We start from the raw sequence: 57,671 nt of genomic DNA on the forward strand, positions 1-57,671 counted from the left end.
CGCGCCAAGGACGGACAGATCGTCAGGTGGCTGGGTATCAACATCGATATTGATGATCGAAAGCAGCAGGAGCTTTTACAACATAGCACCGATCTTTCGGTTTAAAGTTAAAAAGACCCATAATCGGACACTTAGCAGAGCCTTTCCGCTCCCCAACTTCAGGCGCTCATTCATAAAGCAGTCGCCAGGGGCAGCTAAAGAAAAGTTTCCCGACAATGACGTCGTTTCGGGACGACCGGCGAAACGCTCGAATTGCCGGAAACCTTGCTCATGCAAATGAGTTTAAGCCGTTCGACGGGCTGGCGCTTACTCAGCCGGACTTAACGGAGCTAATGGGAGCATGCCCGCAATCTTCCCTTGACCATCTAGCGACACTATCGTTTTGCGCCGTCCATTGGCGAACGTGAGCTTGAACTCATCGCCACCAAACGGGGTAGGACGCCAGAAGTCGACCGAGAGTAATCGGCCGAGACTAGCGAGTTCAGTCCGGTTCTGAGTGATCTGCGGCTGGATCTCGGAAGCGAGCTGGGGGGTCACAAGGTCTTGGATCGTAGTTCCGCTTGCAATCGCGCCGATAAGCCTGCGGATTGCTGCGTCTGATCCAGGCAGCTGGGCTGTTCGCGGGCTAAAAACCCTTTTTGTAGATGCTGCCGCGATATCGGCGACTGGCTTTGATCCTGCCTTCGCCAGCGCCGCTGAAAGTGCGTTCTCCGCATTAACGGACACATCTGGCCGAACACCAACGCCTTCCCAATTGGTCTTCGTGACCGGATTTTCCGCTCTGCCAGAGGGAATCATGGCGATAACACCGTGACCGATATCGATCGGACCGACAGGACTGGCCCCGCCCCCTGTTGTCTCCCCGATCAACGTTCCTCGCTTGAGCGCTTGGATGTCGTAGGCGAACTCCTCACCGCCAGAGAAGGTCGTTTTGCTGGTGAGAACGTAGACAGGGATGTCGAAGAAGGACACCGGTGTGCGAACGGATCGGTAGCTTTCTCGCGTTGTTTCAGTCGTCTTTGCCACGCGTGAGACGATGTCATTGATCGACCGGCCAGGCGAAACCAGGAAGCTGACGAGGTATGAAACGGCCCCCGGGTCTCCGCCGCCGTTCCGGCGGACATCGATGATCAGAGCACGACTGCCTGAGAGGGAGGTCATGGCCTTGTCAACCGCCCTTTTGGAGAAGCTGATTGGTGGAAAGCCAATCACTTCAATATATCCAACACCGCCCGCTAGGATGTCGGCGCGAGTCACTCCGGCGTCCGCGGCGGGCATCTCAGCCGGTGGACCGTCGCCTCGCGGCGGTCGCGGCTCCTGCATCGAGAACACGCTAAGGTGCTTGTCGTGGGTCACGATGGATGCATCAGCGGACAACCGGGCCGCGAGTTCTCCCGCCGTTCTGGCATCGTCGTACTTGCCTGAAGCAAGCGCGTCGGTCGTCCTCTTTGCCACTTGCTCGGCCCGCTCAGTGAATATGTAATGGTCGCGCATCGCGCGAGCGAACTCTTCCACAATCGCGCGACGTCCGGCGGCGTCGAGAGCAGGAGCCAGAGTATGGGTCGGCACCTGTGCTGCAGCGGGCAGCGCCAAGGGAAGAACCAGCGAAAGCGCCCACAACATCACATTGCGTCGACGGCACATCAGCAGCCCCCCTTAATACAGTTTGGGCCGGCGTACGTCTGACCAGTCCAGGCGGCTAGTCAGTACCAAACCCTCAATTCGACAGACTGTCGGAACGTCGCCTACCAGGCAAGGCCGATGAGCATTCGAACGGCTACAACTGGGCGAACACGCCCTGCCCTACTGCTTCCGGCCAGACCCAGTCCCGGACGTTCAGGCCTACCATTCCGCTTCCCAACATTGGACATTCGTTCATCAGGGTTTCGCCAAAACTACACCTCCGCACCAGCTGACCTATGGGACGAAAAGAACTGGTTGGCGCCACGGTGCAATGAGCACTAGCTTGAGGGCATGGCACGGGACAAACTGGCTGAGATCGCGGGCGTTCGGATGCGCGGAAAAGGGCTCGGTCACTCGCGGGGGATGAGCGAAATTTCAGCGCTCGTGGACGGCTGGAACGGCGCCGCCTTTCAAGCTCCGCACCAATTCATCGTCATCCGGCTAGTGACGATCTTGGAGGTCTTCACGCGGGAATGGGCCGCTCAGATAATCGATGCCGGGGATCCCTACGCAACGCGCGGGGCAGACTTGGTTAAAGGCACGCTCAAGATCGACTTTGCGCTCGCACGGGCACTTGTCGGCAAAGAAGTGTCATTCGGTGAACTCGTGTCGCACGAGCTTTCGGTCAACGGCGTCGGCGACATCGATCGCGTCTTTTCTAGTCTGATGGAAACGCCGTTTTTCGGCCATCTTCGGGGCGTGGTCGATCGCTGGACCGTCACAGTTGGGGATGGGCCGCTGGAACCGATCATGCCTGACCCCGACAAGGTCCGCACGGTTCTCGCCGGACTGTTCGAGCAACGGCATATCTTCGTGCATGAGCTGCCGGAGCAGCAGGACGTCGAGGCGAAGACCCTCGGAGCTTATATCTCCTCAACATCACAATTTGTGAACGCGGCCGACGAGGCGTTCAACACCTTACTATATGGCGACTACCCCATCACTCAGTTTGAGATGAACGTCGCTGCGGCGGCGGGGGTAGCGAAGGTGAACGACGAACTCGTCGAGATCCTGGCAGCTCTCGACCCGGACCGGCAAGACGAGGACCTTAAAGCTAGTCAGGCGGCATGGGAGGCTTATCGAGATAGGCAGGCTGAGTACCGTTCGGGAATAAACCACCCCGGACACGGCAGCATTGCGCCGCTGCTTTATAGCTCCGAGGTCGAGAAGCTTACGCGCGAGCGCCTCGAACTGCTCAAGTGGTACCGCGATCGCAAGGAAGGAGATATGTGACGTGTCGGATCACGGTCGGAATGGGTGATCCCTCCGGCCCAGCGGCGCGGCGGGCCGATGTCCATCTTGGATCCTCACGTGCAGTTCGACCTGCATTCTGGAGGTGCTCCGACCCACCTATCGATCGGACGACCCACTTTCGGCCATTCAGCGCCACATCGCCGTCACCCGAAACCGGTCATTGGTTTATTCGAATTCACATAGTCTTATAGAATGTTCACCCCCTGAAAAACAGGATCGCCCCGCCATTCGTGAGCAGGCCGCAGAAGCCGGTGCCAAAGGCGACACAATTTTTCACGCCATGCACGATCGCGGCTACCCCTCGCCCAATCATTGTGAAGGAGCTCATAGTGAGCAAAGCCCGGCTTAAATCAGAGATCTGGGTGTCGACACCACTGAGAAGGTCGCGAAGATCTTCATCATCTATTTAGTCCGGCGAGCCATAATCACCGGATGGCAAACACGAGATCGCGGCGCAGCAAGCGCATCAGGGCACTCCGGCCTGTCTGTGACGCGTCGAGGACGTGCTCAAGGCCGTCTGAGGAGGTCCACCATGCGGTAGTGGGCTCTAACCTCGATGCTGATCTTCAAGCTCTATGCACTTCCTGTCACGTTGCCGGACACGTGCACAACAAGGCTCGCCACTGGATTTAGGCCAAATGTGCGCTTACGACCCATTCCCGGACATTCACGCCCCCTTCCCCGCTTACCGACTTTGGACGCTCATTCATCGCCGCCCTGATGCTACTTTTTATATCCAAATTTCGGTTCGCAAATGTCGCAATTGGATACTGCAATAAAGGAAATTTGATCTTTGCTTTATCACTCCCGCCTTTGACAGCGATGAGGGTGGGGAAACAAGCTTTAGGTTGATGAACGCCCGAACGGCGGATTTCGTGTGATCTTTGAGGGGGAGGTTTTGTTGCCAGACGCCCGAAAGTCGCAGGCGCCAGCGGAAGCTTTGTATTTCGACAGCACTATTCTTTCAGACGGACTGCTTCCGGCATTCAAGACTGCTTTCTGCGTACTTTCACGCTGGCGGCTTTCTTTAACCCGAATTGCCGACCGGCGATCACGGCACCGGTGCTAATGATCAGGCCGGCGACGAAGCTAAGCCATGCGAAAGTGAGCAACAGCCGCACAACCGTGATCGATGCGCGCGTCCAAAGCAGGGCCGGCTCCCACTCAGCATCGCGAAGCGCGTCCCGCGGCAGATCGGGGCAAGCAGCTTGGTAAACCAGCAGTGCGTCAGCGGTGCAGCGATAGCCTAGGATCAGGCGGACGTCACTGCCCGGAATCGTTTCCACGAACATCGAGTAGAAGACGAGATAGACGGCCAACCCGACGAGCGAGAGGAGAAGGCCCGTGATGATCCAACGACGGCGATCACTTCGCCTAGCGGCGCGAGTCCACTCCCAGGCGAGGAGCGCGCTGATCATCACGAGCCCTGCCGAGACGTAGCCGATTGCCGGCGGCCAAGGCGGCTGCAGCGAAGCAAGCGACAGGAGAAGCGGAATAGTCGCGAAGCCGGCGCCGACGCCAAGGACCTTAGTCAAGTTTTTAAGATAGGTATCGATCATGTTCGCGACCCCAGGGTCCACCGGAACTCAGGTGTGAACGGCATCGCCGTCGACTGCAAGGACCCCGTCTCGGCCGTCACTTGTTATTGCGCCCGCTTTGTGTGACCTAATCGGAGCATTTGGGGCTGTAATTATGGCGCGGCACTTTGGATTTTTAGCGATAATCGGTCTGCTGTTCGGCTGCAGCGAGCAATCGCCGAAGCACGAGGCTATCACCACGGAGACGCCCAAAACAGGGCAACTCATCACGCCCCCCGTGATAGCTCGAAAATTGCAAGACAATTTGTATCCTCCTGATTACCTCGCGATGAAGACCGCAGCGGTCGTAACTTCGGTTTCATACGGCAATCTCCAGTTGGATGAGCGCAGCACGGATAGTGTCGCGCTCTACTCGTCGTACAGCCTATTTGATTGCGCAGAAACGGACGATGCCGAGCCCAATCCGAAGTGGCAAACGGACCCGCTAGAGGAGCTTGCTAAGCGCGTCGTCGGTTTTGCCAACGGGCTGAAAACCGCGGGCTATTCGGCACAACTCTACGAGACCTCAGTCGCGGAATATGAGCGTCGGCAGCTCTTGATTATAGCCAAGGGTACGACGTCGGTACCGGAACCGGAACTCGCGCTATCCGAGTGGCGCCCAGAGACGCGCGCCGATCGAGAATTACAGCATCTCGTCGAATCGTTGGAGCGACGGCGCGTCAAACTGGAGCCTGAGATGCCCCACATTGAGGGCGAGACGGGCTGCGGCGGCGGTGAGACGCCGTATCGATTCCGCTCCATCCCCGCTCAGGCGAGCATCTGGGTTGCTAGCAGCTTTTCATTCGCATTATGCACAGCGCGCAAGGTCGATCCTTGGGATCACGATGCATGCGATCGGTGGACCGAAGTCGGCGACGGCCGTGCGCGGTTCCTTTCCGGCCGATTCAAATACGATGCGCGATGGCCCGATGGCCGTATCGCACGCGGCGTTCGCGACCTGACCGACTCCGACCCCGGAGAGATGGACGATAATTACCAGCCAATCGCCAAGGCCGTTATCATCCGTCCAACAATAAAATAGCACAGCACTGGATGACGAAGCAGATGCGAGCAGCAGAGTGGCCCTTCCACTCATGTGCGGCAATGTGACGAACGAACGTTCGCAAGTCGCCGACTCGGTAAGAAGCGACCCACTCGCAGACACTCAGCGCATCCACGCTGCTCCCCCAAATCGCTCATTCGTTCATGTTGTCATTAAAGTTATCAAGGGTGACGCGTCGTCTCTCAGGTCGTGGGTCGCACGGCTGATTGTCCTCCGCCCGAGCGTCGCTCGGGCAAGCCTTTGATGAGACTGTAGGCAGAAGCGTCCAGCGTTCCGGTAGCAGAGCCGCTATGCGCTTCGAGATTTAGGCGGTGTAGGTGACGACTTGCGAACCGGGGTTGAACGGACCATGCTACATGGCCGCATCGGACCGGGAGGGCAGTCAATGAAGCAACAGGACCTCCTTCTTGGTTTCCGCGACCTTCTTGCCGTCTTCGTGCCGGGGGCCGTGCTCCTCTACGCTCTCACAGCAATAGATAATACAGTTTTTGGTTTTCGTATTACCAGTCTTGTTCCGGGCGTGGATACCATCGTGTTCGCGGCACTCGCATACGGGCTTGGAAGCGTGATCTACGCGATCGGGTCCGGTTTGGATTTCATCTATGATATATTCGAGCCCAGGCTTCTTCGCGGACAGCGGCGCGAGCGCTTCGCTTGCTTCGCCTCCATCGCGACTGAGGCCAAGAACAGGGCTCTCGACGCAACGGCACCCGGGTCGAACCTACCCGAGCTGTGGAGCAACAAAAGCTTCTGGGCAGATTACCTGAGACGAACATGCCCCACCGCATCAGCTGAACTGGACCGACTGGAAGGAACGCAAAAGTTCTTCAGGACTTTCTCGGTCGTACTTCTCCTAATCACTTTCTACAGCGGTCAAACAATCCAAGGTGCCGCCGCACTCGCGGCGCTGCTGGTGTGCTTCGGCTTCTACGCCGCGAGGCGCACTGAATGGAGCTACAGACTGCTGAAATGGGCGGTCCTGTCCAAGATTTGAGCAATTAAGCTGATAAGGCTTGCGGAAGCACGGTTCTATTCCGGTTGTCATCACCGGGAACCGGCAATCCTATAATCCATAAATTCGCAAGACAGAATGCGCAAGGCTTCGCATAAGTCCTTCAAAATGCTGGGGCGAATGCCTTGTGCTCATGGGCTCCGATCTGATCTTTGACGGTAAATTATTTGCTCGGCCCTTTACGGCCACAGCGACTTATGCTTTCTTCAGTTCTGCGCCTACGATTCGTGACGATAAGCGATAGAACGGGTCAAAGAAGCGCGTGTCCGCGTCGAAATCATCCGGAACCCGCTCGCGCAGCTACAATCAAACTACCTCATCGGTAGCCGGACTGGCGGACGTTCCATCGCAAAGCACCAGAAGCGCAAGACGCGAGGTGCGGAGGAGGAAGACATGGCCGACCAGTGGAGCAAACACCTCGCCGAGAAGGGCTACACTGGCATAGTGCTGCCCAGCCCTGAGTTCGGTTTACTGACCCTCGTCTACGAGCGTCACGGCGCACGCGGCCATCAGAACGCATTCGAACAGCTTGCGCCGCAAGTAGCGCAAACGCTGCCGCAACCCGAGCGGAACGTCGGCCTGCCGTCCATCGCGGGCGAGCGCACCCGCAGCATCGAGCTCGGTTTCGGTCTGAAGATCCTGTCCGGCCTGATCTCCGCCCTTGGCGGGGGCACGCTCGGCCTTGAGCTAGGCTTCAAGAACGCCCGCAAGCTCAGCTTCGCCTATGACGGCGTTTCCAGCGAGAGCCTGAACGCGGTCGCGCTCCAGCAGGCACTGAGCGGCGTGGCGGCACCCGGGCCGGGTCTGTTGCGCGATTGGCTCGACGACAACCTCTATGTCATCACCTCCGTGCTGCGGGCTAGGAAGGTAACCATCACGGGGCACTCCGAAACTGGCCAGAACGCGAAACTAGACGTGCCCGTCATCTCCGGCGCCGTCGGCGGCAGCTTGTCAGTCAAGATCGCAGCGAGCGATGACTCCACCGTTTCGTTCGAGGGCGCAGCTGGCGTCCCGTTCGCCGCCAGACTGTTCCAGATTGTGGAAACCGGCGGCGGCCAAAAGACCCTCACCCTGCGGACGGTGAGGGAGGGATCGGTGACGATCAAGGGACGGCATGAAGACGCGCGGCTGGGCTCGACCGGCGAGGAGCATGATGCCAATCTAGCACCCTCGATCCTCGCTTGGGAACCAGAACGCGAAACTGAGCCCGCCGGGCGGGAAACGATCTCTGGCTGAGCCGCGCAAGGCGCGGTCCCGCCACGTGCGGCCTTCCCTACCACTCAAGAGCGTGCTGGAGATCACCATTCCGGAAAAGATCGAACCTCCCGTGATTGAAGCGACGGTGGGTAGCAAGGCGCCGCGAACGATCATCTACGTCCACGGGATTGCGAACAAGCCGTCGGCAGCGGTGCTCAAGTGTCAGTGGGATCGGGCGCTGTTCGGGGCCGAACTCGGCGACCGGAGCCGGATGGTCTACTGGGTCAACCGGGATTACTATCCGATCCCGCTTGAGGAGACCTGCGGCGACGCCGACCTGGTGCGCGTCGACGACCAGGAGGTGTCGACGCGCGCGCTGGTCGCGCTAGCCACGGCGGACGCCGGCACGGAGCCGCTCGCGATCGAGCGCGAGATCCACGCGCTCGCAGAAGGCGATCCCGAACGCGAGCGCGTCCTGTCGAGCATTGCCGACCAGATCGCAGGCGTCGACGAGATCGAGAATGACACGGTGCTCGCGGCCGACGTTCGGGCTAAGGTGCTGCCGCTGCCGCCCGTATTACGGCGACTACTCGCCGGCAAGCTTACCCGCGCCTTCCTTAGGGACGTCAACGATTTCCTTTATGATGAGAAGCGGCGACGGGTTATGCGCGACGCGCTCGCGTCGCGCCTGGAGAGCGGCGGCGGGCCGTTTGTCGTCGTCGCACATAGCCAGGGCTCGATGATCGCATACGACGTTCTGCGGAAGCTCGACCCCAAGAAGTACCAAATTCCGCTTCTGCTCACCATCGGTTCTCCCTTGGGCATGCAGGAGGTTCAGGACGAGCTGCGGAACTGGCATGACGGGCCGCTCGGGCGCCCGGCCTGCGTGGAGCGTTGGATCAACGTCGCCGATCGCCTCGACCCCGTCGCGATCGACTCCGACATCTCGGACAATTTCGGCGGACAAGTGGATAACGTCAGGCGATGGGCGTTGAATCCGGACTCGCCGCGCCACCCTCACTCCGCCACGGGATACCTGAGCACCCGCGATGTCCGGCAGCCGGTGCTCGACGTCGTGGGCACCGCCTTCGGCCAGGCGATCGCGCCGTTCGTGATCGCGAAAGATCTCGTGTCGGACGTCGAGAACGGGTTGGTCGCGCAGCGCCACCCGGTCCTCATCCAGCTCGTCAACGAGGACCAGCGGCCCGCCGCCACGCTGGACGAGTCGGCGAATATGGTGATCGACAGGATTCGCACGCTGGTCGCGGATACGGGTGCCGAGGAAGCCGAGGCTCGAATCGATCGCCTGCACCGGTTCGTCGCGGCCGACCTGACCCGCCGGGAGGTGGAGGAGCTGCGAACGCTCAGCGGCGAGCTCTCGATCAAGACGCTGTGGCGCAACGGTGCGAAGCGCGCGCTGATCCACCAGTCGACCAATACGGTCCAGGCCGCGCCCGGCAATCTCGGCTACGGGGCCGATGGTCGCGGCATGACCTGGGCGGTGCTCGACACGGGCATCGCCGCCGGGCACCCCCACTTCGCCGCGCAGGGTGCCAACCTCGTCATCGAACAATACGACTGCACCGAACCCGGCTCACCCATCCGTCTCCGCCCGGGGGATAAGAAATTCGATCGGCTCGACCGGAACGGGCACGGCACTCACGTCGCCGGCATCATCGCCGGCGAGCACTCCGTCTCGACCGACGAGGGCGTAATCCCGCTTCGAGGGATGGCGCCGCGCTGTCGGCTCTACGGGTTCAAGGTGCTGGGTGACGACGGCGGCGGAAGCGACGCTTCGATCATCAAGGCGCTCGACCAGGTCACTCGCCTGAACGACGAGGCAGGCCGCCTCGTGGTACATGGCGTCAATCTCAGCCTTGGCGGCAGCTTCGATCCAAGCGTCTACAATTGCGGATACACCCCGCTCTGCCAGGAGATCAGGCGGCTCTGGCGACAGGGCGTGCTGGTGGTGCTGGCCGCCGGAAACGAGGGCTACGTCGTGCTGCGTGCCGAGAGTGGACTGGTGCAGGCCAACCTTGATCTCTCCATCGGCGATCCCGCTAACCTCGAGGAGGCAATCGCCGTTGGCTCCGTCCACAAGACGAATCCGTTCACCTATGGCGTGTCGTTCTTCTCTTCGCGCGGGCCCACGGCCGACGGACGGGTCAAGCCGGACCTCGTTGCGCCTGGTGAACGCATCCTGTCCGCCCGGCACGATTGGCGTCCAAACGGGGACGGAGCGCCCGCGCTCGACGAGCTATATGTTGAGATGAGCGGCACCAGCATGGCTGCACCGCACGTGTCCGGCGTGCTGGCGGCATTTTTATCCCTCAGGCGCGAGTTCATCGGATACCCGGACCGGATGAAGCGATATCTTCTGGGAGGATGTATGGACCTCGGCCGCGACCATTACATGCAGGGAGCCGGACTGCCCAACCTGATCAAGATGCTCGCGCTGCAAGTCGAGTGAAAGGCGTAAGCGCTCAATACGCTGCACGCGCCTGCCTGCCGTTGGAGCTCGCGACGGCGGCAGCATATTTCCAGATCTTGGTCACTTTGACCCACAAAGCGACATTCAAAGGCCGCTTTGCAGCCCCCAACTTCAGACGACTGTTCACGTTGCGCCGTCCGCGCCTACCCGGCCCCGGTTACTAGCCAATGCCATAAGTCTGATAGATCCCGCGGATATATCCCAGCGCTGGAACGTCACACTCACGCGCCCGACGGGCGAACTGCGTCACCGTCACACCGGTGGTCTTCACAAAATCCTTCACCCGCAACGTGGTCTCGCGATAATCCAGTTCGAATCCTTTGAGGAGGATCAACATCACTCCACCCTCGACCACCCGCGCAGCCTCCGGCGCCCTCAGGTTATACGTCCGCTCGATGTGCCCGAGGTATTGGAACAAGATAATGTTGCGGCCTTCTGGTGACGCAAAGCGCTTCACCGCGCACCAGTCATCGTCCGACAACGTATCAAGCAACGCAGAAAATGCGTCGATGTGCTTGCCCCATTCGCGCGGGTTAGCTCCTATCGTCTTGATCACGGCGAGTGTCTGTTCTCTGTCGTTCAAGCCAAGCTCCCGGCAGGATCATGTAGCTGCGCCTGAACGTCTAGCCATCTGACATATGTGGACCTTACGCCTTAAGATAAGGGTTTCATGGTGATGACCCAGACACGGACACTCGCGACCTGACGCGAGATGCCCGAAACCACCCATCCGTTCATGTCTACAATCGCGAGCCGCGTGGCAGGCGCTAGCATGAGTACCTGCGCAATAGACAAGTGGCTAGGAGCAGCGGCGTCTGCGAGAACGACGTCTGCCGAGAGGACGCTATCGGTTGGCAGACTTGCGTAAAGCGGCGGAACCCATCCTTGCGCTTGCGCGGCGGGCTGCGCCGTCGGCGACGGCCTATGCGATCGCTAGAGACGCCAAGGCGTATGCTGCTGGCCTCAGCAGGGCGGCATGACCATGCCCTATGATTGACGACGATCTAACCGGATGCGTCCCGTTGCATGGGCGCGGGCGGCCGTGCCCACTCCTTCTCGGCCGCCCAAACGCCTACGGCTTTAAAGCCTCGGCATAGAAGCGGCATACGCAGCCGCACGTTCTCCGAGCACCTTCAAGACGTGTTGAAGCCAGCTTTCGTACCAGTACCACGTCCCTGCAACGTCAACGCCGAAGTGCTTCGCAGGGTTCTTAGCGTCAAGCCGCTGCCAGAGCGTTGTGTGATCATGCATCTTGAAATAGCGATAGCCAGCCTCATGCGCCTTCTTCAAAATGTCACCAGGGCGATATTTCGTACGCTCTGTTTCGCGTAAAAGAACTCGGTTGATCTCCTCTGCTGCGTCCGAACCGGAAGGAACAAGCTCGGCGACAATATCGGCAGCGGAGGCGCGATTGGCATGTCTGGGTACCATCGCGACCCGGTAAGCGTAGCGCGGGTCAGAATACTGCTCTGGGGTCAACTGAGCCTCGAAAGCGTCCATCACCGTTGCGAGGTGCGGGGGCAGGTCAGCACTTCTCACAGCCCCCACCTGCTCTGGATCGAGCGATGCGAATTGCAACGCAAGAGACAGCTTGCGCTCTAGTCCATACTTAGCGCCATACAGCTGTTTCAATGCATCGTTGAAATTGATGCAGCATGCTTGCAGTTTCGCGCTCAGGGCAGCGTCCAACGAGCGATCGGTGGATCGATGCTCGATTTCGTGTCGAATCTCTAGGAGATAAAACAGATTATTCTTTGTTCCAACGTCGAGCCTGCACTTAGCGTGTCTTAAGCACTGTCCAAGCTCCCAATATTTTTCCCCACCTCCTGGCGTGGTCTTGACCTTCCTGTCCCTTCCTGATCCCTCCCAATACCGAACATCAACGCCTTCTTTTTTAAGCGCCGCGTGCATTAAGTACGTCCATGCGATGATGCTCGTGACAATGAAAAGTTCCGCACGGAAGCTCAATCCTGCCGAGTTGAACGTTTGAACGGCAGCAACCATTGCGTCACGGGCTTTTACGAGGAGCTGGTCCGCATCAAGGCTTAGCCCGGTACCTGGCTCGACTTCGGGCCATGCGCTGAGAAATGCTGCGAGGGCCTCCGGTGAAGCGGGCTCTATCTGTCGATGTTTCGCCCCGGTCCGGATCTGCGCGATCTCGCGATGATTTATGGATCGAGTAGGCCAAGTGAAATAGGCGAGCACGTCCTGATCGCTACGCGACCCTGTATGCAATAAGGCTTTGATGAGGGCGACTTCCCAATCCCCCAACTTCTTTAGTGCGCTAGGCATCCCTTGCCACTCCCCGCGAGTCTTCGATGCCTTTCGAGCAAACGCAGATGGTCGAGTCTAGGCAAGATGAGTGCCCAGCGTCCCAACGCTGGTCAGATCATGCCATGCCAGTTTTCACGTATTCTCGGTTGCAAGAACATTTAAGATGCTTGGTGCATCGACTGTCGCCCAGCATGAGGCCAGCCGAGCTGCAAGGCCAGCCGCGCACCTTCAAACCCGATCTGCCGGTTCGGGTGGCCAAATGAACGCTGGCTGGTGTGATCGATCAACATCACTCGAGGCCGGCCGGTGCCACTCTCGATCAATGCCGGTAGCACAGCTGGACGATCCTCTGGTAGGTTGAACGCTACATTGCGCCGCACCGCGAATGCCCCGAGCGCTCGGTATGCGAATACGCCCAAAACGATAATGCCGGCGGCGCTACCCATGCCCCCGTCCCACAACTGGTCCAGGTGATCTTGGGTCAGCTTCGAGGGCGCTTTCTTATGCCAAAACTGACATAGCTTCTTCGAGCTGCAGTATTGCGGGTACGCGTTCGCGCAGTTCGCTGATCCCAGCAACTTCCTCAGCTTCTCCGCGCCAGCGCTATCACCGTCGAACCCGAACAGGGATGCCAAATTCCAGACGGCCTTACAGGATGGATCGAAAGGCGATCCAGGCGCCATCCTGCTCTCGCATTCGCCAAGAATAAACAATGCGGTCATTCGCACCCTCCTCGCGCGACGGAGAATAGCTCCGGCCGGGTTACCGAGAGGTGACGAGCCCCTGCCCCACCCCTTAAACGAGCGGCCGCTTCTCGCGATCGGCGCCGAAAGCGGTCATTCCGCTAACCACCACCGACAGGCGTTTAAAGCTCGTGCCCGGCCACATGAACGAATGGCAGCTTTCGCTCGGGGCTTCTCGAAAGCGGCCAGTCCGCAATCCACCAGTTTTTACCGTAAATGCGGACGGTCCGCATGCATCAAGAACTCGCCATTTCCACCGGACAAGCTGCACGCTCCTGCCCTTCGACATCTGCTGGCGCGCGGTGCTGTCCCTTCGGAGAACCTTCGTTTGTACAGGTTGGCAAACGTCTTTTCGGATGGTCTCAGCCGGCCGGCCCCGAATGCCCCTGCCGCCCCCGCGACCAATGTGGTAGAAGTGCGCATGCTCAAGACAAGAATAAGGCGGCTCGCCGATCGCGGCGATCGCGCGGTGCAGCGCCTTGCCGAAATCGAAGCCTCGATCACGAACCTTTCTAACGAGGATCTGCTCGACCTAGCTGACATCTTTAAGGCCGAGCCCCGCCCGCTAATTGGGGACATGGCGTTCTTGGAAATGGCGCGGCGCGATATCCGTCTTTGAAATCCGCACGGGTATGTGTCAGCAGGATGATGCGCTCACGCTGAGCCACATCGGTTACAAGCAAAGATGCTCGCAACTATGCACAACGATGATGGAGAAAGGGCGCAGTGACGGTAGCGATTGGAACCCGGATCAATGAGATTCGCACTTTGATCCGCGATGGCGGGGCCTTCTACCTTCGCCGCGATGTCGGTGGGCGCTACGAGCTGGAACTGCATCGTACTCCCGTCGATCTCATTGAGAAACGCGTTCGGCTCGTCGGCACATTGGTTGGCCCAGATCCTGTGAACGCTGACCGCGTTGCACCAGCTTAGCGGGCAGACCATTCCTCTCGTAGTGAGGCACTCGGCGCAGTTTTGATTCAACCTGACTCATTGGCGTTGCGCACAAACCACGAACAGGCATCATGCCGGCCATGGAACAGCGGATCATTCATGCCTGCGGTCATGAGCAAGCTCATCATCTCACGGGCTTTGACAGCCAGCAAGAACGCAAGGCCCGGTGGCTGAAGACGACGAACTGTCGAGACTGCTTTGTTGCGGAAAAGCGAGCTGAGGAAGCCGCTGCGGCAGCGTTAAGCAGCGCCGCTATCTCCCACCTTGATCTTCCACTGCTGACCGGCACCGATCGGCAAATTGGCTGGGCGTCGACCATCAGGACCAAGCGGCTCGCGGCCCTAACAAATTCCAACAGCGACGCCGATTGTTACGCTTGCCTTCAGATAACTGACGCCAAATGGTGGATCGATCACCGCGATCTCACGGACGTCGATCTGATGGCGGCAGCGACGCAGGCACCGGACATGCAAAACGTCACGGCGGTCACGGCGTCAATTACGGATATGCCTCGGACGGCATAATCATTTCGATGACGCCATCGCGACGGCTAGCGTTGCGAAGACGGTGTCATCAATAGCACGAACTTTGACGCGATATTGCGCGCATGCCCCAATGCTCGAGATCCGAGACGGTGCGAAACGTATATCTGCAGCACAGTACTTTTGAGGTATGCCTTTCAAGGACCGCTCGCATGCCAGTACGTTATACAGCTCTCTGCAATGTAAAAAGGACCGGACTAACAAGCACTACGTATAGGAGACTGCGGCATGTTCACCTAAGCCAATCTCCGTGCCCCTACCTTTAAACAGGACTCGCGTGCCAAAAGAGCGCGCAGGCGAGGAGTTGAGATAGCGGAACGCCGTTCATAATTGGCGGATGAAGTATGTATATCGCCGCACCCTCCCTTAATTGGCTGCCGGTGTATTCGAACGACGGCGATTAGGAACATCCAACGTTACTACTTCCCCGTCAACGCGGGAGACACAAGTGCACAATCGGTCATTCGACGCCTTCTGTTCTTCACTAAAAAAAACGTCGCGGTGATCAAGACGCCCATCGATCTTGAGAATTGGCAGGACACACAATCCGCATTCCCCACGACGGCAATCCGCGATCATCGGGACACCGCTGCGTTCCAGCGCATCGAGCAGCGTTTCATTGGCAGCCACGTCGATCGCTAGGTCGAGCCGCGGGATCTCGACACGGAATGCCGTAGCAGCGAAGCGTCCACTATTACCGAACGTCTCGAAACGCAGACGCTCGATAGGTCGACCGTACGACCGCCACAACGATTTTGCATTCTCCAGCAACGCGATCGGGCCGCAGATATACAGTTCGCCGTCCGGGTGCATGCTAGAGATAACAGCGTGCAGATCGATCCGTTCGTTCTCCTCTGCAACGAACGTTTCCAGCCGAGTTCCGAGATGCGCGCGCAGATCCGCCACGAACGCGAGATCAGTGTGTGTCCGCGCCGCGTATAGCACTTTGACATGAACATTCGTCGCGGCCAGCGTCAGCGCCATTCCATAGATCGGCGTGATACCAATGCCGCCGGCAACCAGCACATACTCGGGTGCCGCGAAGCCGAGATCGAAATGATTAGCGGGCTGCGACAGCTGGAGATTCGCACCAGGCTCGAGGCTCCACATGTAGCGCGAGCCACCCCGGCCGTCCGCCAACCGTTTGACCGCGATGCGGTATAGCCCGTCCCGACACGAGCCAACGACCGAATAGCTCCGGGTAACAGGGCGGCCGTCGATCAGGACGATGACGTTGATATGGCTGCCGGGAGAAGGGGTTACGAAGCGGCCTTCGCGTTTGATCGTGAACAGGCGAATGTCCGGCGTCAGATCGGCAATATCGACTAGCTTGGCGGACTCCCAGTCAAGCTTCGTGCTCAAGACGCCGAGCTCCTCGCGTTCTCATCTGTGCACATGCGATCGATGGCCTTGCGTGCCCACAGTGCACCTGCATCGATGTTAAGATTATAAAATGGCGTGCGCGGGTTAGCGCTAATCGCTCTCTGCTGCGCTTCCAGCACGACATGGTCCTGGTCGTAGACACCCGTTCCGCCATTCACGTGTGCGATGTTGAGGGCACGGGTCAGGTCCGCATCCTCACGGCGAAACTTGCGGACGAAATTCCAGAAATAATGACAGGTCGTATCGGTCGCGGGCGCGATAGCAGCGAGGAAAGCGCCTTCGACGCCCTGCGATTTATCGCCCTCTGGAGCGCCGCTTCCGGCAACTGCGACACCGACCTGCCCGACGACCGTTGACGGTGCCTGAAAGTACACGACCTGCCAGCGATCTACCGTACCTGGGCGTCCCAGTTGCTTCGCCCAGAAAGGCGGTGGCTCGATCCCAAGCATCCAGCGGCTGATCGTTGCGGTGCGGTCCGTATGCTCGACGTCGAAGGACGCACTCGTAATATTGTCGTCGCCGATGCTGTCGCTGTGCACATAGGTTTCGTGCGTCAGGTCCATCAGATTGTCGATCACAAGGCGATACTCGCAGCCCAGATCGTAGAAGGTGCCGCCCTCGCCTACCCAGTCGTCGTTGTCGTTCCAGTGAAAGTCAGGAAGCAGCGCAGGATCAGCCAGCGCCGGATCGCCCATCCACACCCAGACCAGCCGATGCTTTTCCGAGATTGGATAGGCGCGAACCTGCGCGGAGGGGTTGATCGTCTGTTGCGCTGGCATGAATGTGCACCGTCCCGACGAATTGAACACCAGTCCGTGATACCCGCAAATTACCTGATCGTCGCGCAGTCGGCCCATTGAGAGCGGTAGCAGACGATGCCAGCAAGCATTTTCCAGCGCGGCAACCACGCCGTCCGTACGCCGGTACAGGACGAGATCGGTGTTGCAGATCTTTCGTGCCGTAAGCGCGTGCTCGATTTCGTGCGACCACGCCGCGGGATACCAAGCGTTGAGCGGGTACATGGTAGCTCTCCAACTGCGCCCTCTTTCGAGGCGATGAGGGAGGTTTCACCCTTATAGTTGCGATGTCAACTATAATTAGTCATCGAGCAGCTCGACGTTGGTATACAGCCTTCGCAGCAGTTCGATCAGATCATCGCGTTCGGACGCGGTCAGTCCCGAAAGTAGGGCACGCTCGCGTTCCAGCGCCACGGTGATAATCTGATCGTGCAAGGCTACCCCTGCTTCGGTCATAGACAACTGCCGGCTGCGACCATCGTTGGGGTCTCCAACCGCACGAATAAGGTCCAACTCCTGCAGGCGGCTAACAGCCCGACTTGCCGCAGCCTTATCGATGCCGCTCGCTTCGCAGATCGCCCCGGCGCTCGCGGTGCCCCGCACCTTCAGATTAGCGAGTAGCCGCCATTCGTTGACGCCGACGCCGAACTTTCCGAGATACAGTCGCGATGCCCCCCGAGACAGCTTGTTGCCGATCGACGACAGGAAGAAGGGCACGTAACGGTCGAGGTCGAGCTGTGACATGGCGCAGACATGACGCGCCCTTTGGACGTCGGCAAGCGCCAGCTGAATGCTACTCGCGCCTCAAGTTTCGATCCTCAAGATCGAGAGCTATACGGCGCCCATGGCGCATCCGCAGGCCATGCAGGCGGCCGCCAACGCCGAGCGCCTCCCGAGATGTGCTGGGTGACAGCTTTTTGCCTACCGGCGGCAGAGAAGAACGGATATAATACCCGAGTTCAAGCTTTATCTTGATCCTGCTCGCAGGACGTATCGGAAACGAAGCTGCTACCTGTCCGCCGTTTACCCTAGCGCGGGTCTTTCCCTCAAACCCGCTCGAGCAGCAGGCCGATCCCCTGCCCTACGCCGATGCACATAAAGGCCATTGCGTAGCGACCACCCGTACGATGAAGTTCCTCGACTGCGCTCGAGGTGATCCGCGCGCCGGACATGCCTAGAGGGTGACCGAGTGCGATTGCACCACCGTTGCGATTGACACGCGGGTCATCAAATGGATCGATGTCGAGATCACGTAGCGTCGCGATCGCTTGGCTGGCGAACGCCTCGTTCAACTCGATGACGTCGAGTTGATCCAGAGTGATCCCACCTAATGTCATCAGCTTACGCGCAGCCTCGATGGGTCCCACGCCCATGATCCGGGGTGCAACCCCAGCCGCTGCCATCGCAACGATCCGCGCGCGGGGGGTCAGCCCATGTCGAGCCGCTGCGGCTTCCGACGCGATGAGCATCGCGGCAGCACCGTCGTTAAGGCCGGAGGCATTGCCAGCCGTCACGGTGCCGTCCGCCCGCACGACCGGCTTCAGCCTTGCGAGCGCCTCCAGGCTGGTTGTCCGCAAATGTTCGTCTGCGGAGAAGACGATTGGATCGCCCTTCTTCTGCGGGATCGTAACAGACACGATCTCGGCGGCGAACCGTCCGCTTGCCTGCGCGGCTGCGGCCTTTTCCTGGCTGGCAAGGCCGAAGCGATCCTGATCTTCTCGGCTGATATGCCACTGGTCGGCAACGTTCTCTCCCGTTTCCGGCATTGAATCCACGCCGTAGGCATGCCGCATGGCCGGGTTGACGAACCGCCAGCCCAAGGTCGTGTCTTCCAGCTTCTGCGCCCGGTCGAAGGGGCTTTGTGCCTTGCCCATTACATAAGGCGCGCGCGTCATGCTCTCGACACCACCCGCGATCATGAACTCGGCATCACCGCTGCGGATCGCTCGAGCTACCGACCCGATCGCGTCGAGACCCGAGCCGCACAGACGGTTGATCGTCGATCCCGACACCGTTTCGGGCAATCCGGCAAGCAACACGGCCATGCGCGCGACATTGCGATTGTCCTCGCCGGCTTGGTTCGCACAGCCGAGGACCGTGTCGTCCACCGCATTCCAATCGACGCCCGGATTGCGATCCATCAGCGCCTTGATCGGAATGGCGGCCAGGTCGTCGGCGCGGATGCTGGCGAGCGCCCCGTTCAGTCGGCCGATGGGAGTACGGATCGCGTCGCAGAGTAAAGCATCGGTCATAAGTTCAACCTTTATTGCCGCTGGAGTCGAGCTCGGCGATGATCTTGCCCGCTTCGGCGAAGGCCGTATTTGCCGCGGGAACACCTGCGTAGATCGCCGATTGCATCAGCACTTCCTTGAGCTCCTCACGGGTAAAGCCATCGCGCATCAGTCCGGTGCGAACGTGGAGCGCGAACTCCTCCCAGCGGCCGAGTGCCACGGTAATCGCGAGCACAATGAACCGACGGCTCCGGTCGTCGAGACCCGGCCGGCCCCAGATTTCATTCCACGCGATCCGCGTGATCATCGCCTGGAAATCGGCGGTGAAGTCAGTCCGCTTGGCGAGCGACGCGTCGACCCATGCATCGCCAAGCACACGGCGCCGGTTGACCAGCCCCGCCTCGAACAAGATGCTTGCGGCATCCTGGGTATCGGCCGGTTTTAGAAAAGCGCGAAGCGTTGCTGCCAGCGCGGCAGGCGTCTCGATCGGCGCGAGATGTGCGGCGTCGAGATGCACCACATGCGCGTCGGGCATCGCTGCCACGATGCGTTCGCCATGCCCCGCAAACGGCGTTGAGGCGTCGCGATCGCCCGCCACGACCAGCGTGGGCATAGCAATCGCCGGCAAGCGATGGATCAGCGCCATATCGCGGATCGCCGCACCGCAACCCGCATAGCCGGTATCGGCCATCGCGATCAGGCCCTGACGCACGCTCTCGGCCGCGCCGCCATGCGTCGCCACGAAGCGCGGCGACAGGAACCGGCCCATGGCCATATCGGCGATGGCTGCCGTACCTTCCGCGCGTACCAGTTCTATCCGTTCACGCCACGCGCCTGCGTCCATCGTCGCCGACGTGCAGACGAGCGCGAGCGCCGTAACCCGCGTTGGGTACGCCAAAGCCAGCTCCATCGCGATCATCCCGCCGATCGACACACCGGCAACGGCTGCGGTCTGCACCCCCGCGGCGTCCATAACGGCGATCACATCGTCGGCCAGCATCGCCAGGCTATAGTCCCCATCAGGTGCGTCCGACGCGCCATGTCCACGCGCATCGATCCGCAGGAGCCGGAAGGCTGGCAGCAAATGCGGGACGCTGGTTTCCCACAACGCCATGTCCGTGCCGATCGAATTTAGCAGGACGAGCACGGGCAGATCGGGGGCGCCATCGAGCTTCCAGTAAAGGCGTACGTCCTCACGGATCGCGAATGGCATAACGTTATCCTTGGAGTCTGGAGACGAGTGCGGCGACGATCGCCGTGCTCTCGCCGATATCGGTACCAATATTGGCCTCACGCAGGTTGCGCGCGATCGCGTCGTCGTCGATCTCCAACCCTTCTGCGACGCTAGCCATTGCCTCTGCCGCGCCCGCCGTAAGCAGGAACAGGTCGGCGAGTACCGGCCCCTCCGCCTGCCAGCCGCCAAGCCCCCGCTCTTCTTCCTGCGGCAGTCCGACAAGCAGGGTCGCAGCCAAACCTGGCGCACGCAGCGCTGCCGACAGCGCGATCTGGCAACCGGTCGGGTTGCGCTTATGCGCCATGGCCGATGATCCACCGCGGCCCGCAACCGGCGGCTCACGCGCCTCGCCAACGGGGTTCTGCGACAAGAGCGCTATGTCGCGCGCCATCTTGCCCACGGCGCCAATCGCCATGGCCAGGCTGGTGCCGATGGCGGCGATGCCGATCCGGCGCGCGTGCCATGGTTCGCTCACGGCAAGGCCCAGCTCATTTGCCATATGCGATGCGATCGCCGGCCCCGCGCCGTCGAGACCGGCCCGCGTACCTGCGGCACCGCCAAGCTGGATCCGGGCATGGTCCTCGACATCGCGCCGCAGTCGCTGCGCGGCATCGGCGATACCGACCATCCAGTGCGCGATCCGAAGACCGAACGCGACGGGCAACGCATCCTGCAACAACGTACGGCCGACCGCAGGTGTTTCAGCGTGACGCAGAGCCAAACGACCAAGGGCATCGACGATGCGGTCAAGGTCCGTGAGTACCAGTTCGGTCGCTGCCCGCGTCTGCATCATCAACACGGTGTCGGCGACGTCCTGGCTTGTCGCTCCCTTGTGTACCGCCTTCCTGGCATCACCACTTAGGGCGGCACGCAAGCGAGCGACGAGTGGGATTGCCAGCGTACCGGCCAGCGCTGACTCCTCTGCCAGTTCAGCAGAATTGATCGCCGCCGTTATGCAGGCGTCCACAATCGCAAGCGCGAGCTCCTCCGAGATCACCCCTTCTGTCGCCTGCGCTCTTGCCAAAGCACCTTCGAATGCGAGCGCGTGAGCGACGGTAGCGTCGTCGTCAAAGACGGCCAACATTGCGGGCGTTGTCGCCGGGCGGGTGCGGAGAAGATCAGTCATTCGACATCATACCGCGAAGAAGACCGTCTCGGCTTCGCCCTGCAACCGGATGTCGAACCACCAACTATCGTCATCTCGCTGGTGGGCTATCAGCGTATTTCGACGAGCTGCCGGAACCGCTGTGAGCACCGGATCATCGTCATTGCCTTCGGCATCGGCGAAATACAGCCGCGTCGCGAGCCGTTTGATGATACCCCGCCCGAACACCGACACTGCCAGATGGGGGGCCTGCAGCGTGTTGCCGGGACCAGGTACGCGCCCCGGCTGAATGGTGCGGAACCGGTAGATCCCGTCCGGGTCGACCGACGCGCGGCCGAAGCCGATGAAATGGGGGTCGATCGGTACCGCGTCGCGCGGATCATCGACGCTCGCATAGCGCCCGGCGGCGTTGGCCTGCCAGATCTCGATCATCGCATCGAGTATCGGCACGCCCTTCGCGTCGAGCACCTGCCCCGCGATCTCGATCACGTCACCCTCGGGCGTGCCGGTCGGCGACGACAGGTTGAGGAGGTAATGCTCCTCGCCGAACAGGTCGGTGCGGGCGCCCATGTCCGATTTACCGACAAGATCGGCGCCGCCTTTCCACGGCAGGCCGTAGTGGAAGAAGGGCCCGACCGTCTGCCACGGCGTCTGGCCGAAAATCGCCGGATCCTGATTGTCCAAGCGCGGGACCGTCTGGCGATCCTCGACTGCGATCTCAATCGTCATGGTGGTGATCCTCGAACGGCGTCTCGTCGCGCCCCTTCAGAACGATGTCGAACAGATAGCCGAGCGCGTAGGCAGGCTTCGTGTTTTTGATATCGAAGCGACCCACCATCCGCTGGCGGGCGGGCATCGGTATGGCGTTGGCGATCGGGTCGATCTCGATCAGCGGATCGTCGGGGAAATACATCTGCGTCACGAGCCGTGTCGCAAACGCGGGGCCGAGCAACGACAGATGAATGTGGCCCGGCCGCCACGCGTTCTTGTGGTTGCCCCACGGATACGCGCCAGGTCGTATCGTGACGTAGCTGTACCGCCCCTCACTATCGGTGACGACACGTCCTGCTCCGGTAAAATTCGGATCGAGCGGTGCGTCCCAATTATCTGCCGAATGAATATAGCGCCCTGCAGCATTGGCCTGCCAGATCTCGATGACGGTGTTGGCCGCCGGGCGTGCGCGATCGTCCAGCACGCGGCCGGAGACGATGATGCGCTGACCCTGCGGAACGCCCGCATGTTGCGCGGTGAGGTCGATGCCCGAAGGTCCCACCATCAGGCGCTCCCACGCGCTTGGACCGGTCGTCTCGGTCAGCGTCGGCGGGATCGCGATGAGCGGCTGACGCGGGCTGCGATCTACTGTCGAACGATAGTCGGGATGCAGCGAGGGCGACAGCCCAACTTCCTCCGGCGAATAGGCGACCACGTCGGTCATGCCGCCCCCTCCTGTTCAAAGATGCCGGCGTCAAAAGCCGCGCCGGTCTTCGTCCGCACCTCGTCCAGCGTCACGCCCGGGGCGATTTCGACAAGCGTCAGACCGCCTACCTTCTTGTCACAGGCAAGCACGCACAGGTCGGTGATGATCAGGTCGACCACGCCCTTGCCAGTAAGCGGCAGCGTACACGCCTCGAGGATCTTGGCCTCGCCCGCCTTGTTGGCGTGATCCATAACGACCACGACTTTCCGCACCCCGGCGACCAGGTCCATCGCACCGCCCATCCCCTTCACCATCTTGCCGGGGATCGTCCAGTTGGCGATGTCGCCATTGGCGGCAACTTCCATTGCACCGAGGACCGCCATGTCGATATGGCCGCCACGGATCATCGCAAAGCTGTCGGCGCTGGAAAAGAAGCTGGACGTTGGCAACGCGGTGATCGTCTGCTTGCCGGCGTTGATGAGATCCGGATCAACGGCATCGCGCGTCGGGAACGGCCCGATGCCGAGCATGCCGTTTTCCGACTGCAGCGTCACGTCGAGGCCGTCGGGAACGTAGTTCGCTACCAGCGTTGGGATACCGATGCCAAGGTTGACGTAGTACCCGTCCTGCAGTTCCTGCGCCGCACGCGCCGCCATCTGTTCGCGAGTCCAACCCATCACACGGCCTCCGTTTCGCGAACCGTCAGCTTCTCGATCCGCTTTTCGTTGATCGTCGACAGCACGATGCGATCGACGAAGATGCCAGGCGTATGAATGCAGTCTGCGTCGAAACTGCCGGCGGGTACGATCTCCTCGACCTCGACCACCGTCAACTTGCCCGCGGTCGCCATGTTCGGGTTGAAGTTGCGCGCGGTCTTGCGGAACATCAGGTTCCCGGCTGGATCGGCGCGCCACGCCTTGATGATCGACAGATCGGCGCGCAGCCACGTCTCGCGGACATACTCCTCGTCATCGAACGTCTCGACCGGCTTGCCTTCCGCTACGACGGTGCCGACCCCGGTCTTCGTATAGAAGGCCGGGATGCCCGCACCGCCGGCGCGGATCCGCTCCGCCAGCGTCCCCTGCGGCGTCAGTTCCAGTTCGAGTTCGCCGCTCAGATATTGCTGTTCGAACAGCTTGTTCTCGCCGACATAGCTCGAGACCATCTTGGCAATCTGGCGCGTCTCCAGGAGCATCCACAGACCAAAGCCATCAGCCCCAGCATTGTTCGAAATGACGGTCAGGTCCTTGACGCCAGACGCGCGGACCTCCGGGATCAGGCTTTCGGGATTTCCCGACAGCCCGAACCCGCCCGACATGATCGTCATGCCGTCGAAGAGCAGCCCGTCGAGTGCGGCTGCGGGATTCTCGTATACTTTGTTCTTCATGCTGGCTGACCCTTCACGCTGCTGTCATGGGAAGACCGACATAGTTCTCCGCGAGCGTCCGCTGCGCCGCCTCAGATCCACGAATGTAGTCGAGTTCCGCCATCTGGATACGTCGGTCGAACCCATCCATCGTCGGAAAACGGTGGGTGACGGAGGTAAACCACCACGAGAAGCGCTCGGCTTTCCAAACCCGCGCCAGTGCGCGGGCGGAATACCCTTCAATACCCGCATTGGAGTGTTCTCCATAATGCTCTGCAAACGCTTCGCCCAGCATCGTTACGTCGGACACGGCGAGGTTCATGCCCTTCGCACCGGTTGGCGGGACGATATGGGCGGCATCACCCGCCAGGAACAGCCGGCCCCAGCGCATCGGCTCCGATACGAAGGACCGAAGCGGCGCGATCGCTTTCTCAAACGACGGTCCGCGCGTTACCTTGGCCGCAGTTTCGGGCCCCAGGCGTAGGCACAGCTCGTCCCAGAACCGATCGTCGGACCAGTTCGCAACATTCTCGTCGACACCGCACTGGATGTAATAGCGGCTTCGCGTTGCCGATCGCATCGACGCCAGTGCAAAACCCCGCTCGTGATTGGCGTAGATGAGTTCATGATCCGCCGGTGGCACGTCTGCCAGAATGCCAAGCCAGCCGAAGGGATAAACGCGTTCGAACGTGTGCAGAACGTCCGCGGGGATCGCTGCGCGGCTGACCCCATGATAGCCGTCGCAACCGACGACGAAGTCGCACGCCAAAGTCTGATGGACGCCGTCCGCCTTCCAGGATACTGATGGCAGGTCACTATCCAGATCTTCTAGCGTCACGTCCACGGCGTTCCACACGATAGACAGGTCGTTCGCCTTGGCGGCATCGAACAGGTCGCGCATCACTTCCTGCTGGCCGTAAACCGTCACGGTCGATCCGCCGGTCAGCGCAGCCATGTCGATGCGGAACAGGCGACCATCCAGTGACAAGTTTGTGCCGCCATGCACCAACCCTTCACGGACCAAGCGCTCGGCTAAACCGAGCCGATGCATCAGGTCGACGGTAACCTGCTCCAGCACGCCGGCCCTGACCCGACCTTCGACATAGGCCCGGTCGCGCCGTTCGATGACGACGGCATCAATGCCGTCACGGCGGAGTAAATGCGCGAGAAACATGCCCGCCGGCCCTGCGCCGATGATCGCAACCTGTGTGCGCATCCTGTGTCCATCCTCTCGCCAGCGGTTCGATCCGCCATTATCCGAGTGGTGCGCGTGTCCAACTCATCCGGCCATGCCACGGACAACCGAAAACTTGGATTTATCAGCAAAAGGGATATGAAGCCCTCATGCCTATCCTAGCTGTCCCAAGCTTCTACCTATACGGGGAACCACACCGTGCAGTTGCCGACGGGTTTATTCACGTCGAACACTTGGACGATCGATCGAGACCCAGCGAATGGACGATCCAACCACACGCGCACGCAGATCTAGTTCAGGTGTTCCTGATCACGTCGGGCGGTGGGGCCATGCAGGCTGAGGACGTTGCGATGCACTTCGAGGCACCGGCGCTGCTGCTGGTCCCCGCAGGCGTTATTCATGGCTTTAATTGGACCACGGAATCGTCGGGTTCGGTCCTCACGCTGGCTCGGACGTATTTCGAAAATCTTGCCGCCCGGCACCCAGACGTCGAACCGGTCTTTGACCGTCCGCTTGCGGTCACCCCGGACACTGCGGCGATGGCACGCCTGTCCGACGGCATGGCGACGTTGCGACAGGAGGTCGCTTGGTCCACCAAAGGTCACTACGCGGCTGTGGAGGCGGCGCTTCTCGGAATGCTCGTGGTTTCCCTGCGCGTGCTGCCCGCGAGCGATACCGGTTCCGCGCTCGATCGCGGGCAATATGCCAGTTTGGTCGCCCGCTTCCGCGCTCGTATTGAAGACCGGTTCCGCCTACGGGAGAGCATCTCGACACACGCTTGCGATCTCGGCACGAGCGAGACCAGTCTGCGGATGGCATGCGCGCGAATTGCGGGGCGATCACCGGCGGCCATGCTCGATCAACGCGCGATCCTCGAGGCCCGACGCGCATTGCTCTATTCGCATCTGTCCGTGGCAGAGATTGGCTACGCCCTTGGCTTCACCGATCCTGCGTATTTCACGCGGTTTTTTACCCGGCATTCCGGGAAGTCTCCCACGCGGTACCGCCAGCAGCGCGATACAAAGCGTGACGCTCGAATTGACGGATCCATACAAGAGTAGCTTGTGTAAGCCTTCCTCTGCGGACGGCCGGCGCTGCTCGTTATTGTGTGAGGAGCGGCCTAATACGGGTCATGCCGAAGCTGTCGGATGGGACAATGCTCAGACGCTCGTCAGCGTAGAGTACGCGGCCTAGCTGTTTGATCCCACGGTTTGATGGTGCGATCCTTTCGTTGGAATGGAAGGAAGCCGTATGGGACAAGTACGTCACGGGAGCGCCACGACCACGCACGCCGTCAGAGTAGCAATACAGCGATCGCAAGCTTCGCTCTCGACGCTGAGCCGAGAGCTGGGGATCAACCCGCAGACGGTGGCAAAATGGCGCAAGCGGGCAACGGTTGAGGATCTGAAGACCGGGCCGAAGGCCCCTCACTCCACGACCTTGAGCCAAGCCGAGGAGGCAGCGGTCGTCGCATTCCGGCGTCACACATTACCGCCTCTCGACGATTGCCTATACGCGTTGCAGCCGTCGATCCCGCATCTGACACGGTCAGCGCTGCACCGCTGCCTGCAACGGCACGGCATATCCCGTCTACCGGACATTGAGGGGGACAAGCCGAAGCGACAGCGCTTCAAGCGCTACCCGATCGGCTTCTTTCACATGGATATCGCCGAGGTTCAGACTGCCGAAGGCAAGCTTTAACTGTTCGTCGGCATCGACCGCACGAGTAAGTTCGCGGTCACCCAGCTCGTCGACAAGGCTGACAGGCGAACGGCGTGGGAGTTCCTTGAACACCTGCTGAAAGCGGTGCCGTACCGGATCCATACGATCCTGACAGACAACGGCATCCAGTTTGCCGAGCAGCCGCGCAACCGTAACACCGCCTGGTCGCGTCAGATGCGCTTCGACATGATCTGCGAAGCAAACGACATCGAGCACCGGTTGACCAAGCCGAACCACCCGTGGACGAACTGTCAGGTCGAGCGGATGAACCGCACCATCAAGGAGGCGACGGTCAAACGCTTTCATTACGAGAGCCACGAGCAGTTGCGGGTGCACCTCGCAGACTTCATGGCAGCCTATAATTTCGCCCGTCGGCTCAAGACGCTCAGTGGCCTCACGCCTTACGAATACATCGCCAAGATCCGGACGTCAGAGCCTGACAGGTTCATCGTCGATCCGATCCACCAGATGCCGGGACTAAACAGTTCATGGATCCCGCCTATTCCTGACGCTTTTCTTTCTACGACGGTTCGAGACATCCTTTCGGCGGTACCGGAGTTCGGGCCTCGACATCGTGAGTCGAACAGGCGTCCCGCGGGTCGCTAGCGGCTGGCGGCAAACGTTTATCCGGTAATCGGGCCACGATCTCGCGAACAAAACCATTGTCCCGCCGAAAACTTTACGTTATGTGTCATAGCAATAATAAGGGAGAGAGCTTGATGGCAACCGCGATTTCGGCGGCGGACGGCACGACGATGCCGGACAATGGCCCGACCTTCGACCGACTGGACCCGATGACCGGCAAGGTCGCGACCACCGCCAGGGCGGCGACCGTCGCTGACGTCGATGCCGCCTGCGCCGCCGCTGCAGCCGCGTTTCCCATCTGGTCGGCGCTTGGCCCTAACGCCCGTCGCGCTTTGCTCAACAAGGCGGCTGACGCACTGCAGGCCAAGGCGCCGCAGTTCATCGAGGCAATGATGAGCGAGATCGGCGCGACGCAGGGCTGGGCCGGGTTCAACCTGATGCTCGCCGCCGGTATCGTGCGCGAGGCGGCAGCAATGACGACGCAGATCCAGGGGGAAGTCATCCCCTCCGACAAACCGGGCTGCATAGCGATGGCACTTCGCGAACCCGTCGGCGTGATGGTCGGCATCGCGCCGTGGAACGCGCCGATCATCCTAGGCGTGCGCGCGATCGCCATGCCGCTGGCGTGCGGCAATACGGTCGTGCTCAAGGCGTCGGAGCAATGCCCGCGCACGCACGCGCTAATCGTCGAGGCGTTCGAGGACGCCGGGCTCGGCGAGGGCGTGGTCAACCTGATCAGCAACGCCCCCGCCAATGCCGGCGAGATCGTCGGCGCGCTGATCGACCATCCCGCCGTCAAGCGCATCAACTTCACCGGATCGACCCATGTCGGCCGTATCATCGCCAAGCGCGCGGCCGAGCACCTGAAGCCCGTGCTGCTCGAACTGGGCGGTAAGGCGCCGCTGATCGTGCTCGAGGATGCCGACCTCGACGAAGCGGTCAAGGCCGCGGCGTTCGGCGCGTTCATGAACCAGGGCCAGATCTGCATGTCGACCGAGCGGATCATCGTCGTCGATAGCGTCGCCGACGAGTTTGCCGAGAAATTTGCGGAAAAGGTCGGCACAATGCCGGTTGGTGATCCCCGCGATGGCAAGACACCGCTCGGTGCTGTAGTCGATGCCAAGACCGTCACGCATGTGGGATCGCTGATCGAGGACGCGCTGGCACAAGGCGCGGTGCAACTGAACGGCGGCCCGTCGCAGGGCGTGCTGATGCCCGCGCACGTGATCGACCGGGTTACCCCTGCGATGAAGCTGTTCCGCGACGAGAGTTTCGGCCCGGTCGTCGGCATCGCCCGCGCGCGCGACGAGGCCCATGCGATCGAGCTCGCCAACGATACCGAATATGGCCTGTCGGCGGCCGTGTTCACGCGCGATACAGCGCGGGGACTTCGCGTCGCCAAGCTGATCAAGTCAGGCATCTGCCATATCAATGGCCCAACCGTGCATGACGAGGCGCAGATGCCGTTCGGCGGGGTCAAGTCGTCGGGTTACGGCCGCTTCGGCGGCAAGGCCGGCATCGACAGCTTCACCGAACTTCGCTGGGTCACGATTGAGACGCAGTCCGGCCATTACCCGATCTAACATTTCCACCCTCCCGCCCTCGAAGGGGCGGATGCGCCTTGCCGCACCGATGCCGCCTGCCTGGACCGGGCACTAACCCCAGCCCCCCCTCACAAGAGGAAGGGCAGCATGAAAGATAGCCATGACCACCACCTCCCCCCACGGCACCGTCGCCTACGATATCGTTGATCGCATCGCATGGGTACGCTTCAATCGTCCCGAAAAGCGCAACTGCATGAACCCCACGCTCAACCGCGAGATGTTGGAGGTGCTGGAGGCACTTGAGTTCCGCGACGATGTCGGCGTGCTGGTGCTGTCGGGCGAGGGATCGGCCTGGTCGGCGGGCATGGACCTGAAGGAATATTTCCGCGAGACCGAGGCCAAGGGCTTGGGCGCGAGCCGTCAGGCGCAGCGGGAAAGCTACGGCTGGTGGCGGCGGCTGCGCTGGTACCAGAAGCCGACAATCGCGATGGTCAACGGCTGGTGCTTCGGCGGCGGCTACGGCCCGTTGTTTGCTTGCGATCTGGCGTTCGCAGCGGATGATGCGCAGTTCGGCCTCAGCGAGATCAACTGGGGCATCCTGCCCGGCGGCGGTGCTACCAAGGTCGCGGTAGAGTTGCTGCCGTTCCGCAAGGCAATGTATCACGCGATGATGGGCGAGAACGTCGACGGCAAGACCGCCGCTGACTGGGGCCTGGTCAACGAGGCGGTGCCGCTCGATACGCTGAAGGATCGCGTGACCCAGGTCGCCAATGTGCTGTTGAAGAAGAACCCGGTCGCGCTGAAGGCGACCAAGGACGCCGTGCGCCGCGTCGGTGTGCTGAGCTACGACGATGCCGAGGATTACCTGATCCGCGCGCAAGAAGCGGCGAACTCTTACGATAATGAGGGTCGCAAGGAGGGGATCAAGCAGTTCATTGACGACAAGACGTTCAAGCCGGGTCTCGGCGCGTACGACACGTCGAAGCAGGTGGGCTGAGCCCCCTTCCGTCACCCCCGAACCTGGTTCGGGGTAACGGTCTTGCACAATCGCCGATCGGCCACGTCGCGGATCGGCGGCCCCCGGACGCCGTTCCGGGGGTCGGAAAGGTTCCAGAATGACCACCGACAGCTTTGCACCAGCCAGAAACGCGCTCGACCGTCTGATCCGTCCCCGGTCCGTCGCTATCCTCGGCGCCTCGGACAAGCCTAGTGCCCTTGGCAACCAGGTATTGGCTAATCTCGAGCGGCACGGCTTCACCGGCGACATTCACCTGATCAACCCAAAGCGGGATTTGATCGCTGGCCGTGCCTGCCTGCGTTCGGTGGCCGACCTGCCTGAAGACGTCGATGCGGCGGTGCTGGCGATTCCGGGCGGCGCGGTGCTCGATACGATCCGGGCGCTGGCGGCACGCGGCGTCGGTGCCGCGGTGATCTTCTCCGCCGGGTTCGCCGAGGGGGGCGAGGAAGGGCTCGCCGCACAACGTGACGTCGCACGTATCGCGGCGGAGAGCGGCATGGTGGTCGAGGGGCCAAACTGCCTGGGCATGACCAACTATATCGACGGTATTCCGCTCACCTTCGTGCAGACCCCGACGGAAAGACTGAATGGGCGGCCCGGAATTGGCATCGTGTCTCAGTCGGGCGCGATGGCGGTGGTGCTCGGCACGACGCTGATGAGCAAGGAGCTCGGCATCTCGATCTCGGTGTCGACGGGCAACGAGGCGGCGAGCGGCGTCGAGGACTATGTCGAATATCTGCTGGACGATCCCGATACGCGCGCGATCGCGATGATCGTCGAGCAGTTCCGCAAGCCCGCACGCTTCCTCGCGCTGGCGGATCGTGCGCGGGCGGCGGGCAAGCTGATCGTGCTGCTGCACCCCGGCCGAAGCAGCGCAGCGCGCGACTCGGCTGCGACCCACACCGGTGCGATGGCCGGCGACTATCAGGTGATGCGCACGAAGGTGGAGCGCGCCGGTGTGGTCCTGGTCGACAGCCTCGAGGAGCTAGGTGACGTCGTCGACCTCGCCATACGCTGTGGCCCGATGCCGGCCGGCGGCACGGCAGTGCTAACTGAATCGGGCGCGTTCAAAGCACTCAGCCTCGATCTCTGCGAGACGCTGGACCTGCCCCTCCCCGCCGTATCAACCGCGACCGGGGCGGCACTGCGGCTTGGCCTGCCGGACTTCATTCCGATCAGCAATCCAATGGATCTGACCGCGCAGGCGCTGGTCGATCCCGACCTCTATCGCCGGACGATGGAGCCCTTGCTTGCCGACGCTACGTTCGGCAGTATCGTGCTTGCAATAATCCAGACCGATGCCGCCACCGCAACGCTCAAGTTCGAACCAATCATCGCCGCGATTGAGGTGCTGTCGCTTGACAAACCGGTGATCTTCGCCGGCCTGGACGACGGCGCGGCGGTGCAGCCCGAATACATCACACAGTTGCGGAAATTGGGCGTGCCGTATTTCCCCTCCCCCGACCGCGCCTTCCGCGCCTTGGCTCGGATCGTGAACGCCGGCAGCGGCAACGAGCAGGTGCCTGCCGGTGAGCCCACAACGGCGACGCTGCCGCACGGAGGCGTTATCGCCGAATACCGTGCGAAGGAGATGCTGGCACCACTTGGCATCCCCTTCCCACAGGGCGGGTTCGCGAGAACGCTGGTGGAAGCACAGGCGGTTGCCGCGCGTATCGGCTATCCCGTCGTGATTAAGGCGCAGGCGCAGGCGCTCAGCCACAAAAGCGACGCGGGAGGCGTGATCCTGAACCTTGCCGACGATGCCGCGCTGACAGACGGGTGGGCCCGACTTCATGCCAATGTCGCGGCGCATGCTTCCGACGTGACACTGGACGGCGTGCTGGTCGAGGCGATGGGCGCGCGCGGCGTCGAACTGATCATCGGTGCCCGCAACGATCCGGACTGGGGCGCGGTGATCCTGGTCGGGTTCGGGGGCGTGCAGGCTGAAATCTTGCAGGACGTACGGCTGCTGTCGCCCGACCTCTCCCGCGACGCCATTATCGCCGAACTCCGCGCGTTGAAGAGTGGCGCGTTGTTCGACGGCTGGCGCGGCGCGCCGGCGCTGGACGTCGACGCGGTGGCCGACATCATCGCAACGCTCGGGCAGCTGCTGCGTGGTACGCCGGAGATCCGCGAGATCGATCTCAACCCGGTGGTCGTCTATCCGACGGGCCAGGGTGCTATCGCGCTTGATGCGTTGATCGTCGCCGCGGGGGCCTAGCTGCGTTCCTTCGCTTCGATCCGCGAGAGCAGCGCGATCAGCTGCGCACGGTCGGACCCGACAAGGTCGGATAACATTGCCTCCTCATGCTCGTGGATGCGTGCAATGCAGTCGTCGAGTTTCGCCTGTCCTGCCACGCTCAGCCGGAGTGCGAACGCCCGTCGATCGTCTGGCGAGACGCGGCGCTCGACTAACGCCGCATCGACCAGCTCATTGATCAACGACACCATATTGGCACGTTGGATGCCGAGCGCGCGTCCGACGGCACCCTGGTTGATGTCCGGGTTTGCCGCCACGACCGACAGGATCGCGAACAAAACCTGGCGCATGCCAGTTCCGTCCAGTGAGCGCACGAAGTCGGCGGCAAAAGCGCCTGAGGCACGGCGTAGGTGATACCCGGCGAGATTGGCCAGTACGCCCAACTCGACGCTGTCGTCCTGTATCTCCTGCGGCAATGTCGCCATGGTCGGCTCCTAGTTTACGACGGTGCCGCCCTGTTGCCCAAAGCGAGCAGCGCAATCAAGGCGATGACCGATCCGGACGCCATCAGGATCGCGACGGTCTGCAGCCCATAGCCCGCCGAGAACAATGCGCCGGCAACGGCAGGCGCCAACGCAGATCCACCCCGTCCGACGCCGATGGCGAATCCCGTCGCAGTCGCGCGCACCCCAGTCGGGAAGGCGCGGGCAAGCACCGCATATAGCCCGACGATACCGCCATTGGTAAAAAAGCCGGTGATCGCGGCAATCGCCGCCAGCTCGGCGTAGCTCCCCTGCCCGCGACCAAACAACGCCACCAGCACTGAGGAGAATGCCATCATCACCATCGTCAGCGTGTGCACCCGAATGCGCGCGGTCAGCAGGCCAAGAACAAGCGAGCCGACCAGTCCACCGCAGTTGGCGAACACTAGCACGCCGCCGGCGGAACTTGCTTGAAAGCCCATGTCGACGACGATTTTCGGAATCCATTTCAGCAGAAAGTAGAAGGTCATCAATTGCGCCGTGTAGGCGAGCGTGATGAGCAGCGTCACGCGAAGCAACGCTGGCGAAAACAACGCGGCGAGCGGTAGCCGCTCACGTGTTCCCTCCAGCGGCGGCAGCGTTACGACGGTGCGGTGCCCCATGCGCGTTAGCGTATGGTTGACCGCCGCTAGCGTGTCGGGCCCGCGCCGCTGCATCGCGAAGGCAATAGATTCCGGCGCCCGCCACAGGACGATAGGCACGAAACACAAGGTGGCCACGGCGCCGAACTGGAACACGATTGGCCAGTCATGCTGGCTGAGCAGCAGCGACGCGATCGACCCGCCGACGATCGCACCCAGCGGATAGCCCGCCGCCATCAGCACCACCGCCAGATTGCGCTGCGCGGCATTCGCAGCCTCCGACACCGCAGCGTTGGTCGTGGCCAGCATGCCGCCAATACCAAGCCCGGTCAGTACTCGCCACAGCGACAGCGTCGTCAACCCGTGGGCCGTCGACGCCCCGGCCATGCCGAACGCCATCACTAACAGGCAGCCGAGGATTGTGTACCGCCGACCTATGCGGTCGGCGACTCCGCCCAGTATGATCGACCCGACCGCCATGCCGATCAGTTCCATCGACAGGACCAGCCCCAGCGCACCACGATCGATGCCCCAGTCGCGCACGATGCCTGGCGAGGCAAAGCTGATCGACAATACGTCGAACCCGTCGAGCGCGTTCAGCCCAACCATGATCGCCACCACCGCCCATTGGAACCGCGACATCGGTTCAGAATCGATGATCGCCCGTGGATCGTCCGTCATGCCTGCCTCCAATGATGCCCGCCCTCGGGCTTCTCAATCATGGATCCGGCGGAGCAGAGCGATCAACGTCTCCGCTTCTTGAGCGCTGAACCGCGCGCACAGCCAAGCCTCGTGCGCGGCGATCGCCGTTCGCGCGCCAGCAAACGAATCACGCCCCGCCGGCGTCAGCGACAACGCGAAGCGCCGTGCGTCCGCCGCCCGGTCGCGCGTCAGCAGCCCGAGCTTCTCCAGGGCATGGACAATTGCCATCGTTGTTGCACGGTCCATTTGCAGCCTGCGGGCAAGATCGGTCTGCGCGATGCCGGGCTGTTCGTCCGCCAGCCACAGCACCGACACTTGCTTCTGGGTCAGCCCGATCGACGCGAAATGCTCACCGAAATGCCGCTGCACCGCGCCGTGTGCCAGGCGTAGATGGAGCCCGAGAATGGCGTCCAGTGATCCAAGATCGTCAGCCAACCGCGCATTCCGCCGCAGCCAACTTATCGATGATCGAGCGCGCACGTATCGCGCCGGTATCGACCGAATAGCCGCGCAACTGCATATCCAGATTGGCGGCGATGGACCGTGACTGCGGTTCAAGCACCTCGGATCCAGGCCACGCATCTCTCCTTGCCCTGTTTTCAGGACAAGAATATCGTACGTGTTACATACAAAAAACGTCAAGCCGGAAGAGAAGATTTGTCGGGCATGCCACCTTTCCGTGCCGACCACGTCGGCAGTTTCCTGCGTCCTGCGGCACTGCTTGCAGCCCGTAGCGATTTCGTTGCGCAGCGGATCGATGCGAACGCGCTTCGCACTGTCGAGGATGCCGCGATCCGCGGCGTGGTCGCGTTCCAGGAGGATCTGGGCTTGAAGGGAATCACTGACGGAGAATTCCGGCGCACCTATTTCCACACCGACTTCCTGCTTCAGCTCGATGGTGTCGAGGAAGCCGGCGGTACCCAGGTACATTTCCACCAGCATGGCGGCAAGGAGCTCAGCTACGCACCACCGGCAATGAAGATCACTGGGTCGGTCAGACATGCGCGCGACATCCAACGCCGCGACTATCAATTCCTTGCCGAAACTACGTCGCGCCTGCCCAAGGTGACGATTCCGTCGCCGACGATGTTGCACTTCCGCGGCGGTCGCGACGCGATCGACACGGTCGCCTATCCCGACCTCGACCAGTTCTACGCGGACCTCTCGGCTGCTTACCGCGCCGAGATCGCCGGCTTGGCCGCGGCCGGATGCCGTTATCTGCAACTCGACGATACTAACCTGGCCTATCTATGCGACGACACCCAGCGCGAGAATGCCCGGCGTCGCGGGATGGATCCGGACGCGCTGCCACGGCTCTATGCCCGGATCATCAACGACTCGATCCGCGACAGGCCCGACGACATGATCGTGTGCGTCCATCTGTGCCGCGGCAATTTCCGCTCGTCCTGGGCGGCCGAAGGCGGCTACGAGCCGGTTGCGGAAGTGCTCTTCAACGAACTCGCAGTCGACGGCTATTTCCTCGAATATGACGACCCCCGCTCGGGCGACTTCGCGCCGCTTCGCCACGTTCCCAAGGGCAAGACCGTGGTGCTGGGCCTCGTCACCACCAAGCTCGGCGAGCTCGAGCACAAGGACGACGTGAAGCGCCGGATCGACGCTGCTGCCGAGCACATGCCGCTCGACCAGATGGCGCTGTCACCGCAATGCGGCTTCTCGTCGACCGTGCATGGCAACGACATCGAGGTCGGGCAGCAAGCCGACAAGCTGAGGCTGGTGGTCGATGTCGCACGCGACGTATGGGGCGAGATCTAGCGCCTATTCCACGCACGCCACATAGATGCGGTCGAGCAGTTCCTGCAGCAACGCAAATTCCGCCGCGCTGAGTTGCTCGACCGCCTTCTGTTCGGTCCTGTCGAGGATTACGAACATCTGGTCGAGGAACGCGTCCCCTGCCGGCGTGATGAACAGCGCGTGGCGCCGTCGGTCCGTTACCGACGCCTGCCTCTCGGCCCAGCCGCGCCGCTCTAGCTCATCGACGATTGCCACGGTCGCCGATTTGTCGAGCCCCACTTCGCGCGAAACGAACGCCTGCGACGTCCCCGGATTGGCGGAGATCAGCGCCAGCGACGAGAACAGCCCCTGCTTCAACCCGTGCTCGGCCACCGCAACGGCAAAATCCTTCGAAAGCCGATTCTGGATACGACGGAGGCGGAAGCCGAGATAATCGTCCATCCGCCCCAACGAGAGCCCCGCGCCACGCCGGGATGGCCGTACCCGCATCATAAATGACATCTCATATTACAGTTGATTCCTACAACGATATCGATCATCATTTGATCTAGCAGGCAGCCGCGTCGCGCTGTCAATATCGGGGGAGACTGTGGTGAGCGCATCGACGATGACCGATCCGCACGCGACCGTTTTCGACGTCGCTGACATCGGGCCGGACGCCGCACCGCCAGCCCCGGTGCCGTCAAGCCGCGCCCAGCGCATCGTGTTCTGGATCGGCTCTGTCGGGCTGTTGTCCGCCGCAGCGATTGACGGCATCGCCGTGCTCGGCCGTCACATCGGCTTTACGTTTCTGGGCTCGATCGAGCTGGTGCAGGTCGCGGTCGTGCTGATCGCGTCGTCGGCGATGATCGGCGCGACGATCGTCGGCGCCCACGCGGCAGTGCATATCGTCACCGAACGACTATCCCCGCGCGGCGCGCGTGTCGCTCAGCGGGTTGCTGATGCACTGTCGGCGCTTACCTTCTTACTGTTCGCGATCGGCTCGGTCTGGGTCGCGTCGGACCTGTGGAATGGCCATGAGCGGACCGAGTTGCTGCTGTTGCCGCTGCGCTGGTTCCGGCTGCTTTGGATTGGCGCGACGCTGATCATTATGGTCCTGTTCGCGGGCGCGGCGATCAAGAGGACTGCCGCGTGACGCCCGAACTCGTCGGTATCGTCGGCATACTGGTCCTGCTCGCGGCGCTCGCCGGGGGCGTCCCGATTGGGATCGCGCTCGCATTGGTCGGCATGTCAGGCATTGCGGTCCTGATCGGCCCCGAGCCTGCGGTGATCAAGGCTGGCGTGGTCGCCTTCGAGACGATCTCGAAATACGAACTGGGCGTCCTGCCGCTATTCTTGCTGATGGCCCATATCTGCTTCGCAGCGGGGGCGAGCCGCGACTTCTTCAGTGCCGCTGCCGCGTTTCTTGGCCATCGGCGCGGCGGGCTGGCACTCGCGTCGATCGGCGGGTGTGCCGGGTTCGGCGCGATCAGCGGATCGAGCTTGGCGACCGTCGCCACGGTCACCTCAGTCGCGCTGCCGGAAATGCGCCGCGCGGGGTACGATCCGGGCCTCGCCACTGGCGCGCTTGCGGCGGGCGGTACGCTCGGCTCGCTGGTACCGCCGTCGGGCGCATTGATCGTGTTCGGCATCATTGCCGAACAGTCGATCGGCAAGCTATTCGCCGCGGCGATCATCCCCGGCGTTACGCAGGCGATCTTCTACATGGCGACGATCGCCATCCTCTGCGCGATCAACCCCGCTCTCGGGCCGGCGACAATCCGCATGCCGTGGCGCGAGCGCTGGCCAGCGCTGCGCCGCATTGCCGACATCCTGTTGCTGATCCTGTTCGTGATCGGCGGTCTGATGATCGGCTGGTTCACACCGACGGAAGCCGCCTCGGTCGGCGTTGCGGGCGCGCTGTTGCTATGGATGTTTCGCGGCGGTATCACCCGCGTCGCCTTTGCCGACGCGCTGCGGGCGACGCTGCGTACGACCGGCATGATCTATGTCGTCATCATTGGCGCGATCCTGTTCGCGACCTTCATCAGCGTCAGCGAGATCACTGAGCATCTCGCTAAGCTGGTGACTGACGCGCACGCCACGCCGACGATCGCGATCCTCGTTATGGCCCTTGTGCTGCTGCTGCTCGGCTCGTTCCTCGACGGCTTGGCGCTGATGCTACTGACCACGCCCATTTTCCTGCCAATCGCCGAACAGCTGGGCATGAGCCCGGTCTGGTTCGGCATATTTTTGGTGCGGACGATGGAGATCGGCTTCGTCCACCCGCCCCTCGGCCTCAACGTCTATGTCATCCAGGCGATGGCACGCGACATTCCGCTCGGCACCATCTTTCGCGGAATCGTTCCGTTCCTCATCGCCGACTTCATCCATCTGGGACTTATCATCGCCTTTCCCATCGTCGTACTCTGGCTGCCGAAGGTGATCGCATGACCCGGCTGTTCAGGCTCATCCCGCTCGTGGTGGTCGCGCTTGGTCTTGGTCTTGGTCTTGGGGCGTGCCGTCCAGCGGACCAACCGAATAGCCCCGACGATGCGCTGATCACGCTCACCTATGCTAGCCCGTATCCACCGACGCATCCTTTCAGCCGCGCCGATATCTCCTGGATGAAGGCGGTCGAGGCGCAGAGCCATGGGCGCATCCGCATCAAGCCCTTCTGGGGCGGGGCACTGTTGTCGTCCGACCAGAGTATGGTCGAGATCCGTCACGGCGTCGCCGATATCGGGCTGATCACGCCGATTTATACGCGTGGCGGTGTGCACCTGCTGCGCGCGCAGTCGGGTTTCTACGGCGGCGTGCGGACGATCGGCGACCAAGTGGCGATCTATGACTGCCTCGCCCAGCGCTTTCCGCAATTCGACCGGGAACTCGCCGGGCTCCACGTGCTCGCGGTACAGGGCGGGAACTTCCCGGGCGTCCTTACCCGGACCCGGGCGGTGCGCTCGCTTGCTGACTTTAAGGGGCTTCGCTTGCGCGCGCAGACCGATGCCAACGACGTTTTGCGGCAACTTGGCGCAAACCCGGTCAACATGCCGATGGGCGAAGTCTATTCGGCGCTTGCCAAGGGCATCATCGACGGCGTCGTGGCGCCCGCAGATACGATCAAGAGTCTGCATTTCTCGGAAGTTGCGAAACATTTCACGCCGATACGCTTCAGCCGCGGAGCCTATCCAGCGCGCGCCATGTCGGACCGCTCCTGGCGCCGGCTGCCGCCAGATCTGCAGCGCCTGATGGCCGCCTCGCGTCGTGTATGGGAGGCTGCGCTAAACACCGAACTGCTCAAGGCCGAAGACGCGGGAACGGAATTCGGCCGCCAGAACGGCATGGCCTTCACCCCCTTCCCCGCCGCCGACCAAGCCCATTTCGACGCGCTCTACACGGCTGACGCGAAGACACAGGCCGGGCGGCTTGCCTCGCTCGGCATCGACGGCACCTCCGTGCTCGCCGAGGCGCAACGCATCATCGCCGCCGCTGGGACGTCAGACCCGATCCGCTGCGCCGCTTCCAAAGGACCAAAGCCTTGACCGAGCCCAACACCCGCCCCCTCGAGGGCCTGACCGTCATCGATCTAACCCGCGCGCTCGCCGGGCCCTATGCCACGCTGCTTCTCGCCGGGCTGGGCGCACGCGTGATCAAGGTCGAGGATCCGCGCGGCGGCGATTTAGCCCGCGACAATAGCCCGTATGTTGGGCGCGACGGAATCGCGGTTGAGCGGCGGCATGACGACGACATCTCGATCTCGCACCTGACGCGCGGCCGCGGAAAATATGGCGTTGGCCTGAACCTCAAGGATCCTCAGGCGCCGGCGATCTTCGCCGACCTCGTGCGCAGCGCCGATATCGTCGTCGAGAACTTTACCGCCGGCACCGCCGACCGGCTGGGCGTCGGGTACGCGGCCGCCCGTGCCGCCAATCCGCGCATCGTCTACTGCTCGCTGTCCGGGTTCGGCGCGGACTCACGCGGCGGCGACAAGGCGATGGACGTTCTCATCCAGGCATTGTCGGGCGCGATGTACACCAGCGGCGAGCCTGATCATCCGCCGGTGCGCTTCGGCGTACCGATAGCCGACATGCTCGCGCCGGTCTTTTCCGTGATCGGCATTCTCGCCGCGATCGAACAACGCCATCGCACCGGCGAGGGACAGCATGTCGACGTGTCCATGCTGGGCGCGCTGACGTCGTTCGTCGCGATCGAGAACTGGTCCGCGCTTGCCGCTGCGGGCATGCCCGCGCGCACCGGGCTGACGGTCCAGCGGCTGTCGCCGTTCGGCGTGTTCGAATGCGCCGATGGCTATGTCGCGATCGTCGCGGTGCACGAGAAGCTGGCAAGCGGCCTGTTCGCCGCGATGGGCGCCCCCGAACTTGGCAAAGACCCGTTGTTCGCGACGCGCGATGCCCGCGTCGCCAATGCGATCGTGCTTGAGGCCCGCATTACTAATTGGACCCGTGCGCACGCCGTAGCCGAGGTAGTGGCGGCGCTCGAGGCGCACGGCGTTCCGGTTGCGCCGGTTCGTCATCCCGAAGAGGCGATGGACGATCCGCGCGTCGTAGCACGCGGCGAGACGGTCGAGATCGCGCATCCATCCTATCCGTCCGAGACCGACTTGCGCACCGCCGGCATCCCGATCCGCTTTTCCGCCGCCGAGACTGGGTTCGATCCCGTCCTGCCGATCGCGATCGGCGAGCACAATCACGACGTCTATCGTGCGCTCGGCTATTCCGACGAGAAGGTCGCAGCGCTCGCTACGGCAGGCACGATATGACGCCGATCCGCACGATCGGCATCGATATACCGATCGAGTGGCTCGCGAAGCACGGCTTTTCCGCATGGCCGATAGAGGTTCACGAGGGCCTAACGCCGCGCGCCGATGCGGCGACCGGCATGAAAGGTCTGTCGCCGCGCGGACGTCGCCTGCTCGAGCCCCTCCTCGCGGCCAAACCGGACGATGCTCCCGTGCTCGTGACCAGCGCGGATGCCGAACAGGTTCAGGTCTATGCGATCCTGCGCGAACTCGCACGGCTGGGCGAAGCGACGCCGCCTCCATGCCACCTGCTCGACCTCATCCATCTGGATCGACCTTCAGCACGCGCCTACAACCGCGTAAGGCTGGACAGGCTCGGTTCCTGGCTGAACAGCCTGCCAAAAGCGATCGAAACTGCTACGATAGGCGAACCCGATCGGAGTCCGACAGGCGTCGGGCGCCGTGTGGTCGTCACCGGATCGCGGATCGAGTCGGATTCGCTTCGCGCGGCGATGGACGCGGCCGGCTTCGCGATCGTCGGCGACGAGCCCAATGCCGTCGACGACGCTTCGTCAGACGATCTCGATGCCCTCGCCGACCCGCGGCTTCGTACCCCTCCACAACTCCGCGATCCCGACGCACGCGCGGCGCGTGTGGCCGATCTGATGACCCAGTCCAGTGCCGAAACGGTGCTCCATGTGACGCTCGATGGCGACGAGGCCGCGCCGTGGACGCTGGCCGCATTGAATCGGCGCGGGCTTTCCGTGCTGACCGTCGCCGGATCGATCGACGCGCCAGAAGCGATCGTCGCGCAACTCGTCGCACCGGCAAGCACCGCACCCGCAACAGTAGCGCGGGCTCCCGATACGACAGCACGCCCAGCGTCGGCCGCGCGCAGCCGCAAGTCGCTAACTTCGCTCGCCGATTTCGGCCGTTATCAGCGCGACTGGTTCGCCGGCATCCGCGCCCGTGTCGCGGCGGGTGAGCCATTCGCGGTCGTCAACGCCAACGCCCCCCAGGAAATCCTGCGGGCGCTCGACGTTCCGTTCGTCGTCAACCAATGGTGGGCATCGATCGTCGCGGCGAAGCAGCAGTCACGACGGTATCTGGGCCTGCTGAAGGCGCATGATCTACCGACGCGCGCGGAACCTTACAGTGCGCAGGGTCTGGCGGCCCTGTTCGATGATGACGCGGACCACGCCCCTTGGGGCGGGCTGCCTCGTCCGCATCACCTCCACGCGGTCGCCTCGTCCGACGCGACTGCGGCGCTCTTCGCCGAATGGGGCCATGCCGCCGACGTTACGCCGTTCATTTACGCGCGCACCATCGATCCGCGCTGGACGCTGCCGATCCGGTGGTGGGACGATCTGCCGGAGCGCTGGGACAAGGTGCTGGAACCGGCGCGGCTCGACCTGTTGGAGGCCGAACTGGCCGAGGTGATCGCGGCGCTTGAAACCGCCACCGGTCGATGCTTCGATGCTACTCGTTTTGCCGAGGTGATGGACCTCGTCAACGAACAGGAGGGATATTACAGGCGGACCCGCGATCTGATCGCCCGAACCGTTCCAGCACCGATCGGGATCGTCGATTCGATGCCCGCGACGATGGTCCCGCAATGGCATCGCGGCACCGCATGGGCCCGCGACGCCGCCAAGGCATTCCATGACGAGGTTGCCGCGCGCGTTTCCGCCGGCGAGGCGGCAGTGCCGAACGAACGGATCCGCCTGATGTGGGTCGGGCGCGGGCTGTGGAGCGACATGGCGTGGTACCAGCGCTGGGAAGAGAGCCACGGCGCGGTCTTCGTCTGGTCGATGTACCTGGCGCTGGCCGCCGATGGCTATTTGCGCAGCACCGAAGGCGGCCGGGATCCCATGCGTGCGCTTGCCGCGCGGTTCGTGACGATGGGCGACGAACTGCGCCTGCCCGGCTGGGCCGGGCCGTGGCACGTGCACGAAGCCGAAACGCACGGCGTCGACGCCGCGGTCGCTCTATCCGACGCCGATCCCTTTGTGTTGCGCGCGTTGCAGGCGGCCGGCGTGCCGGTGCTCGATCTCGGCATCGACAACTATAGTCCGGATGCGGCGGACGATGGTACGATCGATGCGGCGATGCGCGCGTTCCTCGATGGCCCCGCCGCCGAGCGGGCAGCGCGGCGCAGTGGCGCACGCCCGGTATGAGTGGCGCGCTGGACGGGGTAACCATCCTCGATTTCTCGCGATTCCTGCCGGGTGCCTATCCCGGCTGGATCGCCGGTGATCTCGGCGCCGACGTGATCCGCGTCGAGCATCCGCGCGAAGTGGCCAAGGTCGCACTGGCCGATCCGACGGCCGAGCGGCGTCGCCGCGCGCGGCCTAGCTACCAGCGCAACAAGCGCAGCATCACGCTCAACCCCACGCACCCGGAGGCACGAACGGTACTCGACGCGCTCCTCGCGCGTGCGGACATTCTCGTCGAGGATTACCGGCCCGGCACGATGGCGGCGATGGGCCTGGGATACGCGGAGGTCTCGGAATGGCACCCGCATCTCATCTACTGTTCGGTCTCGTTTGCCGGGCAGGACGGACCGCTTGCCGGCAAGGCCGGGCACGACCCCGGCGCACTGGCACTGGGCGGCGCACTGTCGCGCCTCAACGGCACGGCACGACCGACGCTGCCCGGCGTGCAGGTGGCCGACGTACTGGCAGGCGCTCATGCAACGATCGCCGTGCTCGCGGCGCTGCGGGCTCGCGATCGCACTGGCCGGGGCACGAGGATCGACATCGCGATGAGCGATGCCTGCCTGCCGCTCGCTATGGTCGCACTAGGCCGCACCGACGATCCTGCGAGTCTCGGACCGTCAGACGGCGCGTTTCACCCGAAGGGCGGCGTGTGGGAATGCGCGGACGGCGCTTTCCTGTGCACCACCGACATGGAGCTACCCTATTGGCGCCGCTTCTGTGCGGCGATTGGTCGCGAGGACCTCACTTCCTGGCGCGAGACACCGGCACGCTGGCCTGATCTCGAGCGCGAGATCGCCAAAACGCTGGCCGCTCGCCCGCGTGCCGCGTGGCTTGCGATCCTCGATGATGCAGACACGCAGGCGACACCCGTGCTGTCGCCCGCCGAAGCGCTGAACAGCACCTTAATGCGCGGGCGCGGCATGGCCGTCACCCTCGACACGCCGGTTGGACCAGTAACGCAGGTCAGCACGCCGTTCCGGCTCGGGGACGACGCGCCTGACCTTCGCGTCGGCACACCGGCCGGCAGCGACACCGACTCGATCCTTGCGGACGTCGGCTTCTCACCAGGCGAAACGGCCCAATTGCAGGCATCCGGGCTCTTCACGTCGACGGAGCGTAAACGATGAGACCGCTTGAGGGCATCCGCGTGGTCGATCTGACTCACGCTGTATCCGGCCCAACTTGCACGTTGATGCTCGCGCAGTTGGGCGCCGACGTCGTCAAGATCGAACCACCCGAACGCGGCGATGACTTCCGCGACTATACCGAACATGGTGGCTTGGCGAAGATGAGCATCCCGTTCGCCGCCATCAACGCGGGCAAACGGTCGGTCGCGCTCGACCTGAAATCCGACGAAGGTCGTGCGGCGCTCGATGCCCTCGTCATGCGCGGAGACGTGCTGGTGGAGAACTTCCGCCCCGGCGTGCTCGCCCGTCTCGGCTTTTCCAACGACCGTTTGCGCGCGCTCAATCCGCGGCTTGTGATCGCCGCAATCAGCGGGTTCGGCCAGTCGGGCCCGCTTCGCGACTGGGGCGCCTATGACCATATCGCCCAAGCGATGTCGGGCATGGCGATGATGGAAGCCCGGAGCGGCGAGCCGCGCAAGATCGGCATTCCGGTGATCGATTCGTTCAGCGGCTATCTTGCCGTGATCGGGATCCTCGCAGCGTTGCGCACGCGCGACGCGACGGGAAACGGTGGCGATGTCGACATCGCGATGCTCGACGCCGCACTAAAGCTGATGGCCACCAACCTGGCGGTCGAAAGCTTTACCGGTGTCGCGCCCGCGGGCACCGGCAATCGTGGCTATCGGCTCGTCGCGACGGCGGAATATTACCCGACCGCGAAGGGTTGGATCGCCCTCGGCGCCAACCACCAGCATCAGGTCGAGGCGCTGTGGCACGTGCTCGGTCGCGCCGATCTGATTAACGACCCCCGCTTTGCGACCCATCCGGCGCGGGTCGAGCATTACGATGCGTTGCGCGCGCTCATCGTCGAACTGCTCTCGAGCGAGTATGCCGTGGATCTCGAGGCGCGGCTCACCCAGGCCGGCATTCCTGCCGCTATGCTGCGCGACGTTGGTCAGGCTGCACGGCATCCGCACATCGTCGATCGCGGGCTGATCGTCCGCGCCGACGTGCCCGGCGCCGATCGCGACATCGCCGTGGTCGGGCCCGGCTTCACCATAGACGCGTCAACGGAGCCGTGGCAGGTTCCAACCATCGGCCAGCATACCGCCGAGGTACTTGCCGAACTCGGTCTTGCACCGTGGGGATGAGCATGCTCGACATCGCGCTGCTCGGCGACATCATCCTCGACGTGCCCGATCCGGACCACTGGCTGTCGGGCATCGCACCCCTCACCCGCGCGGTCGACGTGACGATCGCGCATCTCGAAGTGCCGCACACCCGGCGCGGCGTCGAGCTGACGGGCGACGTGCCCGCGCCTGGTGCCGATCCGAATCACCTCGCGGCGCTCGCACGGGCCGGGGTGACGGCCGTATCGATGGCCGGCAACCATATCGCCGATTGCGGCGCCATAGGGATCGCCGACACGTTGGTGGAGCTCGACCTGCTGGGCATCGCGCATGCCGGCGCAGGTGCGGACCTGGCCGCCGCCCATCGTCCAGCGCTGATGGCGGTCGGCGGACGCCGCATCATCCTGCTGAGCTTCAACTGCGTCGGGCCGGAGATCGCCTGGGCGACCGCGGATCGCGCCGGTTCCGCCTATGTCCGCATCGCCGCCACCGATGGTGGCGCAACGCGGCCACAGGCGCGGCTCGACGCGATCGACCCCGCGTCACTGGCCGACATGCAGGCAATGATCCGCGCGCAGACCGGACGGGACACGCTGGTGGTCGTCGCCTTGCACAAGGGCGTGACGCATTCGCCCGCGACGCTTGCCCCCTACGAGCGACCGCTTTCGCAAGCGGCGATCGACGCGGGCGCCGACGTCGTCGTGGGCCATCATGCGCATATCGCGCAAGGTATCGAATTCCATCGCGGCCGGCCCATCTTCCACGGGCTCGGCAACGGCGTCGTCGTGACCCACGCGCTGAGCCCTGCGCAGGACCACCCCGCACGCCGCGAATGGGCCGAGCGGCGCAAGGCGATGTTCGGGTTCGAGCCGGACCCCGCGTACACGCTCGCGCCGTTCCATCCAGAGGCGCGCCACGGCCTGATCGGGCGGTTGCGCTGGCATTCCGACGGGAAGGTCGATGCCGGGTTCACGCCGCTCTGGTTCGAGGCGCCCGGCCGCCCGATCCTTGCCCCGGACGCGCAGGGTGCGACGGTCGCGCGCTATATCGACGCCGTCGGACAACGCGTGGGGCTCGCTCCGCTCGACCTCAGACAAATGGTTCGATAAATAATAATGGTGTACAACATTACAGTTGTATCTCAGTACTAAATCAGTCATCTTCCTGGCGTGGCGATAGACCATGCGGGAGAGTGATGATGAGGCGAACAGTCTCGATCGGGGCGGGCAGTTGCCTCGCCATTGTGGCCGTGCTCGCGGCAGGCATTGCCCCGGCGACCGCGCAGCAGGACACCGGCCGCGTCGCGCGTTCGTCGATCTACGTGCCGGTGCGCGATGGCACGCGGTTGGCGATCAACGTCTATCGTCCGGCCGTCGACGGCAAACCGGTCACTTCGAAGCTGCCGACGATCTTCGCATTCACCCCGTACCGGGCGCGCTATTTCGACAAGGGCAAGCTGGTCGAGACGTTCGACCAGGCGATCTTCGGGTTCCGCGCACTGGTCGCGGCCGGTTATGCCGTCGCGATCGCTGATATACGCGGCAAGGGCGCTTCGTTCGGCGCGCGGCGTGGCTTCCTCGACCAAACCGAGGCAAAAGACGGTCGTGACCTGGTCCAGTGGATCGCCGCGCAACCCTGGTCGAACGGCAGGGTCGGAATGACCGGCTGCTCGTATCTGGGCGGCACTACGATGCTGGTCGCCGGCGCCTCGCCTCCAGCGCTTCGCGCGGTGTTCACCGCCGCGACCGACATCGACAAATACAGCTTCGTCCGCAACGGCGGCATCACGGCGCAGTTCAACACGCGGCCCGACGAACCGCTGAGCGTCGATGCCGCCAGCGTGCCGGTTGATGCCGACGCGAACGGCGCGCTGCTGAAGCAGGCTGTGGCGCAGCACGCCGGGAACACGCCGATGGGGCCGCTATGGGCCGGCATGCCGTATCGCGACAGCATGTCCTCCTACACCGGCACGCGCTTCTGGGAGGAGGTCGGACCCTATACCCACCTCAAGGCCCTGACCAACCCAAGGCTCGCCTGGTATTTCTGGAGCAATTGGTCGGACGAGCCGACTGAGCAGATGATCCTTGCCGCCGCCAACATCCCGGGGAAACTCATCGTCGGCCCCGGGGGCCACTGCGCCGCGCCGAGCCAGTTCGATATCGCCGGCGAACAGCGGCGCTTCTTCGACCATTATGTGCGCGGGATCGACAACGGCATCGAGCGCGAGCCGCGCTACACATGGTGGCGCGAGGACGGCACCGGCGGCGAACTGGTCCGCTCGAGGACATTGCCCGGAGTCGGTATCGTCCGCACGCCGGTCTATCTCGGCGCGACCGCCGCGACGCTGGGCCTTACCAGACCCGCAGCCGACGAGACTCGCTTCAAGGTCGATTACGACGTTCCCGGGGCGGACTATTTCGCCTTCTGGCCCAAGCCGATGGACAAGTTCGGCCCGACCTTCACGACCGCACCGCTAGCCAGCGACGCGCGCATTCTCGGCTATCCCGTCGCGCGTATCCGCGTCGCGATCGACAAGCCCGATGCGGTGCTGTTCGCCTATGTCGAAGACGTTGCGCCGGATGGCCAGGCGACGGTGATCGCGCATGGTCGTCTGGACGCCGCGCATCGCAAGCTGTCGCGTCCGCCCTATGCCCGGCTCGACCTGCCCTATCACTCGGGATTGCAGGCCGACGTCGCACCCATGACGCCGGAGATCCCCGCGACGCTCGCGTTCAGCCTGTCGCCCCGCGCCTACACCTTCCAGCGCGGCCACCGCATCCGGGTGACCCTGGCGGGTGCCGATCCGCGCCAGCGCAATCTCGCGCAGATCCGTCAGACGCCGCCGCCCGAGTTTCGCATCCTGACCGGCGGGCCGGAAGGGTCGCGCGTCGACCTGCCGTTCACGACCACAGCAACATTCCAATGAACACAAAAGATTTTGGGGGAGATCGTATGACAGGGATACGCACAGCGGCGCTGGTATCGACCGCGCTGATGACGCTGATCATCGCACAGCCTGCTTTCGCGCAGGCGAGACCGGCCGATCCGGAACCAGCGCCTGCAAATCCGCCGGAAGCCGGTCCGGTGAGGGTCACGAGCGACGACGTCAACGCCGACATCATCGTCACTGGTAGCCGCGTCCGCGGTGCAGCGCCGGTCGGCTCTACGGTGATATCCCTTGGACGCGAGGATGCCGTGGCGGGTGGCGCGGTCACCACCGACCGCCTGATCAAGCAGATCCCGCAGGTGTTCGATCTGGGCGTCAGCGAGAACTCGCGTGGCCAGTCCGGCGGCAGCGGCAACGTCACCTACGGCAATAGCGTCAATCTACGCGGTATCGGCCCCTATGCGACGTTGATCCTGGTAGACGGCCACCGCGTCGTGAACAACAGCCGCGCGGTCGACCCGTCGATCATCCCGACGCTCGGCCTCGAACGGGTCGAGGTCATCGCCGACGGCGCCTCGGCGATCTACGGCTCCGACGCCGTCGCGGGCGTGGTCAACCTCATCCCGCGCCGCTCGCTCGATGGCGTCGAGGCATCGGCGCGATACGGCACCGCCGACGATTTTCATCAATGGCAGACGGGCCTCGCCGTCGGTCATAAATGGAGCCAGGGCCAGCTCATGGTCGCCTTCGAGCATACCTATCGCTCGGCGTTGAGCGGCAACGATCGCAACTATTTCCGCTCGAACCAGACCGCGTTCGGCGGCAACGACTACAGCGTCACGCGCTGCTCGCCCGGCACCATCACGGCGGGGGGCACCTCCTACGCCATTCCCTCGGGCGGCGTCACACAGGCGACGGCCGGGGCGCTGGTCGCGGGCACGTCCAACCGCTGCGACGATATCACCAACCAGGATCTGTTCCCCGAGCAGACCTATGATTCCGCCAACATGACGTTCACGCAGGATGTGGGCAGCCGCGTCACGGTCTTCGCCGACGGATTCTACTCGTACCGCAAGTTCCTGCGCACTGCCGGGGACAGCACGGCGACACTGACCGTACCGCAGACCAACGCCTTCTTCGTCCGTCCCGCGGGCTTCACCGGCAGCAGCTACGCGATAGGCTACAACTTCAGGGATATCCTGCCGCGCAACATGAATCCGGGCCGTGCCGAGAACTGGCAGATTTCCCCAGGCGTGCGCGTGAAACTGTTCGGCGATTTCCAGTTCGAGGGCATCTACAGCTATGGCCGGAGCAACGATCAGTCGAACACCTTTACCGGGCTGACCGCCGCCAACCTCAACGCTGCGCTGGCCAGCAGCAACCCCGCCACTGCGTTCGATCCTTACGGGCTCGGTCGAACGTCCGCCGCGACCTTGCAGGCGATCAATAACAGCGTGTTCCTGGCGCCGACGCTCAGCCGCTTCACCGGCTACGAAGCGCGACTGAACGGCAGTCTGTTCGCGCTGCCCGGCGGCGACGTGAAGCTTGCCGCGGGCTACGAGGGCCAGGAGATAAAGGTCAACCTCGGCAATGCACGCGGCCAGATCGGGACACCGATCGTCTATCGCCACTTCGGTCGGCGCGTGGATTCGGTCTATGGCGAATTGCTGGTCCCGATCTTCGGGTCTGCCAACGCCATTCCCGGTTTCCAGCGGCTCGAGTTCGACGCGGCCGTGCGCTACGACAAGTACAGCGACTCCGGCAACACGACCAATCCGAAGTTCGGCGTCAATTGGTCGCCCCTGAAGAGATTGGTACTGCGCGGCAGCTACGGCACCTCGTTCCGCGCGCCGCTGATCACGCAAATCTACGGCAATTCGAACAGCCTGTTCACGCAGACCTACCAGAACCCGGCTGGCCCTCCGATCGTCGGCGTCGCCTTGTCTGGTCCCAACCTCAATCTCGGACCGGAGACCGCGACGACCTGGTCGCTCGGCGCCGACTGGGATGTCCTCCCACGGCTGAAGCTGAGTGCGACCTATTTTAACGTCAATTACCGCAATCAGGTCGACGCTTACCTGTCCGACCTGGCGATCCTCTCCCGCGAAGCGCAGTTTACGGGAACCGGCATCATCCTTCGCGGTGCGGACGCCGCAGCGCGTGTCGCGCAGTTGATCGCCTCTGGCGTCGCCGTGGTGGGCGTACCGCCGTCGCCGGTCACGCTGTTCGTCGATGGCCGCAACAACAATCTCGGCAAATCGCAGACCGAAGGTATCGACTTTACGGCGAACTACACCTTACCAACCGCCACCCTGGGTACGTTCCTGCTTAACGCGAACGGCACCTACCTGACTCGCTACGAGGTCTCGGTGACGCCGGCGGGGACGCCGGTCGACCGCCGCAACACGATCTTCTTCCCGCTGAAGTTCAAAGCGCGCGGCAGCTTGGCCTGGGACCTCGATCCGATCCGCGTACAGGCGACGATCACGCATGTCGGCGGCTACACCAACAACGCGATCACGCCGAACGAGACCGTCAAGAGCTACAACCCGGTTGACTTCAGCATCGCGTGGAAGCTCGGCGGAAGCAACGCCAGCGGCATCCTGGGCGGTCTTACCCTCGGCGCGGAAGTGCGCAACGCGTTCGATATCGATCCGCCCTATGTCAACATCGCGCCATCGGGCAACGGCAGCGGCGGCTACGACGCCTCGGCGGCCAGCCCAATCGGCCGTGAAATCGCGGTCTCGCTACGCGCGCAATTCTGACAATCGAGCCGGCGGCGAACCGCCGCCGGCTCGGCGTTGGCCAGCACAGATCGACACCACGACCGGCCTCGGTTGCATCGACCTGTGCGCTGCGATGGCCGGCCGGACACGATCCAATGCTCAGCACCGAACGAGTACCGCTGACAGCGAGTGTGAAGCGCGACAGGGCCCATTTAGGGCTCGGTAGCCGGTTCGGCGCCATTTGCGAGGACGAGACGTCCCGCTGCCCACCCGTCCTACCCATTCGACTGATGCATTTGGTCGAACGGCGCCTGCGCCGACGGTCGACCCTCAGTTCGACATGAGCCGCGTCAGGTCGGGATCGACCTTGCATTCGTAGGACGTTTCCCGATCCGTCGGACCAATGCCGTCGTAGCGCGCCGCCTGGGGGAACGGGCATAGCGGCCGCGTGAACCGGACCGTGCCGGCGTCCAGCTTGGCTGCAATGAGGCGGTCGGGTGCCCTACCCCGTTCGACCCAGCGGATCAGCGACCACACCACATCGCCTGCGGGATCGGTGGACTCGCCCGGGTGGCCGGATCCGCCGAACGCATCGGCACCGGGCCCGCCGGCGCAATGATACATGCCCGGCACCATGAACAGGCGCACCGAATCGCGAAGCCGGGCGATGCCGCCCTGCGCGCGCGCGAGATCGCGGTAATAGCGAAGCGTCGGTCCGGCGTTGGTCGAGGGATCGGCCCAACCCTGATAGAGGATCGCCTTGCCGCCGGCGCGCAGGAAGGGTGAGATCGCCGTCTTGTCCGCCCGCAACTCGGGCATGGCGCGGTTGGCGGCGGCCAGATCGGCCGTGCGCCGGAAACGGTCTTCGTTCCAGTCGGGGTCCGCGTGGACGCCGTCCGCCCACATCGCGCGAAGTAGCGGCGATGGTGGCCCCGGCCGGGTCCGCACTCCGGGATAGAGTCCCCAGTCCATCGCCCTGCCCCGTTCGTCGGGCATCGGCTTCACGATCGTCTCGAGCATCGCCAGTTTCGGAGCGGACAGGCAGTCTGTCGCCTGCCCGGGCCGACACGCCAGAGTCGCGATAGCGAACCGGCATTGCAGCGGGTTCGCGACGATGCCGTCGGCGACGCCGTCCTTGGCGTCGCACGCCGCCGTCGCGCGGCGTTCGTACAGCGCCCAGTCGCCATCGCGGAGCGCGCCTGCGGGGTCGTGCTTCTGTAGCAGCGCGCCCCACATCATGCGCACCGACTGGAGCGGCATATACGGCCCGGGCGCACCGGCGATCACCCCGTCATAGTCGCCGGGATAGTTCTGCATTTCCTTCAGCGCCTGGCGTCCACCGCCCGAACAGCCCAGGAAATAGCTCTTGGCGACATCGCGGCGATAGTAGCGCCGCGCGATCGCCTTGGCCGCCCGCGCGGTGAGATGCGTCGCGCGATGTTCGTAGTCGACGCGCGCCTTGGCGTCCGCCATCCAGCGCGCCTGCGTGCTCTTGTGGCCGCCGTCGGTGGTCACGGTCGCAAACCCTTGCGCGACACGGCGGCTCATATCTGCATAGTTGAACACCCCGGCATCGCCGCCGACGCCCGCCCCCAGCAGCCGCCCGTTCCAGTCGATCGGTAGCCAGAGTTCGAAGCCGATATCGCCCCCGATCGTCCCCTCGACGCGGCAGAGCGGAACGCGCACCGGGACCGGCTGATAATGGCCCGTCGTGACCGGGCTCCATGCCGGCGCCGGGGTGATTGTCGTCGCCCGGACAACGCTCACGCCGGCTGGCATCGGTCCGGCAAGCGCGGCGCATGCCGCGGCAGCCGCGGCAGCAAGCATCAGAACTTCACCTGCGCGGTCACCGATATGATGCGCGGCACGGGGTTGGCGGACTGTGGATCATAGCCGTTGGTGGTGTCGACGAAGGGCGGTGTCTCGTCGAACAGGTTGCGCACGTCGCCAGTCAGGGTCAGGTGGTCGTTGAAGGCATAGCCGACCGACAAGTCGAACGTGTCGTAGTTGCCGACCGCCTGGACCGGCGCGACCGTGTTGTTGTCATAGCCGGACAGGTGATTCCACGTGAACCGAGACCGCAGACCGCCCCACAACAGCCCGACATCGGCCTGGGTGCGGAATTTCTGCGGAAAGCCGAACGTGTCGAGCACGTCGATCAGCCCCGAACCGGGCACCGCCTCGAACCGATAGTCGAGGACATAGGTGCCCTGGATCCCCGCATCGAGCTTCGCATCGCCTAGGCTCCAGTCGTAGGTCAGCCCGAAATCGAGCCCGCGCAGCAGCGTCGTCCCGAGGTTCTGGCGTCGGCCGTCGGCGATGAAGGTGACCTGCGACTGATCGATCGCGCTGTTGATCGGCAGGCCGGAACCGACCAGTGCGGCGATCGTGGCGGCACTGGGATTGAGCTGGACGAAATCGGCGTAGAGCGGATTGGTGAGCAGACCCGCCGTGCCGCGCAACGCCTGGATCTGGTCGGTGTAGTCGATCCGGAAATACGTCACGCTGGCGCGCAGGCCGGGCACGTCGAGCGGTGCGGCCTCGATGCCGAACGACCAGGTCTTTGCCGTCTCGGGCTTGAGCCCCGGATTGCCGCCCGCAAGGCCGATGCCAATCTGATTGCCGGCGATCCCCGGCAGCGTATCGAAGTACAGCCCGGCACCGCCGGCGACGGTCGATACCTCGGTGAACGTGGGCGCACGGAACGACGTGCCATAGCTGCCGCGCAGCGACAGGCCCGGGAACGGCTTGTACGTCACACCGATCTTGGGATTGGTGGTGCTGCCGAAATCGCTGTAATGTTCGTAGCGCAGCGCCAGCGACAGCGACAGTTGCTCGATTCCGGCCGATGCGTTGGCCGCGCCAACCACCGGTACGAACAATTCGCCGAACGCAGCGGAGACGGTACGGCTACCGTCGTCGTTGACGCTGACCGGCGTCGCCGCCTGGCCGGTCAGCAGATCGCTGAACGTGTATTCGACGCGGCGTTCGCCGCCGATCGCGATGCGGACGTTGCCGCCGGGCAGCGCGAACAGCGAACCGTCGGCCTGCGCGTTGATCACGTCGAGCCGGGTGCGGCCCGTGATGACGAACAGGTTGTCGGTGATGCGGTCGATCGTCGCGCGGTTGTTGGGCCCGCCGAACAGGTTGAGCGCGGTCTCGGTGTTGGTGTCGGCCAGCGCCGCGGCGAGTGCGGCGGCATTCACCCCCGAATAGCGGCGATCCGCGACCTCCTCCGATTCGCCGTGCGCGTAATAGACCGTGCCCTTGAAGTCGCCGAACAGCGCTGCCTCCACCCCGCCCGACACGTTCCATGAGTCAGCCCGGTAGGGATTATATTGCAGGCCGATGGTGGGAACGAGCGAATAGGCAACCTGAACCGAGGTCGCGCCCGCGACCGGGCTGACGAAGAACGGGTTGGTGTTGCGGACCGTCGCGTTGATCGTCGGATTGATCGCCAGCTCGCCCTGGCGACGCGAATAGAAGCCGTCGCCGAAGACGCGGATGTTCTCGGTAATGTCCTGGCTGAACGCGCCGACCACGCTGTAGCGTTCCTGCTCGGCGATGACCGGATCGAGCCCGCCGTAGAAGCAGCGATTGGCCGTGCCGCGGACCAGCGATCCGACGTTCGACGCCGTGACGCCGCCTGTCGGGATGGCATAAGTGCCCCCGCCGACGGTGATCGTGCCGGGGTCGCAATTGGTGACGCGCAGGTCGCGCCCGCCGCGGTCGCGGTTGTCGTTCTGGTAGAAATCGAGGTCGCTGCCGAACAGCGGCGAGTTGTGCGTATATTCGCCCGACAGCATCGCATAGCCGGTGTCCCAGCGCTTGCCTGCGATCAGCGCCGCCTGCTTCTCGTCATAGTTGCTGTCGGTGAAGCCGTAGCGCGCGCGTCCCTCGATGCCGTCGAAATCCTTGCGCAGGATGAAGTTGACGACGCCGGCGATCGCATCGGACCCGTAGATCGCCGACGCTCCGTCGGCGACGACCTCGACGCGGCTGAGCGCGATCGATGGCAGGACCGACGGATCGGTGAACTGGCCCTGCGTTCCCTGCGGCGGAAAGCGGCGACCGTCATAGAGCAGCAAGGTGGCATTCGTGCTGAGACCGCGCAGGTTGATACCGGCGCCACGCGTCGCGTTGGCTGCGCCGTTCTGCGACGATCCGCCGGCGCGGTTGGCACCGAGCGAGACGACCTGCGGCACGCGGCGCAGGAGGTCGTTGGTCGAGGTCACGGGCTCCTGCGCGATCTTCGCCTGGTCGATCGCGATGACGTTCGAGCCGACCGGTGCGATGCCGCGGATCCGGCTGCCGGTGACAATGATGTCCTGTGTCGCCTTATCGTCGGGCAGGCCCTGTTCGGCAGGTCCGGCGATCGCCGGCTCGCTCGCGGGCACGTCCTGCGCGGTCTGCGCCAGCGCCGGGTGCGCCAGTCCCATGGCAAGTGCGCCAAGTCCTGCTTTGGCCAGCCAGCCGGCACGGCACGCATGGGTATCCGTCATTTTCTCTCTCCCTAGTTTCGCCTGCCGCTTGATGTCGCGGCTTGGCGCAATGCTATTGGTCAGACAGTCTCGGCGCGGGCCGGAACGACGCGGCGCGAAAAGCGCGGCGCCAGCGACAGCAGGACGATGGCACCGATCAGGATCGCGGCGCCGACCAGTTCGGCCGGGCGCGGCATCGGCAGCCCCCAGAACAGAGCGAGCAGAACCGCACCGCCGACGCCGGCGACCAGGCTGGCGGCACGCTCCAGCGGCACGCAATAGGCGTTCTCGCGCGCGTCGAGCAGGATGATGATCGCAAAGACCGAGATGACGGTCAGCGTCAGGCCGATCGCGAACAGCGGCACGATGACCGGATCGCTCCATACCGAGACGAAGCCCCAGCCCAGCGCACCCGATTGCGAACCGATGCCGGACGCCGAGATCGCGGCGAGCACTGCCACCGACAGCGGCAGCGCGATGACCTTTTCCTCGACGAAGTAGCGCCGCACCGATGCGGGTTCGCCGGTCTTCGAGACCTTGGTCATCACGGCCAGGCGGAGGAAATAGCCGGCGGTGTAGAGCACGACCGTGAGGATCGCGAGCGGCGGCAGGTCGAAGCCGCCGCGATCGAACAGCGTGATGATCAGCGCGACCAGCACCATCGCCAGCGCGACCCAGCTCCACCAGCGCACCTTGCGCCCGAACATCAGGTCGACCAGCGGCGCGATCAGCAGGATGTCGCCGCGCATCAGCAGCTGGATGAACGGGATCGAGACGCCTTGGAAGGTGAAGGACAAGGGCACGGTGAACAGCACCAGCGCCGTCCCGAGACCCGAAAGCAGCGTGTATTTCGTCGGCACCGGCACCCGTGCGCCGGCGATGCGGACGGCATTGGCGTCGCGATGCCAGCCCGACGCCCAGATGAAAACATAGGTCAGTACGGTGCTGATGATCAGCGAGGCGGGCAGCGTCTCCAGTCCCGTCAGCGGACGTCCCAGGCCTGCATGCGGCATGCTCGTCACCAGCTTGGTGATGATCACGTTCGGCAGATACGCCAGGAAGTAGAGAAGGACATAGCCCTCTAGCGGAAAGCGCTCCCAGCGGTTCATGCCGCCTCTGCCAGTTCGACCATGTCGCTGGTGACTGTATAGCGCGCGTTGAGCCCGGCCTCTGCGGTGATCGCGGTCATGTAGTCGACGATCTCGGCATGCCGCGCGCTGCCGGGCGCTGCCAGCCGCGGCACGGCGTCGGTATCGATGTAGAGCGGCAGCAATCCGGCGCGGACGATCTTGCCGCCGGCGATCTCCAGCCGGGCGGCCATCGACAGGCGCGACGCGGCGGGGAAGTTGTACAGACTGTCGAAATCCGGCTCCCATTCCTCCGCCAGGACCCGGATCTCGTTGAAGCTCTTCGACGCTGCGTGCGCCGGATCCATCCGCAGATCGGTCGCGAAATTGCACAGCGAGTAAAAGACGGGCTTGCCGTCGATGATCTCGCATCCCTTCAGAATATGCGCGTGACCGCCGAGGATGGCGTCGGCCCCCGCGGCGATCGCCGCACGCGCGACGTCGCGCTGATAGTCGGCGATCGTCGCACGGACAAAGTGGATGCCCCAATGCTGCGAGACGATCACGACGTCGGCATGGGCCTTTGCCGCGCGAATATCGGCCTCCATCGCCGCCAGATCGTCGCGGTGCGGATAGGTATGAACCCGCGCAGGCGTGCCGGGCTGGTCGTGTTCGACCTGTTCATAGACTGTGAAGGCGCGCATCGGCGCACATCCGGGCCGACGCTCGTCGGCCCAATAGGCTTGAGGCAGGATGCTGCAATAGGCGAGCACCGCGACCTTCGTACCGTCGGCGAGCGTGAACAGTGCCGGTCTGCGGGCCGCGCGGATATCGGCTCCGGCGCCGACCGTCTGCACGCCAGCGGCGTGGAGATGCGCTTGCGTCTCGAAGAACGCGTTGTTCCCCCAGTCGAGCACGTGGTTGCCCGCGAGCGAGACGATGTCGAAGCCGGCGCGACCGAGCGCCGCGGCGCCGTCGGGGCGCGCGAGGACGGCGTGGCGCGCCTGTGGCAGGCGCACGCCGCGCTCGGCGAAGCTCGTTTCGATCTGGCCGAAGGTGATGTCCGCCGCGGTCAATATGTCGCGCGTGGCGGCGAAGCTCTCGTCATAGACGTCGCGGTCCATCGCCA

The 57,671-nt window shown here is 63.3% G+C and carries 48 protein-coding genes and 1 pseudogene (1 of these 49 running past the window's edge); 24 read left to right on the top strand and 25 right to left on the bottom strand.

Annotated features, from left to right (window positions below; translation table 11 throughout):
- Window positions 1-306: 306 nt before the first annotated feature.
- Complete coding sequence (locus tag ASE89_RS10950; RefSeq protein ID WP_082451416.1) at window positions 307-1,644, bottom strand: S41 family peptidase; 1,338 nt, start codon at window positions 1,642-1,644, stop codon at window positions 307-309.
- Between the two features lie 330 nt (window positions 1,645-1,974).
- Here ASE89_RS10950 and ASE89_RS10955 point away from each other — a divergent pair, with 330 nt between their 5' ends.
- Window positions 1,975-2,916, top strand: a complete 942-nt coding sequence (locus ASE89_RS10955) for a lysozyme inhibitor LprI family protein (protein ID WP_056677517.1) — start codon at window positions 1,975-1,977, stop codon at window positions 2,914-2,916.
- A 1,007-nt stretch (window positions 2,917-3,923) separates the two neighbouring features.
- On the opposite strand, the gene ASE89_RS10960 is transcribed toward ASE89_RS10955, so the two are convergent.
- Window positions 3,924-4,496: a hypothetical protein gene (locus tag ASE89_RS10960; protein WP_156363433.1), complete on the bottom strand. Its 573-nt coding sequence runs from the start codon at window positions 4,494-4,496 to the stop codon at window positions 3,924-3,926.
- Between the two features lie 133 nt (window positions 4,497-4,629).
- On the opposite strand from ASE89_RS10960, the gene ASE89_RS10965 reads away from it, so the two are divergent.
- The 4 genes from ASE89_RS10965 (at window position 4,630) to ASE89_RS10980 (ending at window position 10,256) form a co-directional block, all read left to right on the top strand.
- The gene (locus ASE89_RS10965; RefSeq protein WP_056677523.1) at window positions 4,630-5,556 is read left to right on the top strand and encodes a hypothetical protein; all 927 of its coding nucleotides are present in this window, start codon (window positions 4,630-4,632) and stop codon (window positions 5,554-5,556) included.
- Between the two features lie 406 nt (window positions 5,557-5,962).
- The gene (locus tag ASE89_RS10970) at window positions 5,963-6,571 is read left to right on the top strand and encodes a hypothetical protein (RefSeq protein WP_056677526.1); all 609 of its coding nucleotides are present in this window, start codon (window positions 5,963-5,965) and stop codon (window positions 6,569-6,571) included.
- 411 nt (window positions 6,572-6,982) lie between these two features.
- Window positions 6,983-7,825, top strand: coding sequence for a gasdermin (locus tag ASE89_RS10975; protein WP_056677529.1), 843 nt, complete (start codon window positions 6,983-6,985; stop codon window positions 7,823-7,825).
- Window positions 7,826-7,877: 52 nt separating this feature from the next.
- Window positions 7,878-10,256 carry a S8 family peptidase gene (locus tag ASE89_RS10980; RefSeq protein WP_197979500.1) on the top strand — a complete coding sequence of 793 codons (2,379 nt, stop codon included), beginning with the start codon at window positions 7,878-7,880 and terminating at the stop codon, window positions 10,254-10,256.
- A 181-nt stretch (window positions 10,257-10,437) separates the two neighbouring features.
- On the opposite strand, the gene ASE89_RS10985 is transcribed toward ASE89_RS10980, so the two are convergent.
- The 3 genes from ASE89_RS10985 to ASE89_RS10995 all read right to left on the bottom strand — a co-directional run bounded on the left by ASE89_RS10985 (window position 10,438) and on the right by ASE89_RS10995 (window position 13,273).
- On the bottom strand, window positions 10,438-10,860 hold the full coding sequence (locus tag ASE89_RS10985; protein ID WP_056677532.1) for a hypothetical protein: 423 nt from the start codon (window positions 10,858-10,860) through the stop codon (window positions 10,438-10,440).
- Window positions 10,861-11,357: 497 nt separating this feature from the next.
- A complete protein-coding gene (locus ASE89_RS10990) occupies window positions 11,358-12,482 on the bottom strand; it encodes a DUF3644 domain-containing protein (RefSeq protein WP_197979499.1) in 1,125 nt (374 codons plus the stop codon).
- 227 nt (window positions 12,483-12,709) lie between these two features.
- Entirely contained in the window at window positions 12,710-13,273 is a 564-nt protein-coding gene (locus tag ASE89_RS10995) for a hypothetical protein (RefSeq protein WP_056677539.1), read from the bottom strand.
- Window positions 13,274-13,445: 172 nt separating this feature from the next.
- On the opposite strand from ASE89_RS10995, the gene ASE89_RS21165 reads away from it, so the two are divergent.
- From ASE89_RS21165 to ASE89_RS11005, 3 genes are all read left to right on the top strand, one after another.
- Entirely contained in the window at window positions 13,446-13,913 is a 468-nt protein-coding gene (locus ASE89_RS21165) for a hypothetical protein (protein ID WP_236701721.1), read from the top strand.
- A 107-nt stretch (window positions 13,914-14,020) separates the two neighbouring features.
- On the top strand, window positions 14,021-14,227 hold the full coding sequence (locus ASE89_RS21170; RefSeq protein WP_082451418.1) for a DUF5818 domain-containing protein: 207 nt from the start codon (window positions 14,021-14,023) through the stop codon (window positions 14,225-14,227).
- Window positions 14,228-14,319: 92 nt separating this feature from the next.
- A complete protein-coding gene (locus ASE89_RS11005) occupies window positions 14,320-14,772 on the top strand; it encodes a hypothetical protein (RefSeq protein ID WP_056677545.1) in 453 nt (150 codons plus the stop codon).
- A gap of 384 nt (window positions 14,773-15,156) precedes the next feature.
- On the opposite strand, the gene ASE89_RS11010 is transcribed toward ASE89_RS11005, so the two are convergent.
- The 11 genes from ASE89_RS11010 to pobA all read right to left on the bottom strand — a co-directional run bounded on the left by ASE89_RS11010 (window position 15,157) and on the right by pobA (window position 25,539).
- Window positions 15,157-16,152, bottom strand: coding sequence for a PDR/VanB family oxidoreductase (locus ASE89_RS11010; RefSeq protein WP_056677548.1), 996 nt, complete (start codon window positions 16,150-16,152; stop codon window positions 15,157-15,159).
- Window positions 16,149-17,195: an aromatic ring-hydroxylating dioxygenase subunit alpha gene (locus tag ASE89_RS11015; protein ID WP_056677551.1), complete on the bottom strand. Its 1,047-nt coding sequence runs from the start codon at window positions 17,193-17,195 to the stop codon at window positions 16,149-16,151. Before ASE89_RS11015 ends, ASE89_RS11010 begins: the two co-directional genes overlap by 4 nt.
- A 75-nt stretch (window positions 17,196-17,270) precedes the next feature.
- Window positions 17,271-17,714, bottom strand: a complete 444-nt coding sequence (locus ASE89_RS11020; RefSeq protein WP_056677556.1) for a MarR family winged helix-turn-helix transcriptional regulator — start codon at window positions 17,712-17,714, stop codon at window positions 17,271-17,273.
- A 302-nt stretch (window positions 17,715-18,016) separates the two neighbouring features.
- Window positions 18,017-19,222: a 3-oxoadipyl-CoA thiolase gene (gene pcaF, locus ASE89_RS11025; protein ID WP_056677559.1), complete on the bottom strand. Its 1,206-nt coding sequence runs from the start codon at window positions 19,220-19,222 to the stop codon at window positions 18,017-18,019.
- A gap of 4 nt (window positions 19,223-19,226) precedes the next feature.
- A complete protein-coding gene (pcaDC, locus tag ASE89_RS11030; RefSeq protein ID WP_056677562.1) occupies window positions 19,227-20,414 on the bottom strand; it encodes a bifunctional 3-oxoadipate enol-lactonase/4-carboxymuconolactone decarboxylase PcaDC in 1,188 nt (395 codons plus the stop codon).
- Window positions 20,415-20,418: 4 nt separating this feature from the next.
- Window positions 20,419-21,561: a lyase family protein gene (locus ASE89_RS11035; RefSeq protein WP_056677564.1), complete on the bottom strand. Its 1,143-nt coding sequence runs from the start codon at window positions 21,559-21,561 to the stop codon at window positions 20,419-20,421.
- Window positions 21,562-21,567: 6 nt separating this feature from the next.
- A complete protein-coding gene (gene pcaG, locus ASE89_RS11040; RefSeq protein ID WP_056677566.1) occupies window positions 21,568-22,269 on the bottom strand; it encodes a protocatechuate 3,4-dioxygenase subunit alpha in 702 nt (233 codons plus the stop codon).
- On the bottom strand, window positions 22,259-22,975 hold the full coding sequence (pcaH, locus tag ASE89_RS11045; protein ID WP_056677569.1) for a protocatechuate 3,4-dioxygenase subunit beta: 717 nt from the start codon (window positions 22,973-22,975) through the stop codon (window positions 22,259-22,261). Before pcaH ends, pcaG begins: the two co-directional genes overlap by 11 nt.
- Window positions 22,972-23,634: a 3-oxoacid CoA-transferase subunit B gene (locus tag ASE89_RS11050; protein ID WP_056677572.1), complete on the bottom strand. Its 663-nt coding sequence runs from the start codon at window positions 23,632-23,634 to the stop codon at window positions 22,972-22,974. Before ASE89_RS11050 ends, pcaH begins: the two co-directional genes overlap by 4 nt.
- Window positions 23,634-24,344 (bottom strand): CoA transferase subunit A, encoded by a 711-nt coding sequence (locus tag ASE89_RS11055; RefSeq protein WP_056677576.1) that lies wholly within the window; start codon window positions 24,342-24,344, stop codon window positions 23,634-23,636. Before ASE89_RS11055 ends, ASE89_RS11050 begins: the two co-directional genes overlap by 1 nt.
- 13 nt (window positions 24,345-24,357) lie before the next feature.
- Entirely contained in the window at window positions 24,358-25,539 is a 1,182-nt protein-coding gene (pobA, locus tag ASE89_RS11060) for a 4-hydroxybenzoate 3-monooxygenase (protein ID WP_056677579.1), read from the bottom strand.
- Window positions 25,540-25,667: 128 nt separating this feature from the next.
- Between pobA and ASE89_RS11065 the strand changes: the two genes are divergently transcribed.
- From ASE89_RS11065 to ASE89_RS11085, 5 genes and pseudogenes are all read left to right on the top strand, one after another.
- Window positions 25,668-26,579: a helix-turn-helix domain-containing protein gene (locus ASE89_RS11065; RefSeq protein ID WP_056677582.1), complete on the top strand. Its 912-nt coding sequence runs from the start codon at window positions 25,668-25,670 to the stop codon at window positions 26,577-26,579.
- Window positions 26,580-26,769: 190 nt separating this feature from the next.
- Window positions 26,770-27,723, top strand: a pseudogene (locus ASE89_RS11070) (IS481 family transposase); the annotation flags it as partial.
- Window positions 27,724-27,959: 236 nt separating this feature from the next.
- Window positions 27,960-29,408, top strand: coding sequence for an aldehyde dehydrogenase (locus ASE89_RS11075; protein WP_236701722.1), 1,449 nt, complete (start codon window positions 27,960-27,962; stop codon window positions 29,406-29,408).
- A gap of 121 nt (window positions 29,409-29,529) precedes the next feature.
- Window positions 29,530-30,366, top strand: coding sequence for a p-hydroxycinnamoyl CoA hydratase/lyase (locus ASE89_RS11080; protein ID WP_056677585.1), 837 nt, complete (start codon window positions 29,530-29,532; stop codon window positions 30,364-30,366).
- A 118-nt stretch (window positions 30,367-30,484) separates the two neighbouring features.
- The gene (locus ASE89_RS11085) at window positions 30,485-32,608 is read left to right on the top strand and encodes an acetate--CoA ligase family protein (protein WP_056677588.1); all 2,124 of its coding nucleotides are present in this window, start codon (window positions 30,485-30,487) and stop codon (window positions 32,606-32,608) included.
- Here ASE89_RS11085 and ASE89_RS11090 read toward each other — a convergent pair.
- From ASE89_RS11090 to ASE89_RS21455, 4 genes are read right to left on the bottom strand one after another with little or no spacing between them, the layout of a single operon-like run.
- On the bottom strand, window positions 32,605-33,072 hold the full coding sequence (locus tag ASE89_RS11090) for a MarR family winged helix-turn-helix transcriptional regulator (protein WP_056677591.1): 468 nt from the start codon (window positions 33,070-33,072) through the stop codon (window positions 32,605-32,607). The two genes, ASE89_RS11085 and ASE89_RS11090, sit on opposite strands and share 4 nt — an antisense overlap.
- 14 nt (window positions 33,073-33,086) lie before the next feature.
- Window positions 33,087-34,391 carry an MFS transporter gene (locus tag ASE89_RS11095; RefSeq protein ID WP_056677593.1) on the bottom strand — a complete coding sequence of 435 codons (1,305 nt, stop codon included), beginning with the start codon at window positions 34,389-34,391 and terminating at the stop codon, window positions 33,087-33,089.
- Between the two features lie 33 nt (window positions 34,392-34,424).
- On the bottom strand, window positions 34,425-34,847 hold the full coding sequence (locus tag ASE89_RS11100; protein ID WP_236701723.1) for a MarR family winged helix-turn-helix transcriptional regulator: 423 nt from the start codon (window positions 34,845-34,847) through the stop codon (window positions 34,425-34,427).
- On the bottom strand, window positions 34,840-34,974 hold the full coding sequence (locus ASE89_RS21455; protein ID WP_269082959.1) for a hypothetical protein: 135 nt from the start codon (window positions 34,972-34,974) through the stop codon (window positions 34,840-34,842). The genes ASE89_RS11100 and ASE89_RS21455 overlap by 8 nt, the downstream gene beginning before the upstream one ends.
- Window positions 34,975-35,078: 104 nt before the next feature.
- Between ASE89_RS21455 and ASE89_RS11105 the strand changes: the two genes are divergently transcribed.
- On the top strand, window positions 35,079-36,185 hold the full coding sequence (locus ASE89_RS11105) for a 5-methyltetrahydropteroyltriglutamate--homocysteine S-methyltransferase (protein WP_056677597.1): 1,107 nt from the start codon (window positions 35,079-35,081) through the stop codon (window positions 36,183-36,185).
- A gap of 3 nt (window positions 36,186-36,188) precedes the next feature.
- Here ASE89_RS11105 and ASE89_RS11110 read toward each other — a convergent pair whose 3' ends face one another.
- Entirely contained in the window at window positions 36,189-36,605 is a 417-nt protein-coding gene (locus ASE89_RS11110) for a MarR family winged helix-turn-helix transcriptional regulator (protein ID WP_056677600.1), read from the bottom strand.
- Between the two features lie 151 nt (window positions 36,606-36,756).
- On the opposite strand from ASE89_RS11110, the gene ASE89_RS11115 reads away from it, so the two are divergent.
- From ASE89_RS11115 to ASE89_RS11160, 10 genes are all read left to right on the top strand, one after another.
- A complete protein-coding gene (locus ASE89_RS11115; RefSeq protein ID WP_056677603.1) occupies window positions 36,757-37,299 on the top strand; it encodes a TRAP transporter small permease in 543 nt (180 codons plus the stop codon).
- Window positions 37,296-38,597, top strand: a complete 1,302-nt coding sequence (locus tag ASE89_RS11120; RefSeq protein WP_236701724.1) for a TRAP transporter large permease — start codon at window positions 37,296-37,298, stop codon at window positions 38,595-38,597. Before ASE89_RS11115 ends, ASE89_RS11120 begins: the two co-directional genes overlap by 4 nt.
- Complete coding sequence (gene dctP, locus ASE89_RS11125) at window positions 38,594-39,688, top strand: TRAP transporter substrate-binding protein DctP (protein ID WP_082451421.1); 1,095 nt, start codon at window positions 38,594-38,596, stop codon at window positions 39,686-39,688. Before ASE89_RS11120 ends, dctP begins: the two co-directional genes overlap by 4 nt.
- Window positions 39,685-40,926, top strand: a complete 1,242-nt coding sequence (locus ASE89_RS11130; RefSeq protein WP_056677606.1) for a CaiB/BaiF CoA transferase family protein — start codon at window positions 39,685-39,687, stop codon at window positions 40,924-40,926. The genes dctP and ASE89_RS11130 overlap by 4 nt, the downstream gene beginning before the upstream one ends.
- Window positions 40,923-43,082 carry a 2-hydroxyacyl-CoA dehydratase family protein gene (locus ASE89_RS19775; RefSeq protein ID WP_082451422.1) on the top strand — a complete coding sequence of 720 codons (2,160 nt, stop codon included), beginning with the start codon at window positions 40,923-40,925 and terminating at the stop codon, window positions 43,080-43,082. The genes ASE89_RS11130 and ASE89_RS19775 overlap by 4 nt, the downstream gene beginning before the upstream one ends.
- Window positions 43,079-44,251, top strand: coding sequence for a CaiB/BaiF CoA transferase family protein (locus tag ASE89_RS11140; RefSeq protein ID WP_056677610.1), 1,173 nt, complete (start codon window positions 43,079-43,081; stop codon window positions 44,249-44,251). The genes ASE89_RS19775 and ASE89_RS11140 overlap by 4 nt, the downstream gene beginning before the upstream one ends.
- Window positions 44,248-45,402, top strand: coding sequence for a CaiB/BaiF CoA transferase family protein (locus ASE89_RS11145; RefSeq protein ID WP_082451423.1), 1,155 nt, complete (start codon window positions 44,248-44,250; stop codon window positions 45,400-45,402). The genes ASE89_RS11140 and ASE89_RS11145 overlap by 4 nt, the downstream gene beginning before the upstream one ends.
- Window positions 45,399-46,490, top strand: a complete 1,092-nt coding sequence (locus ASE89_RS11150) for a CapA family protein (RefSeq protein ID WP_056677669.1) — start codon at window positions 45,399-45,401, stop codon at window positions 46,488-46,490. The genes ASE89_RS11145 and ASE89_RS11150 overlap by 4 nt, the downstream gene beginning before the upstream one ends.
- 89 nt (window positions 46,491-46,579) lie before the next feature.
- Entirely contained in the window at window positions 46,580-48,307 is a 1,728-nt protein-coding gene (locus ASE89_RS11155) for a CocE/NonD family hydrolase (RefSeq protein ID WP_168427646.1), read from the top strand.
- A 26-nt stretch (window positions 48,308-48,333) separates the two neighbouring features.
- Window positions 48,334-51,033 carry a TonB-dependent receptor domain-containing protein gene (locus tag ASE89_RS11160; protein WP_056677619.1) on the top strand — a complete coding sequence of 900 codons (2,700 nt, stop codon included), beginning with the start codon at window positions 48,334-48,336 and terminating at the stop codon, window positions 51,031-51,033.
- A gap of 291 nt (window positions 51,034-51,324) precedes the next feature.
- Here ASE89_RS11160 and ASE89_RS11165 read toward each other — a convergent pair whose 3' ends face one another.
- The 4 genes in view from ASE89_RS11165 to ASE89_RS11180 are tightly spaced (at most 59 nt apart) and all read right to left on the bottom strand, a layout consistent with a single transcriptional unit that may run on beyond the window.
- Window positions 51,325-52,821, bottom strand: coding sequence for a tannase/feruloyl esterase family alpha/beta hydrolase (locus tag ASE89_RS11165; protein WP_056677622.1), 1,497 nt, complete (start codon window positions 52,819-52,821; stop codon window positions 51,325-51,327).
- Window positions 52,821-55,496 (bottom strand): TonB-dependent receptor, encoded by a 2,676-nt coding sequence (locus ASE89_RS11170; RefSeq protein WP_056677625.1) that lies wholly within the window; start codon window positions 55,494-55,496, stop codon window positions 52,821-52,823. The genes ASE89_RS11165 and ASE89_RS11170 overlap by 1 nt, the downstream gene beginning before the upstream one ends.
- A gap of 59 nt (window positions 55,497-55,555) precedes the next feature.
- The gene (locus ASE89_RS11175; protein ID WP_056677628.1) at window positions 55,556-56,584 is read right to left on the bottom strand and encodes a hypothetical protein; all 1,029 of its coding nucleotides are present in this window, start codon (window positions 56,582-56,584) and stop codon (window positions 55,556-55,558) included.
- A protein-coding gene (locus ASE89_RS11180; RefSeq protein ID WP_056677632.1) for a CapA family protein crosses the window boundary here: on the bottom strand, window positions 56,581-57,671 show its 3' portion. Its footprint extends 31 nt past the window's final position; only the last 1,091 of its 1,122 coding nucleotides appear in the window; the start codon falls outside the window, past its right edge — the gene reads right to left on this strand; the stop codon is at window positions 56,581-56,583. Before ASE89_RS11180 ends, ASE89_RS11175 begins: the two co-directional genes overlap by 4 nt.

The sequence above is a fragment of the Sphingomonas sp. Leaf30 genome, assembly GCF_001422525.1.
GTDB classification, from domain to species: Bacteria; Pseudomonadota; Alphaproteobacteria; order Sphingomonadales; family Sphingomonadaceae; genus Sphingomonas; species Sphingomonas aerolata.

Bases quoted from the DNA above. Each gene is read 5' to 3' on its own strand.
- ASE89_RS10950 (WP_082451416.1), bottom strand. From the start codon at position 1,644: ATGTGCCGTCGACGCAATGTGATGTTGTGGGCGCTTTCGCTGGTTCTT.
- ASE89_RS10955 (WP_056677517.1), top strand. From the start codon at position 1,975: ATGGCACGGGACAAACTGGCTGAGATCGCGGGCGTTCGGATGCGCGGA.
- ASE89_RS10960 (WP_156363433.1), bottom strand. From the start codon at position 4,496: ATGATCGATACCTATCTTAAAAACTTGACTAAGGTCCTTGGCGTCGGC.
- ASE89_RS10965 (WP_056677523.1), top strand. From the start codon at position 4,630: ATGGCGCGGCACTTTGGATTTTTAGCGATAATCGGTCTGCTGTTCGGC.
- ASE89_RS10970 (WP_056677526.1), top strand. From the start codon at position 5,963: ATGAAGCAACAGGACCTCCTTCTTGGTTTCCGCGACCTTCTTGCCGTC.
- ASE89_RS10975 (WP_056677529.1), top strand. From the start codon at position 6,983: ATGGCCGACCAGTGGAGCAAACACCTCGCCGAGAAGGGCTACACTGGC.
- ASE89_RS10995 (WP_056677539.1), bottom strand. From the start codon at position 13,273: ATGACCGCATTGTTTATTCTTGGCGAATGCGAGAGCAGGATGGCGCCT.
- ASE89_RS21165 (WP_236701721.1), top strand. From the start codon at position 13,446: ATGGCAGCTTTCGCTCGGGGCTTCTCGAAAGCGGCCAGTCCGCAATCC.
- ASE89_RS11005 (WP_056677545.1), top strand. From the start codon at position 14,320: ATGCCGGCCATGGAACAGCGGATCATTCATGCCTGCGGTCATGAGCAA.
- ASE89_RS11015 (WP_056677551.1), bottom strand. From the start codon at position 17,195: ATGTACCCGCTCAACGCTTGGTATCCCGCGGCGTGGTCGCACGAAATC.
- ASE89_RS11020 (WP_056677556.1), bottom strand. From the start codon at position 17,714: ATGTCACAGCTCGACCTCGACCGTTACGTGCCCTTCTTCCTGTCGTCG.
- pcaF (WP_056677559.1), bottom strand. From the start codon at position 19,222: ATGACCGATGCTTTACTCTGCGACGCGATCCGTACTCCCATCGGCCGA.
- pcaDC (WP_056677562.1), bottom strand. From the start codon at position 20,414: ATGCCATTCGCGATCCGTGAGGACGTACGCCTTTACTGGAAGCTCGAT.
- ASE89_RS11035 (WP_056677564.1), bottom strand. From the start codon at position 21,561: ATGACTGATCTTCTCCGCACCCGCCCGGCGACAACGCCCGCAATGTTG.
- pcaG (WP_056677566.1), bottom strand. From the start codon at position 22,269: ATGACGATTGAGATCGCAGTCGAGGATCGCCAGACGGTCCCGCGCTTG.
- pcaH (WP_056677569.1), bottom strand. From the start codon at position 22,975: ATGACCGACGTGGTCGCCTATTCGCCGGAGGAAGTTGGGCTGTCGCCC.
- ASE89_RS11050 (WP_056677572.1), bottom strand. From the start codon at position 23,634: ATGGGTTGGACTCGCGAACAGATGGCGGCGCGTGCGGCGCAGGAACTG.
- ASE89_RS11055 (WP_056677576.1), bottom strand. From the start codon at position 24,344: ATGAAGAACAAAGTATACGAGAATCCCGCAGCCGCACTCGACGGGCTG.
- pobA (WP_056677579.1), bottom strand. From the start codon at position 25,539: ATGCGCACACAGGTTGCGATCATCGGCGCAGGGCCGGCGGGCATGTTT.
- ASE89_RS11065 (WP_056677582.1), top strand. From the start codon at position 25,668: ATGCCTATCCTAGCTGTCCCAAGCTTCTACCTATACGGGGAACCACAC.
- ASE89_RS11075 (WP_236701722.1), top strand. From the start codon at position 27,960: ATGGCAACCGCGATTTCGGCGGCGGACGGCACGACGATGCCGGACAAT.
- ASE89_RS11080 (WP_056677585.1), top strand. From the start codon at position 29,530: ATGACCACCACCTCCCCCCACGGCACCGTCGCCTACGATATCGTTGAT.
- ASE89_RS11085 (WP_056677588.1), top strand. From the start codon at position 30,485: ATGACCACCGACAGCTTTGCACCAGCCAGAAACGCGCTCGACCGTCTG.
- ASE89_RS11090 (WP_056677591.1), bottom strand. From the start codon at position 33,072: ATGGCGACATTGCCGCAGGAGATACAGGACGACAGCGTCGAGTTGGGC.
- ASE89_RS11095 (WP_056677593.1), bottom strand. From the start codon at position 34,391: ATGACGGACGATCCACGGGCGATCATCGATTCTGAACCGATGTCGCGG.
- ASE89_RS11105 (WP_056677597.1), top strand. From the start codon at position 35,079: ATGCCACCTTTCCGTGCCGACCACGTCGGCAGTTTCCTGCGTCCTGCG.
- ASE89_RS11110 (WP_056677600.1), bottom strand. From the start codon at position 36,605: ATGGACGATTATCTCGGCTTCCGCCTCCGTCGTATCCAGAATCGGCTT.
- dctP (WP_082451421.1), top strand. From the start codon at position 38,594: ATGACCCGGCTGTTCAGGCTCATCCCGCTCGTGGTGGTCGCGCTTGGT.
- ASE89_RS19775 (WP_082451422.1), top strand. From the start codon at position 40,923: ATGACGCCGATCCGCACGATCGGCATCGATATACCGATCGAGTGGCTC.
- ASE89_RS11140 (WP_056677610.1), top strand. From the start codon at position 43,079: ATGAGTGGCGCGCTGGACGGGGTAACCATCCTCGATTTCTCGCGATTC.
- ASE89_RS11145 (WP_082451423.1), top strand. From the start codon at position 44,248: ATGAGACCGCTTGAGGGCATCCGCGTGGTCGATCTGACTCACGCTGTA.
- ASE89_RS11150 (WP_056677669.1), top strand. From the start codon at position 45,399: ATGAGCATGCTCGACATCGCGCTGCTCGGCGACATCATCCTCGACGTG.
- ASE89_RS11155 (WP_168427646.1), top strand. From the start codon at position 46,580: ATGAGGCGAACAGTCTCGATCGGGGCGGGCAGTTGCCTCGCCATTGTG.
- ASE89_RS11160 (WP_056677619.1), top strand. From the start codon at position 48,334: ATGACAGGGATACGCACAGCGGCGCTGGTATCGACCGCGCTGATGACG.
- ASE89_RS11165 (WP_056677622.1), bottom strand. From the start codon at position 52,821: ATGCTTGCTGCCGCGGCTGCCGCGGCATGCGCCGCGCTTGCCGGACCG.
- ASE89_RS11170 (WP_056677625.1), bottom strand. From the start codon at position 55,496: ATGACGGATACCCATGCGTGCCGTGCCGGCTGGCTGGCCAAAGCAGGA.
- ASE89_RS11175 (WP_056677628.1), bottom strand. From the start codon at position 56,584: ATGAACCGCTGGGAGCGCTTTCCGCTAGAGGGCTATGTCCTTCTCTAC.